This is a genomic window from Variovorax sp. P5_A3 (genome assembly GCF_056400665.1).
Window position 1 is genome coordinate 1 of sequence record NZ_JBFUKW010000001.1, and the last position, 57671, is coordinate 57671.

Genomic DNA, 57671 nt, shown 5'->3' on the forward strand with positions numbered 1-57671 from the left:
AGGTCCTCGGGTTTCACGGTGTCGAGCTGCTTCTTCTTGGCCTTCATGATGTTGGGCAAGGTCACGTAGCGCGGCTCGTTCAGGCGCAGGTCGGTGGTGATGACTGCGGGGAGCGACAGAGAGATGGTTTCCAGGCCGCCGTCGACTTCACGGGTCACGTTGACCTTCTCACCCGAGACTTCGACCTTGCTGGCAAACGTCGCTTGCGGCAGGTCGGCCAGCGCAGCCAGCATCTGGCCGGTCTGGTTGGCGTCGTCATCGATGGCCTGCTTGCCGAGGATGATCAACTGGGGCTGTTCCTTGTCGACCAGCGCTTTCAGCAGCTTGGCAACGGCCAGCGGTTGCAGTTCTTCGGTCGTCTCGACCAGGATGCCGCGATCGGCACCGATGGCCATGGCCGTGCGCAGGGTCTCCTGGCACTTCGCATCGCCGCAGGACACGGCGATGATTTCCGTGGCAACGCCCTTCTCCTTCAAGCGAACAGCCTCTTCGACGGCGATCTCGTCGAAGGGGTTCATGCTCATCTTGACGTTGGCGATGTCCACACCGGTGCCGTCGCTCTTGACGCGCACCTTCACGTTGTAGTCGACGACCCGCTTGACGGGGACCAGGATCTTCATTGGTTTGACTCCATTGAATTACGAAACCAGGGGTGCAGGGCAGCCGGAGATTCTAGGCGCCGGCCTCTGCGCGAACTGTCCATTTCGATCAAGGCACGCTGCGGATCGCAAGAAAACGAACGACCGTGCTTTTTTGCAATTATAGGCGAGCCTGATCGGCAGGAACCACAATAGGAGGTAACGAATCGATGCGCACCACCCTCTGCGGGTGGGCAACGGCAATCCCCGCCTCACGCAGGCCCTGCAGAATCGCGATGTTGATGGCCGAGCGGAGGTTGTCCCTGCCCTTATCAGGATCGGACACCCAGAAGTTGAGGCTGAACTCCAATCCGTCCGGCACGAAGTTGAGCAGGAAGGCGATCGGCGCCGGATCGCTCATCACACGCGGCTGCGCCGCTGCGGCCCCGCAGAGAATCGACTGAACCTTCTCGACATCGCTGTCATAGTCGACCACGATATTGGTCGTGATGTTGAACTTGCGATCGGCGAGCGACAGGTTCTCCACACGGCTCGTGATGAGCGATTCATTGGGCACGATCGACTCCCGTCCATTGCCCGCCCGCACGAGCGTATAGCGCGTCTTGATGTCGGTGATACGGCCTTCGAAACCATCGACCCGCACGTTGTCGCCGATACGGATCGACCGTTCGAGCAGGATCACGAACCCGCTGACATAGTTGGCCGCGAGTTTCTGCAGGCCGAAGCCCAGGCCGACGCCCAATGCACCGCCCAGGACCGAGAAAGCCGTCAGGTCGACCCCCACGGCCGACAGGGCGAACAGCAGGCCGATCAACAGCAGGAAGGCGCGGACCGCATTCGACGCCACCTTGCGCATCGAGAGGTCGTGCACCGCCTCGCTCAGGATGCGTTTCTCGACGGTCGACGAAATCCACAGCGTGATCACGAGCACCAGCCCCGCCGACACGATGCCATCGAGAATGGTGCGAAGGCTCACGCGCGTCTTGCCAAAGGCCAGCGTGATCCGGTCGAGTTCTGCCAGCACCGGCGGCAGCAGGCCGACGATCCACAGCACGGCGCCCACCCACACGAACCACCAGATCGTCCGCTCCACCAGCCTGGCGAGCGCGGATGCCGGCAGCACCGCACGCAGCACGCGCGCGAAGAAGCGGATCACTGCGAGCGCAACGAACACCGGCACCGCGATGCGCAACACCAGGACCGGCTGGAAGCTCAGCACCCCGCGTCGCGCAAGGTCCGTCAACAGAAGCGCCAGCAGCGGGAACAGCACGCCGTCATAGGCCCGCTCGCCAAACCAGATCGAGTCCTTCGGCTGATCACGCCCGAACCACCGGCACACCCCCCACGCGACAACGATGCAAGCGAGCAATACGGCAGCTTCGATCCACACGTCACGCGCATTGATCTCGCTGAACCGTTGGGTGAATACGCTGAAATCCATCGAACCTTCCATCAAGTGCCCGCCCACAGGCGCAGCCTAAAACCAGGAACACCGCAGATCCGGCTCCGCCGGTCTGCCGGTGTTGCCCCCCGCAAGGGGGTAGGCGTAGCGACACGAAGTGCGCGAAGCCTGGGGGTGAGTCACAGATCCGCCAGGACTCGCAAATGCTCTTCCACGCTGCGGGCCAATGCGTCGAGGTTGTATCCCCCCTCCAGCATCGACACGATGCGCCCATTGGCATGCCGCCGCGCGACGTCGACGATGCGGCTGGTGATCCAGCCGAAGTCGTGCTCGTTGAGCCTGAGCTGGCCCAGGTCGTCGTCCCGATGCGCATCGAAGCCCGCGCTCACGAAAATCATCTGCGGCTTGAACTCCTCGAGCCGCGGCATCCAGCAGGCCTCGATCAGCTCGCGCACGTCCATGCCGCGGGTATAGGCCGGCACCGGCAGGTTGAGCATGTTCGGCGCCGGATGCTCGGTGCCGCTGTACGGATAGAACGGGTGCTGGAAGATTCCGACCATCAGCACGCGCGGGTCGTTGCTGAGGATGTCCTCGGTGCCGTTGCCGTGGTGCACGTCGAAATCGACGATGGCGACACGTTCCAGCCCGTGCTCCTCGATCGCATGGCGCGCCGCGATCGCGACGTTGTTGTAGAAGCAGAAGCCCATCGCCTTGTCGCGGCAGGCATGGTGCCCGGGCGGCCGCACGGCGCAGAAGGCGTTTTCGACCTCGCCGGCCATCACCGCGTCCGTCGCCGCGATGGCGGCACCGGCGGCGCGGCGAGCAGCCAGCACGGTGAATCGGGTCAGGGTGGTGTCGGGGTCGATCTGCGCATGGTCCGGGCCGCCGGCCGGCGCGTCCTCGATCAGTCGCTGGCTCAGGGCTTCGAGGTGCTCCATGTGCGCCACGCTGTGGGCCCGGGTGATCTGCGGAAGCGTGGCAAGCGGCACCTCGCCGCGTTGCAAAGCGTCGCCGACGCCGGTGACGAGCAATCGGTCCTCGATGGCATCGAGCCTCGCGGGACACTCCGGATGGCCCGGCCCCATCTCGTGCTTCCAGCAATCGCGGTGTGTGTAATAGCCGGTTTTACCCATGGATCGAATCGCGTCGTAGCCTCACGCGGCATGGGGCCGCTGGGCTTTACGGTATTGTTTGCATATGGATACAAAAATGGACGTCGCCGCGAAGCTCGCCAGTTTGCTCGGTCAGCTTAACACGGTGATCGTGGGCAAAGAGGCTCAGGTGCGCGACTGCGTGGCCTGTCTGCTGGCGGGCGGGCACCTGCTGATCGAGGACGTTCCGGGGGTCGGCAAGACCACCCTGGCGCACGCGCTCTCGCACACCTTCGGGCTGCAGTTTTCGCGGGTGCAGTTCACGGCCGACCTGATGCCGGGCGACCTGTCGGGCGTCGCCATCTACGACCGCAGCCAGCAGGCTTTCGTATTCCACCCCGGCCCCATCTTCGCCCAGGTGCTGCTGGCGGACGAAATCAACCGCGCCAGCCCAAAGACCCAGAGCGCACTGCTGGAGGCCATGGAAGAAAAGCAGGTAACCGTCGAAGGCGAGACGCGCCCCCTTCCCACACCCTTCTTCGTCATCGCGACCCAGAACCCGCACGACCAGTTGGGCACCTTCGCGCTGCCGGAATCGCAGCTCGACCGCTTCCTGATGCGCATCTCCCTCGGTTATCCGGACCGCGCCGCCGAACGCGAGCTGCTCGCCGGCGCCGACCGGCGCGAGCTGCTCGCCTCCCTGCCCGCCCTGCTGACGGCAGGCGAGCTGACCGCGCTCCAGCAACGCGTATTGCAGGTGCACGCGGCCGACCCCTTGTTGAACTACGTGCAGGACCTGATCGCCGCGACCCGCTCCGGCCGCTGGTTCCTGCAAGGCCTCTCGCCCCGCGCCGGCATCGCCGTGCTGCGCGCCGCGAAGGCGCAGGCGCTGCTCGCCAACCGCGACTACGTGGCACCCGACGACGTGCAGGCGGTGCTGCCCCAGACCATCGCGCACCGGCTCACCCCCGTCGGCGACGCCGGCCGGGGCGCGGTCGAGCAGGTGCGCGCCATGACTGCGGCGGTGCCGTTGCCGTGAGCACCTCGGCGCCGGCCCGTCCGCGGATCGCGCGCCCCCTCGCGCCGCTGCGTTCGCGCATCGACCGCTGGTTCCTCTCGCGCCGACCGCCGTCGGACACCCTCGAGCTCACCCAGCGCAATGTCTACATCCTGCCGACCAAGGCCGGCTGGCTGCTCGCTGCCACCCTGCTCGTGCTGCTGGTCGCGTCCATCAACTACCAGCTCAACCTCGGCTATCTGCTGACCTTCCTGCTGGCGGGCAGCGTCGCGGTCGGCATGCACGTCTGCCACGGCACGCTGCGTGGCCTCGCCCTGCGCCTGATGCCGCCCGACGCCCAATACGCAGGCGCCGCCGCCGTGTTTCGCGTGGTACTGGGCAACACACGGCGAACGACGCGCTACGGCATCGGGTTGGCAGTCCACCGCAGCGGCCAATGGTCTTGGAGCGACGTTCCAGCCCAGGGCAGCGCAACGGTCGAGGTCGCATTCAGGCCCGAACGGCGCGGTCTCCATCCCGTGCCGACCCTCACCGCGGAAACCCGCTTTCCCCTGGGCACCTTTCGCGTCTGGACGGTCTGGCGGCCGGCATCGCAGATGCTGGTGTACCCGACGCCGGAGACAAATCCGCCGCCGTTGCCGCCCGGCGAGCCGCTGGCCGGCCAGGCCGCCTCGGCGCCGACGCGCTCGCACTTGGCGGGCGAGTACGACGGCGTACGTGCCTACCGGCGAGGCGATCCGTTGAAACTGGTCGTCTGGAAACGCGCCGCCCAGGCCCAGGCCGCCGGCTCCGACGACCTGGTCAGCCGCGACACCCAGCAGGCCCAGCGCCAGGAACTCTGGCTCGACGCGCAAGGCACTGGGCTGCCCGTCATCGAAGCGCGTTTGTCCCGCCTATGCGCCTGGGTGCTGATGGCCGATCGCCTGGGCATCGACTACGGATTGCGTGTCGCCGGCCGGGTCGTCGCGCCCTCGCAGGGCGAGGCGCACAAGAGGCGGTGCCTGGAGGTGCTGGCGGTATGTTGACGCCACGCCTCCAGAACCTGCCCAGGGACGCCAGGGACACCCTCTTCCTCCTGGCCGTCATCGGCCTGATCCTGCTTCCCCAGTTGCCCAACCTGCCGTGGTGGTGCAGCACGCTCGCGGCCATCGTCCTGCTCTGGCGCGGCAGCCTGGCCTTGCAGGCCAAGCCCCTGCCCGGCAAGTGGTGGCGCGTCGCCCTCCTCGCGATCACGCTGGTCGCCACCTTCTCGACCCACCGCACGCTGCTCGGCCGCGAGGCCGGCGTCACGCTGATCGTGATCCTGCTCGCGCTCAAGACGCTGGAGTTGCGCGCGCGCCGCGATGCCTTCGTCGTGTTCTTCCTGGGCTTCTTCACGATGCTCACGAACTTCTTCTATTCGCAATCGCTGCTGACCGCGCTCGCGATGCTGCTGGCCCTGCTCGGCCTGCTGACCGCGCTGGTCAATGCGCACATGCCGGTCGGCAGGCCGCCGCTGATGCAGGCCGCGCGCACCGCGGGATTCATGGCGCTGCTCGGGGCGCCGATCATGCTGGTGCTCTTCGTGCTGTTCCCCCGCATGGCTCCGCTGTGGGGCACGCCGACCGACGCCATGACGGGACGCACCGGCCTGTCGAACTCAATGCGCGTGGGCAACATCGCCGAACTCGCGCTCGACGACGGCATCGCCGCGCGGATCCGCTTCGACGGGGACCGCATCCCGCCGCGCAACACCCTGTACTTTCGCGGCCCGGTGATGTCCCAGTTCGACGGTCGCGAGTGGACCGCTTCGTCCCGGTTCTCGCGCAGCAACGTGCCGCAGAATCTTCGCGTGCAGGGCCCGGCCACCACCTACGAGGTCACCCTTGAACCCGCGAACCGGCCATGGCTGCTGACGCTCGACGCCACCCCGACCAAGCCTGAACTCCCCGGCTACGAGGTCTTCGGCACGCCCGAACTGCAGTGGGTCACGAACCGCTCCATCAACGACCTCGTCCGCTACCGCGTCGAGAGCTTCACGCAGTTCCAGAGCGGCCCTGTGCGCCGCACCGCGGTATTGCAACCCTACGTCGCGCTGCCGGCGGGCTCGAACCCGCGCACGGTCGCGCTCGCAGCCGAGATGCGCGGCGATCCGGCCCTGGCAGGCGCGCCCACGCAAGCCTTCGTGCGGGCCGCACTGCAACGGCTCCGCACTGGCGGCTATTCGTACACGCTCGAACCCGGCCTCTACGGCGACGAGACCGCCGACCAGTTCTGGTTCGACATCAAGGCAGGCTTCTGCGAGCACATCGCCTCGGCCTTCGTGGTGCTGATGCGCGCGCTCGACATTCCGGCACGCATCGTCACCGGCTACCAGGGCGGCGAACTGAACGGTGTCGACAACTACTGGGTGCTGCGCAACAGCGACGCACATGCCTGGGCCGAGGTCTGGCAGGACGGCGTCGGCTGGGTGCGCGTCGACCCGACCGGGGCGATCTCGCCGGATCGCGTCGGGCAGTTCCGCCGCCTTGCGCCGCAGCCGGGCCTGATCGCGGGTGCGATCGAGGCGATGAACCCCACGCTGTCGCAGACCGTGCGCGCGACCTGGGAAGCCATCAACAACGGTTGGAACCAGTGGGTGCTCAGCTATACGCAGAGCCGTCAGCTCGACCTGCTCAAGAACATCGGCTTCGAGGCACCCAGCCTGCAGGACCTCGTGCTCGTGCTGCTCGCGCTGATGGTCGCCGCCAGCCTCGTCGGCGCCGCCTGGACGCTGTGGGAACGCAGCCAGCACGACCCCTGGCTGCGCCTCCTGGGCCAGGCACGTGCGCGGCTGAAGCAGGCCGGCATCGACGTGCCCGAGGCGACGCCACCACGGCAGATGGCCGCGCGCCTGGACGAGCGCTTCGGCGCCCGCGCGCAGGCCGCGCACGACTGGCTGCTCAGGCTCGAAGCGCAGCGTTACGCGAAGTCGCCGGCCGATGCCCTGTCGGCGCTGCGCAGCGAATTCCGTCGCGTTGCGTGGCCCCGCTGAAACCACATGTGATTGTTTGAGGGAGCCGTCCGTACGGGCGGCACAATCGGCACGATGCGACGTCTTCTCCCTCACGTTTTCGCGACAGCCTTCGTCGCAGTCACAACACTCCTGCTCCTGTCCCCGGCTTCCGCCCAAAGTCATCCCGAAAAACGCAACGGCCCGGCACGCGGCGGCATCCCCTATTCCACGCGCGAAGACGCGATGCAATTCGCGGACGAGGTCGCCGCACGCCGCGATCTCGACCGCGCATGGGTACGGGCGACCATCGGCAACGCGCGACAGTTGCCCAACGTGCCCCGCCTGATGCTCCCCGCGCCGACCGGCACGCCGAAGAACTGGTACGTCTACCGCAGCCGCTTCATCGACCCGGTGCGCGTCCAGGCCGGCGTGCGCTTCTGGCGCAACAACGCCGAGACGCTCGCACGCGCCGAAGCGAAGACCGGCGTGCCCGCCGAAATCATCGTCGGCATCATCGGCGTCGAGACCATCTACGGGCGGAACATGGGCAACTTCCGCGTCATCGACGCGCTCGCCACCCTGTCATTCGACTTCCCCGACGCGCATCCACGTGCGGCCGAGCGACGGGCCTTCTTCCGTGGCGAACTCGAAAGCTTCCTCAGCACCGAAAGCCGCACCGCCGAGAACCCGATGGTCCCGCTCGGCAGCTACGCCGGCGCGATGGGCATGCCGCAGTTCATGCCGAGCAGCATCGCCAAGTACGCCGTCGACTTCGACGGCGACGGGCGCATCGACCTCGTCAACAACCCGGCAGACGTGATCGGGTCCGTGGCCAACTACTTCAAGTCCTTCGGGTGGAAGCCCGGCATGCCGGCGATCTTTCCTGTCGGCTTCGATGAGTCGCGGCTCAAGAAGTCGGTGCTGTTGGCACCGGACATCGTTCCGACTTTCAGTGCGGATGCCTTCGTTGCGGGGGGCGCGGTGTTGAAGGGCGATGCGCTCGAGCACCCCGGGCTGCTCGCGCTCATCGAGCTGCAGAACGGCGACGAGGCGCCCAGCTATGTCGCGGGGACGCAGAACTTCTACGTGATCACGCGCTACAACTGGAGCAGTTACTACGCGATGTCGGTGATCGAATTGGGGCGTGAGATACGGGCTGCGATGGATCAGTGAGGGTCAGGGGAGCCTCAGGGCTCCCACAGCTTCGCGAAGGCGAAGGACAACTGACGATGATGGCGGATCGACAAGAGGTAGACCGTCGAGCCGGCGAGCGTGTAGAGGATCAGGTAGTCGCCGTGCAGATATTCGCGCAGCGCGTCCGCCGCGCCAGGCGACAACGCCACAAGCTGAGCCAGCGCTTCGGCCGACCGCGGCGGCTTGTCGAGATACCGGCGGCCGATGCGAGGAAAGCGGCGAAGGTTCGGGATGACAGTGTCTCGCAGGCCATCGAGCAGCTTGTCGTACGCCTGGGCCGTGTCGGCTTCGGCCAGGAATGCCTCGATGGACTCGAGGCGCTCGAGGAAGCTCGCGGTGAGTTCGACGCGACTTTTCGACTCAGCCACGGCGCTTGCTGGTCTTGACCGAGGCCTTGCGTTGTTGCTGCAGGCGGGCAATCGCTGCGTCGGCGTCTTCCGTACGGCCAAGCGAAATGTCGGCCAGGCCGCGTTTGACGTCCTCGAGCACCAGCAGGTGAATGCGCTCGTGCTCCAGGCGGTGGTAGTAGTCCAGCCTCTCGGCGTCGATCAGCGCGACGTAGCTCTCGCCGTTCTTGGTGATGATCTTCTCGCTTCCTTCTTTGACTTCGTCGGCCAGCTCGGACAGCTTGGCGCGGGCCTGGGTAAAGGGGATCACGTCCTTGGCGGCGATCGGCATGTGCACTCCAGTTGGCAGAATTCTGTGCAGTTTAATGCAACCGATAACTTGGGGCACAGTCATCCGGCGAAGGCAGGCCCTTCTGCGATCATCAGCGCCTCGCCCGCCGATCACCGGAGCCCAGCTTGCCCCAAGACCTCCACCTGGACGCCTACGTCAGCTTCACCCTCGCCGTCCTGTTGCTCTTCGTCGGCAAGGCTTGCACGAGACGCTTCGAACTGCTGCGCCGCTACAGCATTCCAGAGCCAGTGCTCGGCGGGTTGGTCTGCATCTTCATCGTCAGCGCCCTGTACCTGACCATCGGCCTGAAGGTCGACTTCCAACTCGGCGTGCGCGACGTCCTGCTGCTCTACTTCTTCGCAGCCATCGGCCTCGGCTCGGACGTGCGGACCCTCGCCCACGGCGGCAAGCCGCTCGCCGTGCTGCTGGCGCTCGCCGCTTTCTACATCGTGCTGCAGAACCTGCTCGGCATGGCCGTGGCGAGCGGTTTCGGACTGGACCGCCGCGCGGGGCTGCTGACGGGCTCGATCTCTCTCACGGGCGGCGTGGGCACGACCTTGGCGTGGGTTCCGCATTTCGTCAACGATCTCGGCATCCTCAACGCCGAGGTCATCGGCTTGTCCGCCAACATGGCGGGCCTGATCGCGGCCTGCGCGATCGGCGGCCCCGTCGCCGCCTACCTGATGCGCCGCAACCAGCTCGTCTCTTCCGCCGAGGCCTCGTTGCCGCCGGGTGCCCACTACGAGGACGAGAATCGCACCCGCCTCGACTACAACAGCGTGCTGCTCGCGCTGCTGTGGCTCAACGTCGCGCTGATCCTGGGGCGAGGCATCAGCGACCTCATCGCGCTGACGGGACTGAGGCTGCCTGCGTTCGTCGGCACCCTCATTGCCGGCATCCTGGTGCGCAACGTGACGGCGCTGTTCACCCGCCAGAAGGGCCAGCTGTGGCACTGGGACCGCATGCGGGCCGGCGTCGCGCTGATCTCGGACATCTGTCTCGGCGTCTTCCTGACCATGGCGCTCATGGGCCTGCAGCTCTGGCAGATGCAAGGTGTCGCGATCTTCGTGCTGACGGCGCTGGTGCTGCAGGTGACGATGGCGGTCGCCTTCATCGTCTTCGTGGTCTACCGGTTCATGGGACGCGACTACGAGTCGGCGGTGATCTGCGCTGGCTTTGGCGGCATCACGCTGGGCTCGACCGCGACGGCCATCGCCAACATGAGCGCGGTGACGCGCGACCACGGCGCCGCGCCCCGCGCCTTCATCGTGGTGCCGCTGGTCGCCGGCTTCTTCATCGACCTGGTGAACGCCTTCATCATCGGGTTCATGGCCCGGTGACGAGGGCTGTCACGCCCGCACCGCCTCCGCCCCGTGCTCCGCCCGCTTGTCGTGCCCCACGAGCAGTACCAGCGCGAACGCCAGCACCGACAACAGCGCCAGGAAGAGCACCGCATAGAAGTCGTTGCCCATCCTGTCCCTCAGCACGCCGAAGATCGTCGGACCGATGTAGCCGCCGAGGTTGCCGATCGAGTTGATCCATGCGATGCCGGCCGCCGCGGCAACGCCGCTCAGCAGTGCCGTGGGCACGGTCCAGAACACAGGCAACGCGGTGAAGATGCCGAAGGCGGCGAGCGTGACGGCCGCCATCTTCGGTATCGGCGCGCTCAATTCGGCCGCAGCCACCAGCCCCAAGAAAATGCAGGCGAGCGGGATCAGGAGGAACAGCTTGCGCTCGCGCCGCGCGTCGGACCAGCGCGTCCAATACACCATCGCGATCGCGCCGACGAGATACGGGAAGGCATTGATGAAGCCGATCTCGACATTGCTCAGGCCACCGAAGCCCTTGATGATCTGTGGCAGGAAAAATCCCAGGCCGTACAGGGGCACGGTGATGCCCATGTAGACGATACCCAGCGAGATGACTTTCCAGTTGAGCAGTGCCTGCTTCCACGAGATCTTGTGGATCGATTCGCGGTGGCGCTGTTCGGCATCAAGCGTCTTCTGCAACCAGTTGGCTTCGTCGGGCGTGAGCCACTTGGCGTTCTTCGGCCTGTCGGGCAGGTAGATCAGCACGACGAATGTCAGCACCAGCGCCGGCAGCGCTTCGAGGATGAAGAGCCACTGCCATCCGTGCATGCCCCAGACGCCCTCCATGTTGAGGATGAAGCCAGAAATGGGCGAGCCGATCACTGTGGAGATCGGGATGGCGAACATGAACCAGCCCACGATGCGGGCCCGGTACGCAGCCGGAAACCACAGCGTGAGATAGAAAATGACGCCCGGAAAGAACCCCGCCTCGGCGATGCCGAGCAGGAAGCGCACGACGTTGAAGCTCGTTGCCCCGCCGACCCAGGCCTGCGCCATCGACAGCACGCCCCAACTGAACATGATGCGGGCGATCCAGCGGCGGGCGCCGAAGCGTTCGAGCGCCAGATTGCTCGGCACCTCGAACAGAAAATAGGCAATGAAGAAGATACCGGCCGCGTTCCCGAAGACGGTGCTCGTGAAGCCCAGGTCCTTGGACATCGAGGCACCGGCAAAGCCGAGGTTGACGCGGTCGAGGTAGGCAACGAAGTAGCTGACCATCAGCAGCGGCAGCAGCCGCCAGCTGACCTTCGAGATGGTTCTCTGCTCGATGGATTCCACTCAGGCCCCCTGTTCGACGTGGCGGGCGAAGTTCTCGAGAATCGCCTTCCACCCATCGCGTTGCTGCTCGACCGAATGGGTGGACTCACCGTCGAAGGTCACGCGCACCGTGACGCCTTTCGGGCCATCGGCGAATTCGACCTGCGCGCTACGGTCGCCGAAGGAATATTCGATCAGCGCGTTGGGCACGACCTTGGTGTAGGTGCCCGCGAAATCGAAGCCCATGCTGCCGTCCTTCGCTTCCATGCGTGACGTGAAAGCGCCGCCGACACGCAAATCCACAGCAGCCGCGGTAGTGTGCCAATCGGCGGATGCAGCGTTCCATTGCTTGATGTCCTCGGGCGTCGTGTAGGCGCGCCAGACTTCGTCGATGGGCGCCGAAACAGTGGTTTCAACGGTGATTTTCATGGTCTCTTGTTCTGCGGAAGTTTGTCTTGATGAGGTCCGACCAGAATACTGGCATATCGTCCTCGCGCGGACAACGCCAGTCGCGCCATTGGATGGCCCCCTCACTCGGCGCTAAGATGTGCGCCGCCATGCGCAACCCTCGACACCGCAACCGTGCGCCACGCCACTGGGCCTGGATGCTGTGGTTCGCATTGCTCCTGCCCATGGCGCAGGTCGCGTCGGCCGCGCATGCCCTGTCGCACCCGGTCGAACCGGCCAGCGCGCATGCGGGGGACAAAGGGCTTCCTCATTCCTTCGCATGTGACCTGTGCCTGACGGCGGCTGCACTGCATGGCGGAGCCATCCGCTCCGAGCCGTCGCCCTTGCCTCTTTCCGCCGCCCGGAACGAGGCACCGCAGCATGCCCCCGCAGGAATCTGGCAGGAACTGCTTGCCCCTGCCTATCGGAGTCGAGCCCCGCCGCACGCCCCGGTTTGATCGTTGACCGACCCGCCCGATAGCCGGGCGGAGCATTGCAACGCCCTTTCCGCGAGCGTCCTTTCATGAATCAGCTTTATCGGGTGAGCCTCGCGCTCGCCCTGGCCGTGCCCATTGCGGCAACGGCCGAAACCTCTTCCTCCGACGTCGACGCGCTTCGACGGGAGATCAACGCGATGCGCGCCGACTACGAGTCGCGCCTCCAGGCTCTCGAGCAAAGGGTGAAGGCGGCAGAAGCCGCCGCTTCGCCCGGCGCGTCCGCTGCGGCGGGCGTGGCTCCACCGACTGCGGCAGCAGCCACGGAGACCGCCGCTGCGCCGCCGCCGACCACAGCGCCCGTGGCCTCCTCCCGCCAACATCGATCCCTGGCTGCGAGGCGTGGCCAACATCGCGCTGGAAGCCGACAACTCCGTGTCGATCGAAGAGGCCTACGTCCAGACCACATCGCTCGGCAACGGGCTGTCGGTGAAGGGCGGACGCTTCTTCTCGAACATCGGCTACCTCAATCCGCAGCACTCGCACACGTGGGACTTCGTGGACGCCCCACTCGCCTACCAGGCCATGCTCGGCACCCAGTACATCAACGACGGCCTGCAGATGAGCTGGGTCGCGCCGATCGACCAGTACGTCGAGTTCAACGCCGAGGTCGGTGGTGGCAACAGCTACCCTGGCACCAAGCCGACCAGCAACGGCGCCGGGATGACTGCACTGGCCTTGCACACCGGCGGCGACATCGGCGAAAGCAACAACTGGCGTGCCGGCGTTTCGCTGCTCAACGCGAAGGCCTCCGATCAGCAACTCGTCTCGATGAACGGCACCGGTTTCCCGGTCAACGACATCTTCAACGGCGACACGCGCGTCTGGATCGTCGACGGCGTCTGGAAATGGGCGCCCAACGGCAACGCCACGCGCACCAACTTCAAGCTCCAGGGCGAATACCTGCGCAGCAATCGCAACGGCAACCTGCTCTACGACGTCGGCTTTGCCAATGCCTTTGGCAACTACCGCGTCGCTCAATCGGGCTGGTACCTGCAAGGGGTCTACCAGTTCATGCCGAACTGGCGCGTCGGCGTGCGCACCGAACGGCTCGACCCCGGCACGCCGACTTTCGGGCCTTTCTCGATCGCCTTCCTCGGCGACTACCGTCCGAGCAAGAACTCGGTGATGGTCGATTTCAACCCCAGCGAGTTCTCCCGCATCCGACTGCAGTTCGCGCAGGACAAGGCGCAGATCGGCCGCACCGACAACCAGATTTCCCTGCAATACCAGATGAGCCTGGGCGCGCACGGCGCGCACAGCTACTGACACCCCAAAGGCCCCCACCATGAAACTCCTCCACCGCCTCTCCCTGATTCCGCTGATTGCCGCGCCGCTGCTGATGGCCGCGCCTGCCCAAGCGGCGCTTCGCGTCTTCGCCTGCGAGCCCGAATGGGGCGCGCTCGCACAGCAGCTCGGCGGCGACCTCGTCGACGTGTCGGTCGCAACCAATGCGCTGCAGGACCCGCACCAGATCCAGGCCAAGCCGAGCCTGATCTCGCGCGCCCGCAGCGCGGATCTCGTCGTCTGCACCGGCGCCGAGCTCGAGATCGGCTGGCTACCGGTGCTCCTGCAGCAATCCGGCAACGCCAAGGTGCAGCCCGGCCAGCCGGGCAATTTCGCGGCGGCCGACTTCGTGCGCAAGCTCGAAGTGCCGACGCAAGTCGACCGCTCGCAAGGCGACGTGCACGCCGCCGGCAATCCGCACATCCAGACCGACCCGCGCAACATCGCGCTGGTGGCGACCGCCCTCGGCGCGCGCCTGCAGCAGATCGACCCTGCGCACGCAGCGGACTACGCGAAGAACCAGGCCGATTTCACCGCCCGCTGGCAGCAGGCCATCACGCGCTGGACGTCGCAGGCCGCCCCACTCAAGGGCGCGTCCGTCGTCTCGCAGCACAACGCCTTCGTCTACCTGTACGACTGGCTCGGCCTGAAGGAAGTGGCCGTGCTCGAACCCAAGCCCGGCGTCGAACCCACTGCGTCGCACCTGCAGGAAGTGCTCGCCAAACTGAAGGACACGCCGCCGAAGATGGTGATCTATGCCGCCTACCAGGACTCGCGTCCATCCGACTGGCTCAGCAAGAACGCCGGCATTCCCGCGGTGAAACTGCCCTTCACCGTGGGCGGCACCGAAGGCGCAAAGGACCTGTTCGGGCTCTTCGACGACACCGTTGCCCGATTGCTCGCCGCCGGGACCAAGTCATGAACTGGAGTGCGCTCGACTGGAGCATCCTCGGCCCGGCCTTGATCGCCGGCGTGCTGGTGCTGGCCACCCATGTGCCGCTCGGCATGCAGGTGCTGGACCGCGGCATCGTCTTCATCGACCTCGCGATCGCGCAGATCGCCGGGCTGGGCGTGATCGCCGCCGACGCGCTGGGCATGCCCGAGGGCGGCGTCGCGGTGCAGTTCGCGGCGGTGACCGCCGCCCTGCTCGGCGCTTGGCTGCTCACCTGGACCGAGCGGCGCGCGCCACAGCAACAGGAGGCGCTGATCGGCGTGATGTTCGTGCTCGCCGCCTGCGCCGGCATCCTGCTGCTGGCCGGCAATCCGCATGGCGGGGAGCATCTCAAAGACCTGCTCGTCGGCCAGATCCTGTGGGTCGACAAGACCCAACTGCTATGGCTGGGCGGCATCTCCGCCGTGTTGCTGCTCGCCCTGGCGATGGGCTGGGTACAACGCCTCGGCCGCTTCGGCTTCTATGCGGCGTTTGCGCTGGCCGTCACCGCTTCGGTGCAGCTCGTCGGCGTCTACCTCGTGTTTTCCAGCCTCATCATTCCGGCACTCGGAACGCGCGGGCATCGCGGGGCGAGGCGCCTCTGGTTCGCCTACGGATTCGGCGTGATCGGCTACGCGCTGGGCCTCGCACTATCGGCGCTGTTCGACCTGCCATCAGGCGCGGTCATCGTGTGGGCCTTGGGCGTTTGTGCGCTCACGGGCGCATTGGCCTTTCGCGGCGAACCGGACGCCACCCCCGCGCTGGCCGAAGGGGAAGGCCAAGCCCACTGACATGAGACCTCTACCTCTCCTCTACGCGACCCTTCCGAACCACCACAACGAAAGCCCTGCCGAAACAAGCATCAGCAAACCCGCCAGATAGGCAAACACCGCAGTAATCTCGGTTTCCTTTCTTTCGAACACCAGCCGGCTCTGGAGGGCTTCGTAGACCTTCTTCAGGTCCGTGCCGCTGCCGGCGTGGAAATACTCACCTTGGGTCAGATTGGAGACGTTCTTCAGGGTGTCCTCGTCCAGGCGAACGCGCATGCTCCACCCTTCGACGGAAACCACATCGCCCTCGGCCGAACCGAAGCCGACGGTGAATATCTTGACGCCACGGCTCGCGGCCACCTGTGCGGCTTCCATGGGTTCGGGGCCGACCGAGTTCTGGCCGTCGGTGAGCAGCACGATCACTGCGGCCCCGTAGGAGCCGGGCGCCACCGGCCTGAAATCCGGTGCATCGGCGGCGCGACCGAGGTCCCCATGCTTCCACTTCGGGTTGCGCTGATTGCCGAACTCCGCCGGATCGATTCCGGCTTCCGGAAAAATCGTGGCCAACGCAACCATGATGCCGCTGCCGATGGCCGTCCCAGGCTGCAGCTGCACCCGGTCGATGGCGGCCAGCACGTCGTCGCGGCTCAGCGTAGGCCCCTGCACCACGTTCGCAGAGCCGCCATAGGCCACCACGCCGATGCGGACGCCGCGCGGCAACTGTTGCGCGAAGGTTTTCGCGGCCGCCTGGGACGCCGTGATGCGATCGGGCGCCACGTCCGTCGCACTCATGCTGCCCGAGACATCCAGCGCGAGGATGACAGTCTGTTGCCGTGTCAGCAACGTGACATTCGCCATGGGGCGCGCCCCCGCGACGATCACGGCGCCCATGGCGACCAGGAGAAGCGCCGGCGGTAGATGGCGCCGCCAGCCCATCCACTTGCCGACGGCCTGCCGCACCACGGCCAGGCCGGGGTAACGCAGCGTCTGCGGCCTGCGTCGGCGCAGCATCCAGACGTAAAGCAGGGCCAAGACCGGCAGCATCAAGGCCGACCACAGCATCTCGGGCCACAGGAACGTCACGGCGATCCTCCAGTGAAGCGAAGCATGACATGCACGAGGCATGCCCGCATTCATCGTTTGGCATATCAATTATCGTCAGGCCCAGGGAGCCAGGAACTGACTCGAATAGTCAGCCGCGGCGCAACCGATGCAAGGTGATCTCGGGCGGGCAATTGAACCGGACATCGACCAGCGACGACCCGCAGCCCACTGAGGTGTAGCCTGACATTCCACGGTGCTCCCAAGGTCCCCGCGCCGTGGCGCGCGGCGCATTGGAGTCCGTGAGGATCGGAATGCCGCCGGGCAGGCAGATCTGCCCGCCATGGGTGTGCCCGCTCAGCATCAGGCTGAAGTCGGCGTGCGCTGCAAGCCGATAGGGCTCCGGCGTATGCGAAAGCAGGATCGCGCAATCCTCAGGCGCGATGTCGGCTGCAGCCTTGTGAAAATTGTGTGTTCGAAAGTAATGCGCGTCGTCGATGCCGACCAGCATGAGCACCTCGCCCTGGCGTTCGATCCGCACCGATTCATTCATCAGCACGGCAATGTCGAGCGCCTCCATGCCCGGCACCATGCGGATGGTGTCGTGGTTGCCCAGCACGGCATAGACCGCATCGCCCAGATGAGGCCTCAAGCGTGCCAGCGCGGCGAGCGTCGGCGCGTACGGCCCGAAGGTGCGGAACCGGAAGTCCCCGGTCAGCACACAGACGTCATGGGCCACGCAGCGCACGCTGTCGATCAGGCGCTCCAGATGGGCCTCGCTCATGTCGATGTGCAGGTCGCTCAGGTGCAGCAGCCTGAAGCCCTCGAAAGCCGCAGGCAGACGCGCGAGCCGGACCTCGTTGTCCCGCAGCCGGATGTCCAGCACGTTGCGCCGCCCGCGCGCGTGCATTCCGGTCAGCGTGAGCGTGACACGAATGACGCTTTGGAGGGAGTACCAGTGGTCGAGATGGAAAAAGCGCGTTCCGGGGCGGACGACGCGCGCCTCGTGCTCGCCTTCGAGGCTCAGGCGTTGCCGCAGATGCGCGCGGCCGATCCTCGCTTCGAGGACAGCGAGATCCCTGCGCTCTTCTTCGCTGCAGTCGGACAGTTTCATGGCATGTCCGACTCTACATGTCCGGGCACGGAGCGGCTGCGAGCCGCCCCTGATCAGCCCGGCGGAGGAACCAGGATGTCCGTGCAGTTCGTGGTGAAAATGTCGAGCATCATCGCCAGTCGCCCGATCAGTCGATCACTGTAGTCTCTGTTCGGGTGCACGAAGTCGACCAGATCCCAAGCACCATAGAACGGCACCGAACCCCAGTCGGCAAAGGGAACGCCCGTATTCATGGCGATCGCTTGAATGACCGAGTCGTAGAAATCCCGGAGCTGAAGTGACACGTTGCTGAGTGGCCCGCCCCTGGCCTGGTGGGAAAAGCCGGTCAGCACCGGCACGCGGCCCTCATTCCGTACCCTCTGGATCATGTCGTAGTAGTCGACGATCACGGAGTTGATGTTCCTCCCCTGCCACGCATCGATGACACCGTTCTCGATGATCACGTAGTGCGCGCTGCGGGTCTGGTAGGGAAAGACAGGCGCCAAGTCGCCAAGACGCATGCCCCCGACCGAATGATCGGCGACGATCAACAGGTTCGGCCTGACCTGCTGCAACCTCATGGCGGGAGTCACGGCGGTGCTGTTGGAGGCCATGATCGAGTCGCCATAGATCTCGACTGTGCACAACGAAGGGTCCTCGGCAGGCTTTCTCAGGGTCGCGGGATCTTTTCCCATCGATGAATCAGCCACAGGCGTTGCGACCGACTGACCCGCAGTAGCGAGCGCCGCATTGCCTACGCCCCCATCTCCACCTCCTCCACAACCGGCAAGCAATCCTGCCAGCAACACGGCGACAAGAACTTGAATCATGGATTCACCTCCTCGGCTCGCTGCAACCGCTCCCTGCGTGTGCGGCCGGGACATTGACACTGTTTGATCGGAATGGCGAGCGTTATCAAGTCAACGCCACCGTTAAAAAGGTCAAGCTCGCAGCTTCAGAGGTTCAGCTGATGAGCCGGTCGGCCCGCACCAGCAGCGACTGCGGCAGTTTCAGCCCGATCGCGTTGGCGGTCTTCAGGTTCAGCACCAACTCGAAGGTCGTGGGCCGCTCGATCGGCAGGTCCGCAGGCTTGGCGCCCTTGGCAATGCGATCAACGTACGACGCGAGCCGCGCATAGGAATCCACGAGGCGTGGCCCGTAGGTACAGAGGGCGCCACTGTCCGCGAAGACCGGCCAGCCCGACATGACAGGCATCTTGCGCGCAATGGCGAAATCAAGGATCTGCCGCCGGTTGGCCACCGCGAAACTGTCGCTGAAGATCGACACCGCACGTGCCGGCGAAGCGGCCATGGCCTCCAGCGAGGAAGTCAGTTCGTCGCGCGTTCGCGCAGGAAAGTATTCCGTGCGCAGGCCGAGTTGCCTTGCCGCGCCATCGGTGTAGTCGCGCTCGATGTGCGAGCCGGGGTGCTCGGGGTTGGCCACGATCGCGACGTCGCGCACTGACGGAACCATCTCGCGCAGGATCTCCAGCAGCTTGGCGTTCATCTCGGCGGCGAGCAGCGTCAGGCCGGTCATGTTCGAGTCGGGGTGCGCGAGGCTCTTGGCGAAGCCGGCCGAGACGGGATCGCCGCTGAAGACGTAGGCCACCGGCACGGCCACCGGGAGCGTGCTCACGACGTTGACCGCCGGCCCGCCCTGCACGAGCAGGATGTCGATCGGAATTCGCTGGAGTTCCGCGACTTGTTCGGGGACGCGTTGCACCGAACCGTCGCCGTACCTGAACTCGATGGAGACGTTGCTGCCCTCGACATAACCCAGCTTGGCCAGCGAGGCGCGCAACCCGGCGACCATCGGCGTCAGGGTGGCAGGCTCCTGCGCGGTGACCCACCCGAGGCGCAGCACCTTGTTGTCGGCCGCGCGTATCCGCGAACTGTTCTGCATCAAGGCAAGGGCGAACGCGGTGCCCAGGACTGTGCGTCGTTGCATGGGGGGAGCGTGCATCTTTGGACGGGACTGCGCAAGATAACTTCAGGCTAGGCTGGATGGCCGAGAGCGTGTGCTCTATATTGATTGCCGGCCGCAAGAATCCAATCGAGCATCAGCAGAGACGGAGGGCCCCATGGTCGGCAGCGCGGCGGTGCGCTGCACTCGGCGTTTTCTTCGCTCGGCCAGTAACCCGAAAACCCCGGAGCCCGAAATAACACCCGGGGACCGACGCAGGTAGCCGCCTCGACAAAACCCCGCATGCAGCACAACGTCATCAAAGGAGCGAACCATGCAAATCGACGACGACAAGCTCAACGCCCTGCTCGCCAGGATGGTCACCGAGTTCGGCGCGCTGGCCAGTGCGCCACTGGTGATCCTCGGCGACCGGCTCGGGTTGTACAAGGCCATGGCGGGCGCCGGGCCGTTGACGGTGGACGACTTCAGCGAACGCACGCGCCTGCGCGTGCGCTACGCGCAGGAGTGGCTCAATGCGCAGGCCGCGAGCGGCTTCGTCGACTACGACCCGAAAGCGCAGACCTACACGCTCTCGCCCGAGGCCGCACTGGTGCTGGCGGACGACAGCAGCCCCGCCTTCATGGGCGGTGGATTCGAATGCCTGATGTCGATGATCTATGACATCGACAAAGTGCAGAGGGCCTTTCGCGACGGCACCGGCCTCGGCTGGCACGAACATCACCCGAGCCTGTTCACCGGCACCGAACGCTTCTTCAGGGCCGGCTACAACGCGAACCTGGAGCCGAGCTGGATTCCGGCGCTGGACGGCATGAGCGACCGGCTGCAGGCAGGCGCTCGCGTGGCCGATGTCGGCTGCGGCTTCGGCGCATCGACCATCGTGCTGGCCCAGGCCTACCCCGCTTCGACATTCGTCGGCTACGACTATCACGAGCCTTCGATCAACGCTGCGCGCGAGCGCGCAACCGCAGCGGGCGTCGCCGATCGCGTGAGCTTCGAGGTGGCTGGCGCGAAGACCTATCCGGGGCGCGACTTCGATCTGGTCGCGTTCTTCGATTGCCTGCATGACATGGGCGACCCGGTCGGCGCGGCGAAGCACGTGCGCGAGACGCTGTCTCCGGACGGCATGTGGATGATCGTCGAGCCGTTTGCCAATGATCGGCTGGAGGACAACATCAATCCGGTTGGGCGGATCTTCTACTCGGCGTCGACGATGGTGTGTACGCCATGCTCGCTGTCGCAGGAAGTGGGGCTGGGGCTTGGGGCGCAGGCTGGGGAGAAGCGGTTGAGTGGGGTTGCGCGGGAAGGCGGGTTCAGTCGGTTTCGGCGGGCTGCGGAGACGCCGTTCAATCTTGTGTTTGAGGCCCGGCCTTAAATTCCCGTCATCGGGATCGCACTTGCTCCACGTACGTAGTGCTGTTTGGGAAGGCAGCGCTGCGTAGATCCTTGCCAAGCCGACGCAACCACTGGGTTGCACGAAACGCAATGTACTCAGGCTATTTTTGCGTTGGACACACTCCCCCCTCGTCTTCAAACTCCCGCCCAAGCGTTCGCCACTCGGCGTCTCGCCTTTCAAGAAAACGGAGACAAGTGAATGACGACGAATTGGGGCATCCCCTCGCACGGGGGTTTCGCAAAATGAGCGGTCCATTGCAAGGCATCAGAGTGATCGAGATGGCAGGCCTCGGCCCCGGTCCTTTTTGCGCCATGATGCTGGCCGACATGGGCGCTGACGTCGTGCGCATCGAGCGTGAGAACGACGTGGCACCGCTGCAAGGCAAGAACGACATCAACAGCCGCGGCAAACACAGCGTCAAAGTCGACTTGAAGTCGCCCGAGGGGGCCGAACAGGTGCTGTCGCTGATCGAGCATGCCGACGTGTTGATCGAAGGCTTTCGCCCGGGCGTGATGGAGCGTCTGGGGCTGGGCCCCGATCTCAGCCTGCAGCGCAATCCGCGCCTGGTGTTCGGCCGGATGACAGGCTGGGGCCAGTTCGGCCCGTTGGCCCATGCGGCCGGACATGACATCAACTACATCGCGCTGAGCGGCATGCTCGGCGCCATGGGCCGCCACGGTGAGCCACCTGCGCCGCCGCTCAACCTCGTCGGCGACTACGGGGGTGGCGCGATGATGCTGGCCTTCGGTATCGCCTGCGCCCTGGTCGAGACACGCGCCAGCGGCAAGGGCCAGGTGATCGACGCAGCCATGACCGACGGCACAGCGCTGCTCGGCTCGTTGTTCTACGGACTGAAGGCCCAGGGCTTCTGGAGCGCGCGGCGCGGCAGCAATCTCCTCGACGGCGCCGCTCCCTTCTACGACACCTATGAGTGCGCCGATGGGAAGTACGTGGCAATCGGGTCCATCGAGCCGCAGTTCTATGCGCAGTTGCTCGAGACGCTGGGTCTCGCCGCCGACCCGGCCTTCGCGCGACAGACGGACAAGCGCCAGTGGCCCGAACTCAAGCGCCGCGTGGCGGCAGTGATCGGCACACGCACGCGCGTCGAATGGACCCAGCGCATGCAAGGCACCGACATCTGCTTCGCGCCCGTGCTTGACATGGAGGAGGCGCCACTGCATCCGCACAACCTCGCTCGCGGCACTTTCATCGACATCGATGGCGTGACACAGCCGGCTCCCGCGCCGCGTTTCAGCCGCACGGTGCCTGAAGTGCGTCATGGAGCCGGTCAACCATCGCTTCCCATCGAGTCGGTGCTCTCTCAATGGAAACAAGAGGCGCCCTGACGCCCATCACCGCCGTTCATTCATCCATCCAACACCATCCAGACAGGAGATAGAAATATGACCCAACCAGTGATCGTCGCCGGGGTCGGCATGATTCCGTTCAAGAAGCCGGGCGCCAGCGCCAGCTATGTCGAGATGGGCGCCGGGGCTGCGCGCCAGGCACTCGCGGACGCCGGTATCGGCTACGAGCTGATCCAGCAGGCCTACGTGGGCTATGTCTATGGCGATTCGACCTCAGGCCAATCGGCGCTGTACGAAGTCGGCCTCTCGGGCATTCCGATCGTCAACGTCAACAACAACTGCTCCACGGGCTCGTCGGCGCTGTTCATGGCGCGCCAGGCCGTCGAGAGCGGCATGGTCGACTGCGCACTGGCGCTCGGTTTCGAGCAGATGCAGCCGGGTGCGCTGGGCAACGTGTTCAACGACCGGCCGGCGCCGATGGGCAAGAGCATGGCCGTGTCCGAAGCGCTGACGGCCGACGTCGACCAGATGCCGATGGCCCTGCGCATGTTCGGCGGCGCGGGCCGCGAGCACATGCAGAAGTACGGCACGAAGCTGGAGACCTTTGCTGCCATCCGCGCCAAGGCCAGTCGCCATGCAGTCAACAACCCGTTGGCCATCTTTCGCAAGGAAGTCACCGTGGACGAGGTGATGAATGACGTCCAGGTCTGGCCCGAAGTCATGACTCGCCTGATGGCCTGCCCACCCACCTGCGGCGGCGCCGCGGCAGTGATCGTGTCGGAGCGTTTTGCGAAGAAGCACGGCCTGCGCACCGATGTACGCATCCTCGCACAAGCGATGACCACCGACTACCCAAGTTCCTTCGAGCCACCTTCGATGATCAAGATGGTGGGCTTCGATATGGCTCGCTCGGCCGCGCAGCAGGTTTACGAAAAGGCCGGCGTCGCACCCAAGGACATTCGGGTCGCCGAACTGCACGACTGCTTCGCCCACAACGAACTGCTCACCTATGAGGCGCTGGGCTTCTGCCCCGAAGGCGGCGCGGAGAAGTTCGTGAACGATGGCGACAACACCTACGGCGGCCAGGTCGTGACCAACCCATCGGGTGGCCTCTTGTCCAAGGGGCATCCGCTGGGCGCCACCGGCCTGGCGCAGTGCTACGAGCTGACGCATCAGTTGCGCGGCACGGCCGAAGCACGTCAGGTGCAAGGCGCCGAACTTGCGCTGCAGCACAACCTTGGCCTCGGCGGCGCCTGCGTCGTCACGCTGTACGGCCGCGGCTGACCTACCCGTCCCAAGGAGACCCGACGATGACAGACAAGAGCCTTATCGGCCGCTCGCTCGGCGGCGGAAACGTGGAGGTCGAGAAGGGCCGCCTGCGCTTCTTCGCCAAGGCCACCGGCCAGAACGACCCTGTCTACAGCGACGAGGCGGCAGCGCGCGACGCGGGCCACCCGACCCTGCCGGTGCCGCCCACCTTCCTGATGTGCCTGAACAGCGAGGTGTCGGACCTGGTCGAGACGCTCGCCACACTCAAGATGGACCTCCGACGCATCCTGCATGCGGAGCAAGCCTTCGACTACCACCGCATGGCCTATGCCGGCGACACCCTGAAGTTCGAGACCCGGGTCGCCGACGTCTACGAGAAGAAAGGCGGTGCGCTGCAGTTCGTCGTCAATGAGACCCGCGTCACCAACCAGAAGGGCGAGCACGTCGCCGACCTGCGCGGGACGATCGTCCAGCGCAATGCCTGAGGAGTACGGCACCATGCAAACCATCCGCCATGCCGACGTGAAAGTCGGCGACGCGCTGCCGGCACTCAAGCTGCCCGCGATCAACCGCACCGCGCTGGCCTTGTACGCCGGCGCATCGGGCGACCACAACCCGATCCACATCGACGTCGACTTCGCGCGGAAGGCGCGCATGCCGGACGTGTTCGCCCACGGGATGCTGTCGGCCGCCTACATCGCGCGACTGTTGACTGATTGGGTGCCGCAGCGGCAGGTGCGCTCGCTCGCGCTGCGTTTCTCGGGCATTACGCACCTCGGCAACGAACCCACGCTGACCGGCCGCGTGGCCGAGAGGTTCGAAGTAGACGGCGAGCCACGCGCGCGCATCGAGATGCAATGCGCCAACCAATACGGCGATCTCAAGATCGTCGCCGAGGCCGTGGTCGCACTGCGCTGACCCGCCACCTTCCCTTTCGCTTTACTCCCGAACAACCGAGACACACATGACCAAACTTACTGGCAAGACCGCCCTCATCACCGGCTCCGGCCGTGGCATCGGCCGCGCCCTGGCGCTCAAGCTCGCTTCCGAAGGCGCCCGCGTGGTCGTCAACGACCTGGATGCCGAACCGGCAAACGAAGTGGTCGAGATCATCCGCGGCATGGGCGGCGAAGCCGTCGCCTGCGCCGGCAGCGTCACGGCATCCGACTTCGCGGAGCGTTTCATCAAGACGGCGGTCGACAACTTCAAGGGGATCGACATCATCGTCAACAACGCCGGCTACACCTGGGACAACGTGATCCAGAAGATGACTGACGAGCAGTGGTACGCGATCATGGATTGCCACCTCACTGCGCCTTTCCGCATCCTGCGCGCCGCCTACCCGGTCATCAGCGCCGCAGCCAAGTCTGAAGCGGCTGACGGCCAGGAAGTGTTCCGCAAGGTGGTCAACATCTCGTCAATCGCTGCCGGAGGCAATGCGGGCCAAGCCAACTATTCGTCGGCCAAGGCCGGCCTGCTGGGCATGACCAAGACGCTGGCGCGCGAATGGGGCCGCCTGAAGGTCAACGTGAACGCGGTCGCGTTTGGCCACATCGAGACGCGCCTGACGCAAGCGCTGGCCGGCGATGCCAGCAAGACCGTGACGATCGAAGGCCGCGAGATCAAGGTGGGCATCCAGCAATCCATGATCGATGCAAGCAAGCACATGATTCCGCTCGGCCGCCCCGGCACGGCGGAAGAAGCCGCAGGCTCCGTCTACCTGTTCTGCACGCCCGAGTCCAACTACGTGTCGGGCCAGGTCCTGGTCTGCGGCGGCGGCTTCGGCAACATCTGAGCACGAAAGGCGCATGCACATGCTCGACAACATCCGCTCGTCCTGGATGGACGAAGACCTGGAGGCGTTCGCCGACACGGTTCGCCGTTTCTGCCGCGAATACGTAGAACCCAACGACCTGAAATGGCGCGATCAGCACCAGACCGGTCGTGAAGTCTGGCGCAAGGCCGGACAGCTCGGGCTGATCCTGCCCGACGTGCCTGAGGAATACGGCGGCTCAGGTGGCACGCCCGCCCACGCAGCAGTCGTGATGCGCGAACTGGGCTATGCCGGCAACTCCGCCTTCGGCTCGGGCATCAACCACATCGTGGGCCACTACATCCTGGCCTTCGGCACCGAAGAACAGAAGATGCGCTGGCTGCCCGGTATTGCCTCAGGGGAGATCATCACCTCGGTCGCCATGACGGAGCCGGGCACAGGCTCCGACCTGCAGGGGGTCCGCACCAGGGCCGAGAAAACGGGCGATGGCTATGTCATCAACGGCGCCAAGACTTTCATTACCAACGGGCAGTTGTGCGACATGGTGGTGGTGGTCGCCAAGACCGACCCCGGCCAGGGCGCCAAGGGAATCTCGCTGTTGATCGTCGATGCCAACGCGAAAGGTTTCCGCCGCGGCAAGGTGCTGGACAAGGTCGGCCAGGAAGGCGGCGACACCTCGGAGATGTTCTTCGACGACTGCTTGGTGCCAGCCGACTGCCTGCTCGGCGGCAAGGAAGGCCAGGGCTTTTTCCAGCTCATGGGCCAACTGCCGTACGAGCGGGCGCAGATCGCGATCGGCGCCGCCGCCCAGATGGAGCGGGCGCTGGCTCTGACAGTGGAATACGCCAAGGATCGGCGAGCCTTCGGCAAGCCGATCATCGAGTTTCAGAACACCCGCTTCGTGTTGGCGGATGTCAAGGCGACGACGCTCGCCGCGCGCACCTTCGCCGACCACATCACGCAACAGTGGATCGACGGCCGACTCGATGCGAGCCTGGCCTCCATGGGCAAGTTCTGGATCACCGAACGCCAAGGCGAGGTGATCGACAAGTGTGTGCAGCTCTTCGGCGGCTACGGCTACATGATGGAGTACCCCATCGCGCGCATGTACGCCGACGCGCGCGTGCTGCGAATCTACGGTGGCAGCAACGAGATCCAGCGCGAGTTGGTCGGCCGCTCGCTGTAGCCGATAGCCAGGAGCGCGCGCTGAGCTCGATGCCCGCGCGCGCCCGGTTCCGCTTTTCAATCTAGAAATGGGGCACGCGGGCACGGTGTTGCACGCGCGTGGCCCTGCAGGAGACAAGACAATGTATTTGACCCAGGGCCTGCACAAGGCATTGCAACTGCGTCCGGACGCACCAGCCGTGCGCTTCATGGGCAAGAGCCTTACCTACGCGCAACTCGGCGATCGTGTCGCGCGCCTGGCCGGTGCGCTGCAGAAGCTCGGCGTGAAGAGCGGCGATCGTGTGGCGATGTATTCACTCAATTCAGCGCGATACATCGAGTACGACCTTGCAGTGGCATGGGCCGGTGGTGTGCTCAATCCAGTGAACATCCGCTGGAGCCCCGCCGAAATCCTCTATTCGCTGAACGACTCCGGCACCACCGTATTGATCGTGGACGACACCTTCAAGAAGGCGGTCGCGGGCATTGCCAGCCAGGCCACGACGTTGCGGCACCTGATCTACGCGGGCGACGGCGAAACGCCCGAAGGAATGCTCTGCTACGAGACCCTGATCGCGCAAAGCGAACCCGTGTCCGACACGTGGCGCCATGGCGATGACCTGGCCGGCATCTTCTACACGGGTGGCACGACCGGCTTCCCCAAGGGAGTCATGCTCAGTCACAACAACCTCGGCATCTCGGCCACCAGCAGCGTGCTGAACGGCAGCTGCGGACCGAGGTCGCGCTACTTGCACTGCATGCCGATGTTCCACCTTGCGGACTTTGCGGCAACCGTCGCGCTGTTCATCACGGGCGGCACCCACATCATCATCCCGATGTTCGAACCCGGGCTGACCCTCCAGAGCATCTCGCGTGAACGTGTGACCGAGGTGCTGATGGCGCCGACCCTGATCCAGATGACTCTAGACTGGCTGGAGTCGCACCCGGCTGAAGCGGCCGAGCTCGATCTCTCATCGATAGAGAGGCTGACCTACGGCGCCTCGCCAGTCTCGCCTACTCTGCTCGTTCGGGCGAAGTCCGTATTCCCGAATGTGGATTTCTATCAAAGCTATGGGATGACCGAGCTGTCGCCGGTGGCTACGACGCTCTTCCCGGAGCATCACAAGGGTGAGACTCTTCGATCGGCTGGACGCGCTGTCACCAATGTCGAACTCAAGATCGTCGACACCGAGGGCAAAGAGGTGCCGCACGGCACCCAAGGCGAGATCGTGGTGCGCGGCGGCAACGTGATGCTCGGCTATTGGAACAAGCCCGCCGAGACGGCGGCGGCGTTGAAGAACGGGTGGATGCACACGGGCGACGGCGGTCACATGGACGACGAGGGCTTTGTCTATGTGGGCGACCGCATCAAGGACATGATCATCACGGGCGGCGAGAACGTCTATTCGACCGAAGTGGAGAACGCCGCCACCAGCCACTCAACTGTCGCCCAGTGCGCCGTGATCGGCATTCCCAGCGAGAAGTGGGGCGAATCCGTTCATGCAGTGCTTGTGCTGCGACCGGGCGCCTCGCTCTCGCTGGAGGAACTGCGTGCGCACTGCCGCGAACGCATTGCCGGCTACAAGCTGCCGCGCAGCATGGAGATTCGCACCAGCCTGCCGATATCCAGTGTTGGCAAGGTGCTCAAGACCGACTTGCGCAAGACTTTCCAAGTCGCCGAGTTTGTTGCCTGACATTCGGGCGGGGAGTTGCCGAACCTGTTGCAATCCTGCTCAGCGTGTGCCGGGCGATTCGTGCTGCAATTGCGACGTGTGTCGCTTCGTACAAGACGCGTCGCCAATTCGATTGCAGATCGCGACGACGGCCGCGGCGGATTCTCGATCCGCGGGATTGAGCTTCAGTGCGTTCTCCAGCGTAGCGATCGCCAGTCGGTCCTGCCCGCCACGCTCGAGGGCGAGCGCGTAGACATAGGTGAAACGCGGGTTGTCCGGCGCAAGCTCTGCGGCGCGACGCAATGGCACGAGCGCTTGGTCGAGATGGCGTTGACGCAGCAGGGACAAGCCCAGGGCGTGCTGGGCGGTGGCATCGCCGGGAAATCTCGCGGCGACATCGCGCAGGAGCGATTGCGCATCTTCTTCCCGGCCTTGGGCGCGATAGACATCGGCGAGGTTCAGCAAGGACACGGCGAGATCCGGGGCCAGGTCGATCGCCTTCTTCAGCGCTGCCTCGGCCTCGGTCCACCTGCCCAGGTCGGCATAGAGGGTGCCGAGGTTGTCATAGGACTCCGGCCGATCGGCGTTGAACAACTGCACCCTGACGTATTCATCGATGATCGCGGAGAGCCGCGCCTGGTCCTTCGCGTCCCAGGCCGCGACCGGCACCCCAGCCAGCCAGCGCGCGACGGACATGCGAACCCCCTTGACCGGATCGGAAAGCAAGGGGCGCAGCCATTCGAAACGGATCTCGGGTGACGAAGTAGCCAGCGCCTCCACCGCGGTTCGCCGCACCAACGGGTCACGGTCCTGCAGCAGCTTGCGGATCTGGTTCAGCCCTTCCGGCCCCATCGCGGGAACGGCTCGCGACATGGCACTGGCGCGCGCGATCGACGACTGGTTGGTGTCCTCGAAGACCTTGGACAGCAGTGACAGTGCTTTCTCGTCGCCCTTGTCGAAGGCGGCGAACGCTGTCTGCAATGGGGGATGCCGCGCGTTGATGCCCGGATACCAGCGCTGTACCCACTGCGACGCCCACTCGGGCGACTTGTCGACGTGGCACTTGTTGCAGGCATTCGGAACGCCCGTGCCCACCGAAAGATCGGGCCGCGGCACCCGGATGCCGTGATCGTGCCGTGGGTCGATCGACATGTAGGTGGTCGTCGGCATGTGACAGGCGATGCAACTGCTGCCGGTTGAACCCAGTTCGTGGAAGGTGTGAGTCGGTGCCTGGTACTTGGCCGGTGCATGGCATTGAAAGCACACCGGGTTGCCCGGTGCGCGCAGCTTGAGCGAATGCGGGTTGTGGCAGTCGCTGCAGGTCACGCCCTTCTGGTACATCAGGCTCTGCTGGAACGAAGCGTAGTTGTAGACCTCGGCCTTCATTTGGCCATCGGGCCAGAACAGGGCCTTGTCGAGCAGCGAAGGCACATGCGTGTCGAGCAGCGGCTTGCCATGCACATAGTCGTCGGAGATCTGGCTGCGATGCGAGTGGCAGCGCGCGCACAACTCGACTTCGGCGCGGTCGGGCGCCGCAGGCGGGCTGCGCACCGCGTTGCCGCTTTCCGCGCTGATGGTCCAGTGCGCGTCCTTGCGATCCCGCAGCAACTGTTCCAGGCCCATCGTTGCATCCGACAGCCGGGCTGCCCCGGACAAGGCCGCCCAGGCCATATGGCGGGAGCCCGGGCCATGGCAGCTTTCGCAGCCGACGTTGCCTTCGGACCAGGTGCTGCCGTAGGTGCGCGTGACGACATCGAACTTCTTCTTGAAGTTGGTCGTATGGCATTCGGCGCACATGAAGTTCCAGTTGTTCTGGCGGCCGGTCCAGTGCAGCGGGTCACCGGGCTTGACGTTCTGCCCGGCGTGCAGGTCGAACCAGCGCTGGCCGCCCTTGTCGAGCGGGCGCGCGTCCCAGGCCATGGTCAGTGCCTGCATGCCTTTGTCGGGCATCGGGACCAGGAACTGTTGCAGCGGATAGACGCCCAGGGTGTGAGTCACCTCGAACTCCTGTTCACGTCCGTCGCGGTCCTGAGTCTGGACGTAGAACTTGCCGTCGCGCTGCCGGAACCGCGAAGTGATGCCAGCCTCCGTGAATGTTTCTCCATGGAAGGGTGCAAGCACGCTTGAAGGCGTGGCGTGCTGCATCGCCAGATCATGGTGTGAACCCTGCCAGGCCTGAAAATCAGTCTGGTGGCAAGCGGCACATGCCTGGGACCCGACAAACTTCGCGACCGACGACGGCGCGTCAGTGCCCGAGGCGATTGGGTGAGGCGCAGTTGCAGGTCGAAGGAGCAGCCACGCGAACAAGAGCGAGAAGACACTGACGGCCAGCGCGATCGCAACAAGCTTCCGCTGTTGGATGCGCATGGCGGCCTCTAGATCGAAGCATGACGGCGAAGGCCCGCCGTCCGCTCGCCAACCGAACGGCGTCGGCGCCACCTGCGCACGCCGAAGACGGCGGCTGCGATCAAGACGACCAGCAGCAGCAATGCGGCCGTAAGAATGCCTGCCATCTGCCGAACCAATACCAGCCAGTTGTTCTTCAGCAGCTGTGCGAGCGGGTTGTAGTCGGGCGGCGGCTTGATCACTCCGTTGTGCCGCTCGTAGTCGTCGTATTTGGCCAGCATCGTGTTCAGCAGTTCAGGCTTCTCGGCGCTGAGATCCCGCGCTTCGGTCGGATCCGACTTGACGTTGTAGAGGCGCCATTTGTGATCCGAGAACGGGGCAATGTTGCGGCTGATCTTGTAGTCGCCGAAAAACAGTGCGCTGGCCCCCGTGGCTTCGAAGCCGAGCGTGAAATCGGCGGGATGAATCGAAGGCGCCTGTCCCTCGAGGTAGGGCAGCATGCTCGTGCCGGTGGGGCGGATCAACTTCTTGCCCTTGTACTCGTCACCAGGCATCGGAATGCCGGCGATGTCCAGCACGGTCGGCAGGAAGTCGGTCACGTAGGCGAACTGATCGGTCATGCCGCCCGGCTTGACGCGTTGCGGATAGCTGATGATGAAGGGCACTCGCATGCCCCCTTCCGAGGAAGTGCCCTTGAAACTCGCGAAAGGCGTGTTGGACACTTCCGCCCAATCCTGGCCGTAATGGACATAGCTGCCTTTCTGCCCCAGCGTCTCGATGCCGAGCGCGTAGTTGACCCGATACCAGAGCCTGAAAGGCAAGTTGAGCGAGTTGAGCTCGACCGGGTCCGCGCCGTTGTCGGACATCACGATAAACACCGTGTTGTCCAACTGACCCGTCTGCTTCAGGTAGTCACGGAACCGGCCAATGTGCTGGTCTGCGTTGTCCAGCATTGCGGCGAAGACGGACATCTTCTTGGCATAGAGCTTCTGGTCCTTCGAGTCCAGACTGTCCCAACTCTTTCGCAGCACCGCCTCGGGCAGTTTGAGCCCGGCCGGAACCAGGCCCATGTCGACCTCGCGCTGGTAGCGCTCGGAGCGCAGCTTGTCCCAGCCTTGCGTGTAGCGATCCTTGTACTTGTCGATGTCCACCTCGGGTGCCTGCAGCGGCGAATGCACGGCCTGGAAGGCGAGCAAGGCGAAAAAGGGCTTGTGGGCATCCTTGCCGTCCTCGATGTAGCTGATCATCCGATCCACGTAGCGCCGCGTCGAGTAGAAGTCTGCGGGCAATACCGCACGCTTGCCGTCCTCCCACCAGACGGCCTCCATGTTCAGCGGCGCATAGACCTTGGCCTCGAAGTTGTCGGCGCCGGTCTGCTCGAGCGAGATGTACCGGTCCCAGCCCTTCGCACCCGGCGCATGCGCGAGTCCGTCGCCCATGTTCCATTTGCCGGCGAAGTAGGTGACGTAGCCGCCGTCCCGCATGAGCTGCCCGAGGCTGTGCGCGTTGGGACTCAGGAAGCCCTCGTAGCCAGGTTGACCTTTCTGGTTGTCGGCCATGATCGGCCTCAGGGAGCCCGCGCCCGCCCGATGATGGTCGATGCCGCTGTGCATCATGGCGCGCGACGATTCGCAAGTCGAGGCAGTGTGGAAGTTGGTGAATCGAACGCCGGATTTCGCGATGTCATCGATGTTGGGCGTTTGGATCTCGCTGCCGTAGGCGCCAAGGTCGCTGAAGCCGGCATCGTCGATCACCACGAAGACGATGTTCGGACGCCGCTGCCCTGCCTTTTCAGGGCCGCCCGGCGTCGCTGCCTGGACGCTCGACACCAAGAGCGCCGCCATTGCGAGCGAACACAGAAAACGCCGGGCCTTGTCCCTTCTATTCGTCATTCATTTGTCTCCTGTCTGCAAACGGCGAAACGCCGACAGGCGAACGCATGGACGGGGAGTTTGAACACGAGGAAGAAAAGTGTCCAACGCAAATGTAGTCCGAGTACATTGCGTTTCATGCAACCTGACCACAAGCTCGCAACCGACCTGCGACGCTTGACCCATCTGATCGCGCTGGCTGAAGAGGGACGCTTCGCGCGCGCCGCAGTGCGGGTCCACCTGAGCGAAGCGGCCTTCGGCCGCAGCATCAAAAGCCTCGAGGACCAGATAGGAATGCGTTTGTTCGACCGTGATGCCCAGCGGGTCTCGCTGACCCGGGCCGGTCAGATGGTGCTCGAGCGTGCGCGTGCCCTGGTCTTCGACAGTAGTTGCCTGCAGCGCGACATCGAGTTGATGAGGCAAGGGGAGGCCGGCGAACTCGCGATCGGCGCCGCGCCCGTTCCGGCAGCGACCATCATGCCGAGCCTGATGTCAGAGCTGAGTCGCAACAGTCCCCAGCTGGTTATGCGAGTGCGTCTCGGCAATCTGTTGGGGCTGGTCGAAAAACTCGAAGCGCAAGAACTCGACTTCTGCCTGGGCGAGCCGAAGCTGCTGGCCCGAAGCGATCGATATGCCAGCACGCTGATAGGCGTGCAAGGCGGCGCCCTGTTCTGCCGGCCCGGACATCCGATCGAGGGCAGCAACAAGATCGACCTCGATGCACTGCGTCGCTACGGCGTGGCCGCCATATCTGCGACGCATTCGGTCCTGGATCAGATCGCCGTCAGCTACGGCTTCGACTCGGCGCACGACTTTCCGTTGACCGTCGAATGCGATGACCTGAATTTGCTCGGCCGCCTGGTTGCCGACACCGACGTACTGGGCTTCTTGCCCGATGGAATGGCCGAGGCGAACAAGCTGGACTTGCGCCGCCTCGAAATCAAGGTCAAGACGCCCGTGGTCGCCAACATCCACGCCATCTGGCTCAAGGGTCGAACGATGTCGCCTGCTGCACTTCGCGCCGTCAGCCTGGCGCAGCAGATCGCCACTCGGCGGCGGGGTTGAACTGAATCGTCAGCTGCCAGGGTGCACGCGGGCATGGCCGCAGCGGGCGTCGCCGATCGCGTGAGCTTCGAGGTGGCTCGACCACCGCCGCACCAAACGGGTGCCGCATCCATCCCGGGTGGCCTCCCTCGCGGTACATCGCCCGCCGCCGGTGCAGATTGCCCCGATGTTGAGCAGTAAACATCAGAATTAATGATCTAAATATTCGCACATTCGTATCTAAATATTGATGTGCGGATAACCATTTCGATCGCTAACCTTCGTCGAGTGTTCTCCCTTCAAAGACGCCCGATGAAGCCCATATTTCTCTCCAAACTCAAGCGCACGGCTGCGCTCGCAACCGGCGCCGCGCTCAGCCTGCTGGCCCTGGGTGCTCAAGCTCAGGGGCCGGCCAACAAGACTCTCAAGCCCGTCACCATCGCCCTGGGTACACAGGTGGTCAACGTGACCTATCCATGGCTCACGCTTCCGATCGCCCTGGGCTATTGGAAGGAAGAAGGCTACGACGTCAAGATCGTCACCACGGGCGGCTCGCTGCAGGGCATCCAGCAGATGGTGGCCGGCGGCGTGGACTTCGCGCAGGTGAATTCCACCGGCCTGATACAGGCCAATACCGAAAACAACGTCGCAGTGCGTGGCCTCATGGGCACGGGCGTCATCGACTGGGGCATCGGCGTTCCGGAGGGCAGCGCGATCAAGACCGTGGCCGACCTCAAGGGCAAGAAGATCGGCATCTTCAGCCTGGGCACCGGCGGTATGCCGCTGCTCAAGGGCTACCTGCGCGCCAACGGCATCAACCCGGATTCGGACGTGCAGATCATCGCCACCGGTGCCGGGGCGCCCGCGCTCGAGGCCCTCAAATCCGACCGCGTGCAAGCCCTCATGTTCTGGGGCTCGGCGTTGACTGGGTTCCAGAACACCGGAACGAAGATGCGCGTGATCTTCGACCCCAGCTGGCGCGCGCTCCCGGACTTCACCTTCGCCACGATGCAGAAGACCATCGATTCGGACCCAGCGATGGTGGAGGCCATCTCGCGCGGCGCGGCCAAGGCGACGCTCTTCGCGCAAACCAACCCCGAATGCACTCGCAAGATCCACTGGAAGAACTTCCCGAGCAGCAAACCTACCGGTGCCGATGAAGCCCTGCTGGCCAAGTGGGACCTCGCGCTGCTCGAAACGCAGCTCGAATCCATGGCCGCCGCCTACACCATGAACGGCGGCAAGCTGATCGGCGCAATGAATCCCGCGGCCTACGGCCGCATGCAGGACCTGATGCTCAAGGACGGCCTCATCAAGCGGACTCTGCCGGCCGAAGCGATGCTCTACCTAAAGCCCGGCTTCGTAGAGACGATCAACCGCTTCGATCACAACGCGGTGATCGAGGCCGCGAAGTCCTGCAATGGCGCGTGAATTGCCGCCCGAGATGATCCCTGGGCAGTTCATAGCCGGCCTGCCCAAGGCCGAATTGCACATGCACATCGAAGGCTCGATCGAGCCCGACCTGTTCCTGCGCCTGGCGCGCCGAAACGGCGTCGCCATGCGCTGGCAGACCGAAGAAGAATTGCGCGCCGCCTACCGCTTCACCGACCTGCAGGACTTTCTGGACCTGTACTACGACGGCTGCCGCGTTCTGCTTGCAGCGCAGGACTATCACGACGTGACGCGTGACTACCTGCGGCGCGCCCATGCGGACGGCGTGCTGCACGCGGAGATGTTCCTCGGCCCCCAAGGCCATACCGCGCGCGGCGTGCCGCTGGCTACTGTGATGGAAGGAGTCCTCACGGCGATGGACACGGCGCAGGCCGAGGACGACATCACCAGCGGCCTCATCGCGGTGGCGCAGCGTCACCGCAGCGAGGCCGAAGCCCTCGCCATGCTGGACGAACTGGAGCCCTGGTTCGACCGCCTGCTGGGCTTCGGGCTTGGTGGTGTCGAAGTGGGCAACCCCCCGGGCAAGTTCGCCGAATTCTTTCGCCGCTGCCGCGCCCTGGGTTTCAAGGTGGTCGCCCATGCTGGCGAGGAAGGACCCGCGGCCTATGTGCGTGAGTCGCTCGACCTGCTTCAGGTAGACCGGATCGACCATGGCAACGCCTGTATCGACGACGCCACGCTGGTCGAGTTGCTCGCGCAGCGACGCACGCCGCTCACGATGTGCCCGCTGTCCAACCTCAAGCTGCAGGTGATCGACTCGGTGGCTATGCATCCACTCAAACGCCTGCTGGATGCGGGTGTGTGCGTCACGATCAATTCCGATGATCCCTCGTACTTCGGCGGCTATATCAACGACAACTTCCGGTCCTGCGAGCAGGCACTCGGCCTGAACCGCGACGACTTGGTGCAACTGGCGCGCAACAGCTTCGAGGCCGCCTTCATTTCGGACGCGCAGCGCAAGGATGCCCTCGCGCGCATCGACGACTGGGTGGCGCGGTCCGCGCTACCTTCCTTTCCTTAGGACCCATGGCCAGAACCGAATACCCAGGACCTGCGATGAGTCACCCCGTGGCGCCTGAAACGACGACACCCGCATTCCGCTTCGACCGCCTGCACAAAACCTTCCGCTCCAAGGACGGCGGCAATGTCATCGCGCTGCAAGACGTCGACTTTCGCGTCCGGCACGGCGAGTTCGTCACCGTCGTCGGCCCGAGCGGCTGCGGCAAAAGCACGCTGCTTCGCATCCTCGCGGGCCTGGAGCGCGCCAGCAGCGGCAACGTCGAGCTCGGCGGGCGCGAGCATACCGGCCCGAGCAGGGATGTGGGCGTCGTGTTCCAGGCACCAGTGCTGCTGCCCTGGCGCAACATCCTTCAGAACGTGCTGGTGCCCGCGCAAATCCAGGGCCGCGATCCCAAGGCCGCGCGTGAGCGCGCCATGCACTACCTGAACCTCGTGGGCCTGTCGGGGTTCGAGACCAAGTACCCGAACGAGTTGTCCGGCGGCATGCAGCAACGCGTTGGCATCGCCCGCGCGCTGGTCAACGACCCGATGCTTCTGCTCATGGACGAGCCCTTCGGGGCCCTGGATGCCATGACGCGCGAGACCATGAACGTGGAGCTGCTCAAGCTGCGCGAGCGTACTGGCGCGACCATCATGCTGGTGACTCACAGCATCCCTGAGGCAGTGTTCCTCGGCGATCGGGTGATCGTCATGTCGCCGAGGCCAGGCCGCGTCACCCAGGTGATCGAGGTCGAGCTGCCGTCGCCGCGGACCCTGGACCTGATCAACACCGAGCGCTTCGGTGCCTACGTATCCTCCATCCGCGCCAACCTGAACGCCAGCGGAGGCCTGGACTGATGAGCACGCCCCCCCTCAAGCCGGAAGCACCTGCCAACAAGCTCACGCCCGGCCGGCGGCGCGCACTCATCGCGATGTTCTTCGTCGCCGTGATCGGATGCTGGCATGTCGCGGTGACCGCGCTCGACGTCTCGCACCTGATCTTCCCCGGCCCCGCAGGCGTTGCCCGTGCCGTCTACGATGCGCTCGCATCCGGCGAGATCTGGCCACACCTGGGAGTGACGCTCTACGAGATCCTTGCCGGCTTCGCGGTCGGGGCGCTTTCCGGCTTCGTGCTGGGCGCGCTGATCGGACAGAGCGCCGTGCTGGAAGCGGTGCTCTACCCCTACGTGGTCGCCTTCCAGACCGTGCCCAAGGTGGCGGTCGCGCCGCTCTTCGTACTGTGGTTCGGCTTCGGGACCACCTCCAAGGTCGTCATCACGGCCACCATCGTGTTCTTTCCTGTGCTGGCCAACACCATCGTCGGCCTGCGCTCGGCGCCGCGCGACCAGATCGACCTCATGCGCGCCTTCACCGCCTCCGGTTGGCATGTGTTCCGCATGGTCCGCCTGCCGCATGCCCTGCCTTACGTGTTCGCGGGGCTGGACATCGGGATCGTGCTGGCCGTCATCGGCGCGATCGTCGGGGAATTCGTCGGCGCCCAGGCAGGGCTGGGCTACCTGATCCTGCAGCGCAACTTCTCGATGGATGCCGCCGGCATGTTCGCCATCCTCATCGTCCTGTCCCTCATCGGCATCGTGCTGCATGCGATCGTGAAGGCGGTCGCACGGCGCGTCATCTTCTGGGCCGACGCGTTCACCGATCTGTCGCACGGCAGCTGAATTCGCCTTCTCATATCCAACCAAGGAGCTAATCCAATGAACCCGTTCTCCGAACACGCGGTGGACGCACCGCGCCGTGCGTCCGCAGAAGAAATGCCGGTCCTCGACCTGGGAGCCTGGCTCGCCGGCGGCCCAATCGAGCCGCTCGTCGAGCAGTTCAAGGCCGCGTGCACCAATACCGGCTTCTTCTACGTGAAGAATCACGGCGTACCGCAGGAAGCCATCGACAAGGTATTCGAGGCCACCAGACGCTACATGTCGCTGCCGATGGAGGAACGCCTGCGCGACAAGATCGACGAGCGCTTCCGCCGCGGCTTCATGCCCATGGGCGTGACGCAGCATCCGGGCCACAAGCCCGACCTCAAGGAAAGCTACGAACTGGGCATGGACCTGCCGCTGACCGACTCCGACGTGGCATCGGGACGGCCGCTGCACGGCCCCAATCGCTGGCCGGCCGACAAGCCTTGGCTCGAGGAGGCGGCCATGAGGTACTTCAACGCCACCATCGAGCTGGGCCGCAATCTGCTGAAGGTTTTCGCCACGGCCGTGGGCAAGGAGGAAGGCTTCTTCCTGCAGTATGCAAAGAAGCCCATGGTGCAGGCGCGCCTGTTCCACTACCCGCCGCAGCAGTCGTTTACCAACCTCGAGCTGGGTGCGGCGGCGCACACCGACTACGGCATGCTGACGCTGCTGGCGCAAGACCCGATCGGCGGGCTGGAACTGTGCACCCGAAGCGGTGAATGGGTGGCGGCCCCCTATATCGAGGGCACGCTGGTCATCAACCTCGGCGACCTCGTGAAGGTGTGGACCAACGACGTATACGTGTCCAACCCGCACCGGGTGGCCAACCGCACCGGCAAGGAGCGCTATTCGATCCCCACCTTCTTCAACCTGGACTTCGACACACCGGTGGCATGCCTGCCCGAGTTTGCGTCAGCCTCCGGTGCGCCCCGGCATGCACCGATCAAGTCGGGCGAGTATCTGGTGAGCCGCTTCGCGGCCGTGCAGAAGTACAAGACGCCGGCGGAACTGGCCGCCGCGTAGCGTCTCAGCCGGCGGCGCGCCCGGCCTTGGCGCGCCGCTCTATGTCCTCCAGCGCCGCCGTCAGGTCGCCGAGAAAGGTATCGACGGCCAGCGGCAGGTTCCGTCCCTTGTGCACGCTCAAGGCCAGGCGCTGCGGCCTGGCCCGCGGGTCCTTGAGAGATATGTACGAGCCCGCGCGCGGGTTGCCGAAGGGGTCGTCCAGCGGCCGGGTGGTGAAGGTCAGGCACATGCCTTCGGCCGCGACGTTGCGCATGAGCTCGTAGGAGTTCGTCTCGAGCGCCACCCGAGGCCGAACCTTGGCCTTGGCAAGCATCTCGTCATACTGCTGCTTGGCCCACAGCGAGGCATCCAGGGTGGACATGCTGTATTCCGCGCAGTCGCTCAAACGCAGCGTCTCGCGATGCTCTAGCGGATGACCCTTGGGCACGAGCACGAACAGCGGCAGCAGCCGCGAGTACAGCACCGAAAGGTCCTGCAGCGCGACATCGCCGAAAGTGAAGCAGGCGTCCAACTCGTCTTCGAGCACCATCTGCGCCAGTCGCGGGCTGCCGGCCACATGCACGTTGAAGGACAGGCCCGGATAGCGATTGGAAAAGCGAGACAGAAACTTGGGCATGAGATCGCGCACCAGCGACTCTGGCATGCCGAAGTTGATGGCGCCCCGCTTCAGGCCCTGGAGAGACTCGATCTCGGAGTGGAGACGGCGCGTCTCGTTTCCCACGTTCTTGCAGTAGCGCATGAGGGCCTCGCCCGCTGCGGTGAGCTTTACCTTTCCTCTCCCCTGGCGTCGCTCCAGCACCGGAGCGCCCAGCGTGTCCTCAAGCAGCGCAAGCTGCCTGCTGATTGCTGACGCGGCGACGAACAGCGTCTCCGACGCCGCTCTGATCGACCCGGCGCGGACGACTTCCGCGAAGTAGCGAAGCGAAGTGGTCGAGACGGGATTCAAAAGGCGGCTCCGCGGCGCAAGTACGCAAGAAGATCAGGGAAGCAGAGATGATGCCTGATGCATGCAAACTCAAGTCGCCAGCGCAAGCTTCCCCCCGCCCGCTGGCGTGCCTAGCTTGTGTTCTAGGGCCGAGCCCCCGCGGCGCGGAGCAGAATCGGGAGGTCTCGTCGAAACCAAGGGGGACCACCATGCATGACAGCGACCCTGAGGGCAAGCGCCTTCCCATCAAGCTCGACAGCACCTCGAATGGCGAGTTCGCACCGGTGTCGCTGTGGCCGGCGAACATCGAAGCTAACCGACTCGCGCACGAGGCCGCGGCAACCAACGCGAAGCGGCTGGGATGCTCGAAGCGAGCGTTCCTGACCTCGTCCTGTGGCGCAGCCAGCACGCTGCTGGCCTTCAACGCGGCCAACGCCGCGGCCGGAAGGACCGGCGGCTTCTTCGAGCTTCCCCGCGACGCCGTGCTGGATATGCAGCTCGCGCGCGCGCAGGTCGGCCCCGTCAGGCAGGAGTTCATCCTCGACGTCCAGGGCCACTTCATCGACACGCCGAAAGGCAATTCGAAGAGCGCGGAGGTATTCCTCAAGGACGTGTTCATGGACAGCGACACCGACGTGATGGTGCTGTCCTTCGTGCCCTCCGCTCGGGACGCCGAACCGGTCACGATCCAGGTCGCCGACGAGGTCCGCAGGCTGGTCGACAAGCTCGAGGGAACGCACCGGCTGCTGCTGCATGGACGCGTCAACCCGAACCAGCCCGGAGACCTCGAGGGCATGGACGAGTTGCACGAGAAGTGGGGCATCAGCGCCTGGAAGACCTACACGCAGTATGGACCGAACGGCAAGGGCTACTTCCTGCACGACGACGTCGGCATCCGTTTCATCGAGAAGGCTCGCGCACTGGGCGTCAAGAACATCTGCATCCACAAGGGGCTGCCGTTCGGACCACGCTCCTACGAGCACAGCCAGTGCAGCGACATCGGCGTCGTCGCCAGGCGTTACCCGGACGTGAACTTCCTGATCTATCACTCGGGCTTCGTCAGCACGGTGACCGAAAAGGCCTACGACGCGAGCGGCAAGAGCGACGGCATCGACACGCTGATTACGTCCTTGCGCAAACACCAGGTCAAGCCGAACAGCAACGTCTATGCGGAGCTGGGCAGCACGTGGCGCTTCCTGATGCGTGACCCCGAACAGGCGGCTCACGCCCTGGGGAAACTGATCGTCGCGTGCGGCGAGAACAATGTGCTGTGGGGCACGGATTCGATCTGGTACGGCTCACCGCAGGACCAGATCCAAGCCTTCCGGACGTTCCAGATCTCGGCGGAGCTGCGCGAACGGCATGGCTATCCCGAGATGACGCCTGCGCTGCGGGCCAAGATATTCGGTCTCAACGCCGCGAACGTGTACGGCTTGACGCCGACGGAAGTGAAGCGATACACCGCCCGCGACTCGGTCGCCCGAAAGCGCATGGCCTACCTGGAGAAACCCGATCCTCACTTCAGGACCTACGGGCCAAAGACGCGACGCGAGTTCCTCAGGGTGTTCGATCCCGCTGGCTGAGCAGCGCAAGCAGTTGTCGAGCATCGCAGATGCGACAGCACCCCTCAGGATTTAAACAGTCGCTTCAGCCAACCTCCGCGTTGCTTCGCAGGCTCCTCCTCCTGAAAGGCATGATGAGCCCGCAACTCGAGACCATGGGCCAACTGGCCCAGGGTTTCGAAGATCATCCGCCGGGCTTCCAGCCGTACGCCGCCGGCGCGATGGAAGGCGATGACGACGCGGCTGACCTGTAGCGAGTCGCCGCCCAGGTCGAAGAAGTTGTCACGGCGCGCGATGGCAGCGCTGTCCACGCCGAGGACCTCGCTCCAGATCCCGGCCAGAGCTGCCTCCGCGGGCGTGGACGGCGCATCGCCGGCGCTCAGGATCGTGCGCGGTTCGACGCGCGGCACTGGCAAAGCGTGCCGGTTGATCTTCCCGTTGGGCAGGAGCGGCAGGGCTTCCAGAACGACGTAGTGCTGGGGCAGCATGTACTCGGGCAGGCTGACGCGCAGGTGATCTTTGAATTCGGATTCACCGGCGATCCCATCGCGCAGGACCACATAGGCCACCAGCCGGGATTCCCCGGGGCGGTCTTCGCGCGCCATCAGGAGGCACTGGGAAACGGCCGGGTGCCTGAGCAGGCACGCCTCTATTTCACCGAGTTCGATCCGGTGGCCGCGGACTTTCACCTGGAAATCCAGCCTCCCCTGATGTTCCAGAAGGCCATCGTGGCGCCAGCGTCCCCGGTCGCCCGTCCGGTACAGCCGCGCGCCCGGATCGTCGTTGAACGGATCCGGAATGAAGCGCTCGGTGGTCAAATCCGGACGGTGCAGGTAGCCGGAAGTGACGCCGTCACCACCGATGAAGATTTCCCCCGACACACCAGCCGGGCAAAGGCTTCCCTGCGCGTCGAGCACGTGGATGCGGGTGTTCGCGATGGGACGGCCGATGGAAATGGTCGCTGGCTCCGGCGGGACTTTCCAGCAGGTCGACCAGACGGTGGTTTCGGTGGGGCCGTAGAGGTTCCAGAGTTCAGCGGCCCGCGCCAGCATCTGTTGGGCCATGTGCGGGCTGAGGCTCTCGCCCCCGACCAGGGCCTTGAAGCCCGGCGATCCCTTCCAGCCGGAGTCGATCAGCATGCGCCAGGTCGAAGGCGTGGCCTGCATCACCGTCGCGCCGGACTGGTCGATCAATGTCCGCAATGCCTCGCCGTCGACGGTTTGCTCCCGGCTCGCGAGAACGACGGTGGCGCCGGCCAGCAGTGGCAACAGCAGTTCCAGCACTGCAATGTCGAAGCTCAGCGTCGTGACGGCCACCAGCACGTCTTCCCGCCCGAGGCCGGGTTCGCGCTGCATGGACAGCAGGAAGTTCACGACGGCCCGGTGCGGGACCACGACGCCCTTGGGCTTGCCGGTCGAACCCGACGTGTAGATCACGTAGGCCGGGTCCGTGGGCTGTGCATCGCGTTCCTCGTCGGGCGCCAACGCGGTCCCGGGTTGCGCCGTCAACTCCGCCTGCGCCCGGTCCAGCAGCAGGGTCGGTATGGCCAGTTCCTGCCACAGGCCTGCGAGAGCCTGCTCGGTCAATAGCAAGGTCAGCGCCGCATCCTCGGCCATGTCGTGCAGCCGCTGCAGCGGGTACGCAGGGTCCAGTGGCACGTAGGCCCCGCCCGCACTCAGGATGGCCAGTTGGGCGACCACCATCGATGGCGTCCGCTGCACGCAGAGCCCCACGAGGCATCCTCGCCGCACACCGCGGGCGCGCAACAAATGCGTCAGCCGATCCACCCGCGACCACAGTTCGGGATAGACCAGCGACTCCCCCGGGAGTTGCTCGACGGCCGTGCCGGACGCCTGCCGCTGCGCACCCAGAAGACGATGGACGGTGAGGTCACGTGGGTACGGACTGTCGGACTGGTTCCATGCGGCGAGCCGTGCCAAGTCTTCGGGGCTGGCTGCCGCATGATCTTGCAAGGGCCGGTCCGGCTGCTGGATGAAGAGCTCCAGCAGATGCATGTAGTTGTCCAGTATCGCCTGCGCGGTCGCGGGTGCGAAGAGCTCGGTCGAATAACCGAGCGCCAACGCGTGCTCGACTTCGGTATCGATCGTCAATGAAAGATCGAACTGCGTGGCGTGCAGATTCAAGGGCACGAAGTCCACGTCGAGGCCTTCGAGCTGCGGAATCTTGCGCGGGGTGTTTACCACGTTGAACATCACGCGCACTTCCGGCGCCTTGGCTCCGGACTCCGGATGGCGCAAGCGGTCCATCAGGTAGTCGAAGGGGATGTCCTGATGGGTAAAGGCCGACAGGCAGGTTTCGCGCACCTGCTGCGTCAATTCCGCGAAGCTTTGCGTCGGCCGGATCTGGCTGCGCAAGGCCAGCGTGTTGACCAGCGAACCCACGACGTCTTCGGACTCGATGCGCATGCGCCCTGCGATGGGCGTGCCGACCACGATGTCTTCCTGGCCGCAATAGCGCGCCAGCAAGGCCTGGAACGCGGCCAGGAGCGTCATGAACGGGGTCAGCCCGAGAGTGCCGCTGAAGCGCTGGATGCCCGCAAGCCAGCCCTCGGGGAACTGCCGTCGAATGCGATCACCGCGGCTGCTGAGGCGCTGCGCCAAGGCGGTGTCGGAGCTGAGGTTCAAGGGGCTCATGCCTGCGAGCTTTCCCAGCCAATAGTCGGTCTGGCGCGCGAGCAGTTCGTCGTCGATGTGCTTTCTCTGCCAGCTCGCGTAATCGGCGAAATCCAGCGTGCGAGCCGGCAACGGCGCTGCGTGCCCTCTCAGTTCGGCGCCGTACAGATCCTGGAGCTCTCGCAGGAGGATGCCCCACGACCAGTCGTCGCCGATGATGTGATGCATCACAAGCGCGAGGACATGATCCTCCGCATCGAGCTGCAGCAGGATGAACCGATGAAGCGGTCCGGAAGCCAGGTCGAAGGGCTCCGAAGCAACGCGCGCAGCCTGCTTGTGGAATTCGCTCTCCCGCTCGGCCTCGGACGTTCCCGAGAGGTCGAGCAAGATCAGGTGGGACGGCTGCACTTCGCCGATGACGACCCTGGGTTCGGTGTCACCGAACTCGAAGGTCGAGCGAAATGCCTCGTGCCTCGCGACCAGCTGGTCCAGCGCCCCACGCAAGGCCGTCTTGTTCAAAGGGCCGCGCAAACGCATCGTGTCGCGCATGTTGTAGGCGGCCCCCTGGGGGTCCATCTGATTCAGGACCCACATGCGCCGCTGCGAGAAAGACACGGGCAATGCCCCCGAGCGCGGCACCGGCTCGATGGGCGCCAGTTCGGCGGCCTCGCCGGCACCCGGCTCCGACGTGAGCGTACCGACCTCGTGCGCCAGCGCCTCGATCGTCGGGTGCTCGAAGATCTGGCGCAAGGGCAGTTCCACCCGCACGGTGGACCGGATGCGTGACACGACCTGCGTCGCCAGCAGCGAATGCCCACCCAGGTCGAAGAAATTCGCACGCACGCCGAAGCCCGACTTCCCCAGCACGGCGCTCCATATGTCCAGCAATGTCGATTCGATCGGGGATCGCGGCGCCACTTGATCGAGCGCCGCCCCGTCGCTGTCAGGACTGGGAAGCCGGCGACGATCGAGCTTCCCGTTCGCCAGTCGCGGCAGTTCCGTCAGGAAAACGAAGGCGCCCGGAATCATGTAGTCGGGCAATTTCGTCTTCAAGGCGGTGCGAAGGGAGCTTGCATCGCCATCCCCCTTCAGCACGACGTACGCGACCAATTCCTTTCGGTGCGGGCCAAGGTCGCGCAAGAGAACGGCACCCATCCGCACCTGGTCGCAGGCAGCCAGCGCGGACTCGATCTCGCCGAGTTCGATGCGAAAGCCGCGTAGCTTGACCTGGTCGTCATTGCGTCCGATGAACTCCACCAGGCCGTCGTGCAGCCAGCGGGCCGCGTCGCCCGTGCGATACATCGTCTCGCCCGGGCGGAACGGATTCGGCACGAAGCGCTCGGCGCTGAGCTCAGGGCGATTCTGGTAGCCACGACCCACGCCGAATCCCCCGACATACAGCTCACCGGCAACGTTCACCGGTTGCGGCTGCAATCCAGCATCGAGGACGTAGAGCTGCACGTTGGAGATGGGACGGCCGATTGGGACGACCGGGCGGTCCGGCAGTTGTGCGCCGGTCTCGTACCAGGCGCTGTCCACGCTCGCCTCGGTGGGGCCGTAGAAATTGCCGAGACGGACGCCCGGCAACCTTTGCCGGAATGACATCGCCAGTGCGCGGTCCAGTGCCTCGCCGCCGCTCAGTACATAGCGAAGGCTCCGGCAGTCCGCCTCGATCAACTCGTCGAGCATCACGCGCAACTCGGATGGGACGAACTGAACCACGCTGATGTCGTGCTCTCGAATGGCGCCGGCGAGCAGGCGCATGTCTTCATGAACGGCAGGCCGCGCGATCACGAGCGTTGCGCCGCAGCACAGCGGCGAGAGAAATTCCCAGAGTGACGCATCGAAGCTGAGCGACGTCTTCTGCAGCACGCGGTCGCTGGGGGTCAGGCCGAGCGCATCGTTCATCCACATCACATGGTTGCTCAAGCCGCGGTGCATCAGCTGTGCGGCCTTGGGCGTGCCGGTCGAGCCCGAGGTGTAGATCAGGTAGGCCAACTGATCCTGGCGCGTGAAGTCGGGCAGATCGACCTTGGGCCCGACAGGGAGTGGCCCGCCGTCATCCGGAATCGCGATGTACTTCGTCGCCGCCGACGACCCGATGGCTCGCAGGCGATCCAGAAGTGTCGATTGGGCCAGCACGACGGCCGGCTTCGAATCCTCCAGCATCGCGTGGAGGCGCTCGCTCGGATGGGCGGGGTCCAACGGGAGCAGGACGCCCCCCGACTTGAAAATGCCGAGCAGGGCGACCGCCATGCCGGTGCAGCGCTCCATGCAAAGCCCGACAGTCCATTCAGGTCGGACACCCGCCTCGCGAAGCTCATGCGCGACGCGATCCGACAGCAGGTCGAGTTCGCGGTAGCTCGTACAGTGCGACCCGAAGCGCAGTGCGACTGCATCAGGCGTCTCGCGGGCCTGGGCGCGAAAGAGCGCGTGCACCGGCGCGTCTCGCGAAACGGCGGGAAGCCGTTCATTCCACTCGAACAGCAGCCGCTGGCGTTCGACCGCATCCATCAGCGGCAGTCGATCCAGCGCGCAATCGGGATGGTCGACGATGCCCCGAAGCAGCGTGACGAAATGCGCCGCCATCTGCGCGATGCTTCGCGCCTCGAACAAATCGGTGCGGTATTCGAACAAGGCGTCAAATCCGCCACCGGACTCGACGATCACCAGGGAGAGGTCGAACTTGGAAGTCTCGGTACGAATGGCGAGGTCCTGGCTCGCCAGGCCTCCCAGCTCGAGGATGCGATGAGGGAAGTTCTCCAGCGCGAAGGAGACCTGATAGAGCGGATTGCGGCTAGCGTCGCGCTCGGGATTCAGCTCTGCCACCAGCTTGTCGAAGGGCAGGTCCTGATGCGCCAGCGCAGCGAGAGTGGTCTGTCGCACGGCCGCCAGCAGCGCGTTGAATCCACCCTGGCCTTCGAGGTGATTGCGCATCACCACGGTGTTGGCGAAGTAGCCCACCATGTCAAGCAACCGAGCATCATGTCGTGCCGCCAGGGGGACGCCGACAGCGACGTCGGTCTGGCCGGTGTAGCGCATCAAGAGAACGTTGAAGGCCGCGAGGAAGCCCATGAAGGGCGTGGCGTCCTGTTGCGCCACCAGCGCCCGCAACGCGGCGCCGATCGCCGGGTCGATGGGCAGGGCGAGCGTACGGCCGACGTGGGCCATTTGCGGCGGCCGGGGCCGGTCGATCGGCAGGTTGAGCGTTTGGAGATCGAGCAGGTTCTCGCGCCAATAGGCGGCGTGCGCATGCAGGCCGTCGCGCTCGAAGCGATGGCGCTGCCAGGTTGCGTAGTCGACAAAGGTCAGCGGCGGCGTGGCCAACTCGGGGTCACCGCCTCGCGCGTAGAACTGGGCAAGCTCACGCTTGATGACACTCATGGACCAGCCATCGGCCACGATGTGATGCACCACCAGCAAAAGCACATGATCATCGGGCGCGATACGGAACAACTCGGCGCGCAGCAGCGGAGCGTTCGATAGTTCGAAGGTTTGGGCGATGGCACTTCCCAGGCGCTCGCGAAGTGCTGCCTCCGATGCGTCTTCCGGGTCGAGTTGCGTGACTTGCAGATTGAAGCGTTGCGTCGCCACCGCCGCCGGGATGACCTTCTGCACAGGTGCCCGTTCTGCTGCGTGAAACTCGGCGCGCAAACTGTCATGCCGCGCAAGGAGCCATCGCAGGCCGCGCGCCAGCAGCTCGGCATTCAAGGGGCCGCGATAGCGCGTCGCGGAATGAATGTTGTAGGAGGCGCCTCCGCCCCCCAATTGATCCAGGAACCATAGTCCCTCCTGCGGAAAGGACAAGGGAGCGCCCTCGCTCGGGTCGAGACTCGGGATTGCGCCCGCTTCGGCGCGCTGCTGGAGCTTGCGAGCCAGGATTCGCCTTCGTGCTTCGGGACTGCTGGGGACCGGGTGTTCCGGAGGCGTCGCGTTCGAGTCAGCGTTCATCGACTATGAGAGTTGGTATTGACGAGGCTCTGAGTTCGAACGAGTCGATCAGCCAGTTCGAATACCAGGGGAACCGTCTCCGAGTAGCATGGCCGCCTCTTCGTCGCTCAGTGCATCCAGTTCGGACTGGAAGGCTGCGCTCAGGATATCGGCATCTTCGACAGCGGTTTGTAGGAGGGCCGCGAAAGTCGTGACCGTCGGTCGCGCCAGCAAGGCCGAAGCCGATAACTCGACGCCCCAGGCCTCGTTGACCTCAAGAACCACTCGTGCCGCCGAGAGGGAGTCCCCTCCGATGGCGAGGAAGTTGGCATCGAAGGCTATCGCGGGCTGGTCCAGGACTCGGGCAAATATTGCGGCGATTTGCGTTTGCAGGGGGGTCAACGGCTCTGCGACCGGCACGTCCGCGAGCAGCGATTTGAACTGCTGATGAAGGTTTCGGCGCCGGATCTTGCCGCCGGCGCCCTGCGGAATGCGATCGACCACATGGATGCATGCCGGTATCTTGAAGTCCGCGATGACCCCCAAAAGGGCTGTGCGAAGGACCTGCCCGTCCACCGTGCCGCCCCGCGCGGGCACGACGGCGGCATGGATGTTTTCCCCGAGCGTCGGATGCGTTGCCGGATAAGCCACGGCTTGCGCGACACCGTCCAATCGCAGGAGGGCCTGCTCGACCTCGAAGGGGGCAATCTTCTGGCCCCCGCGGTTGATCATTTCCCTGCTGCGACCCGCCAGGAACAGATAGCCCTCTTCATCAAACCACCCGAGATCCCCGGTTTCGAACCATCCGTCCCGAAAGGCGGTGGCATTCGTTTCCGGCGCATCTTCATAGCCGCCGAACACCGACGGTCCGCGCACCATCACGGATCCCGTTCGGCCCGCCGGCAAGGGATTGCCCTGGGCATCGATCACGCGCAGGTCTGCGCCGGCCGGCCGACCGACCGAACCCGGCTTTTGAGCGTGCGGAGTCAACGGGTTGCAGGACACTTGCCCGGCCGTTTCGGTGATCCCGTAGCCTTGAATGACCGGAACGCCCCACAGCGCCTCCATTTGAGACTGCAAGGCCTCCGGCAGCGCCGACGATGCCGAGCGAATCATTCGAAAGGCATGGGGAGGCGCCCCGGTGCCCAGGTGCCCGATGAAGTCGATGGCGACCTGGTGAACCATCGGCGAAGCGGTATACCAGGTGGGACGATATTCCGCGAGCAGCCGCACGAACCCGGCAGCCTCGAAAACGGGCGCGCAAACGACTGTGGAACCGGCTGCGAGGGGCGCCAGCAGGCCAACGATCAGGCCCTGGCTATGGAAGGCGGGCATCACCAACAGGCCGCGGTCGTCCGCGCGAAGTGCGAGGTGATCGGCGGTCTGCCGCGCGGACTGCACCAGTTGCCGCTGAAGGATCGGCACGCGCTTGGACTTTCCGGTCGTCCCCGAGGTCATCAGGACAAGGGCCGTGTCGAGGGGACCGGGCCCGAGCCCGGGCGCGGCCGGATCCGCGATGCCTTCGGAGGGGTCCTCGAGCCATAGTTTCGGGTCGAAACCCAGGGAGACCAGCCCGAGCGCCTGCGCCAGCCTGGCGGGCGCGGGGTCGTCCGGCAATCCCATGACCGCATCCGCCCGGGCGTCCTCGAGTTGGACCCGCAGTTCAGGCTCGGCAAGGCTTGGGTTGAGCGGGATGCATACGGCCCCGCACGCGATCGCCAGGCAAGACAGATCCAGTTCGAAGCCTGCGGGCATGAGCACGGCGATGCGCGCCGCAGACGACAGGCCCTGCGAAGCCAGCCACGGCCCCACCCGCCGAACGAAGGCGAACAACTGCCCGTAGCTGACCGGCCGCATGCCCGGCGCAAGCAATGCGACTGCCGCGGACCTCTCTCCCGCGTGAAGTGCGAGCAATTGCTCGAGGGTCAGAGCTTCAATGTCCTGCAAGACGCTCCCTTTCTGCTCCGGCGCGAAGCTTACGCCTTCAAGGCATCGACTCCCGTGTGGCCAACGTTACCTCGGTTTCAGAGGGTCGAGGTTGGGCCGTGAGCGTTCCAGTGTAGGGACGCGACGCGGGCCAAGGCCTTAGGGATTTGCCTAGAAGCGAAGCGCGGTCGGATGAGTCCTTGCGCGGGCTTTGATGGAGGGCTGGGAGCCTTCGATCAATGCCGCGCGCGAGCGTACCGCCGCAGCGGGCGTCGCCGATCGCGTGAGCTTCGAGGTGGCAGGCGCGAAGACCTATCCGGGGCGCGACTTCGATCTGGTCGCGTTCTTCGATTGCCTGCATGACATGGGCGACCCGGTCGGCGCGGCGAAGCACGTGCGCGAGACGCTGTCGCCGGACGGGATGTGGATGATCGTCAAGCCATTTGCCAACGATCGGCTGGAGGACAACATCAATCCGGTGGGGCGGATCTTCTACTCGGCGTCGACGATGATTTGTACGCCTTGCTCGCTGTCGCAGGAAGTGGGGCTGGGGCTTGGGGCGCAGGCTGGGGAGAAGCGGCTGAGTGGGGTTGTGCGGGAAGGTGGGTTCAGTCGGTTTCGGCGGGCTGCGGAGACGCCGTTCAATCTGGTGTTTGAGGCTCGGCCATAAAAGGTCTGAAGCGCTGGGCGAGGGTCACTCGAGATAGACCGATTGCTGTCATTCGTGCGCAAAGTGCGAATGCCAAGGACGGGCTCTACCCTGCCCTCCAACAGCGGCCGTCGTGCGGCTGCTGTGCAGCGAAAGCCGCCCTTCGACTGGCCAAGTGCGCATGACTGCAACCTGGCGCTCTGCGGGCGCTCATCGTTGCCGACGCCTTTGACATCGCCCGAAGTCTAGTAGGTGCACTGAGCTGGCCTGGCGGGCCGGAGAAGGCGGACCTTCCGCTCGCATGCCCCATCACCGTCCCGCAGAAGTCGACGGTTCAGCTACACCAGGCAAGGAATCACTACCGCTCTGACGTAAGCGAACGAAACCAAACATCCAACACCCCCGTCCGCACAACGACTCGGGTCGGCGGCGCTTCTCGACGTCACAGTCGCCAGGACTCGGAACACGCAGGTGTGTGGGCTGGTTAGACAAAGAAGACGCCGCCTTTTAGGGTCTCGTCAAATGCGTCGTGAGTGTTGCCCCGGTGAAGGAGGCGTACTTGCCAAAGGTAGAACGAACGAATCACCGATCCTTCGGCGGCTTGGAACTTGCGGTAGATGGTTCCGCGAGAGACCAAGGCCGAACCGCAGGCCCCACTCAGTGGCACCGGACGCACCGGACCCCACCCCGAATTCCAGTGGGCGTAGTTCGCCACCACTTGTTCATTATTGAGGATCTCAAGCGTGGTGCCCACTTGGCGCACCTCGGCCTGAGCAGTTCCCGACAGCGTCGGCACCAACAACCGAGATGGATAGAGGTCTAGTTGCAGGTATCCCATGCGACCGAAGTCCATCCGTCCGGCCAAAGGCAACGACGCCGACGGATCGTCCAGCAACTCATCGATTGGCAACGTGCCCAACCAAGACTTCCTGTCGAGCGGCGCCGTGGGCACGCTAGGCAATATGGGCATGTCGCGCCAGAAGGAACCGAGATAGTCAGCCAGATCTTGGTCAGGCACCTTGCTGTTGCCCACCTGCAGCCAGCGCACCACCGACACCTCCACGCAGCATCCCATCGTCATCTCGACAGGAGTGCTGAGCGCGATCAGCTCATCGCCGGGTCGTTCGGCCGCGACGCGATCGACAACACCTCGCAGCATTCCCTCGATCGCGGTCGTGTCCCCGCTGAAGTCCCCCCGTACCGGCACCCAGTCTGGACGTGACGGCCTCAGCGTGGCCAGCGTTGGATGAATGGGGAACGCCATGAGCGCCTGATGGCGCACGACACCGGACGGCAGTCCCCACAACCTCTCTGCAACAGCCAAGGTGCGCAGGTAGGCAGAGATCGCACGAAGGGCGGCGCGGGCGGAGTACGGGCCCACGAAACCTTTGCCCAGGGGCCTTGCAAAGTGCCAGATGTCGCCCTGCAGGGGGGCTTCGGGGTAGGCAGTCCCGTTTTGCGCCCACTCGAACGCCATCTGCCGGATCAGTGGGAGTTTGGTCCGGAGCTCCAGCCTGCTCAACGTGGTCCGAAAAATCCTGGCCAGATCCACCCCCTGTACCCCATCGAAATCACCAGGCGTTTCGAAGGCCTTCGGCGCCGCCTTGAGGTCGGCATCGAGCGACTGCACCACGAACCCTAACGCCTCGAGGAAAAGATTGGAAAGCAGTGACGGCTTTGGCGTGCGGGCTGGAAGTTCGGCATTCGGAGCGTAGCCATGGGCGCTCGCAGCCATCCAGAAGATGCAAAGCACCTCGACGACTTCTGCTTCGAGCTTGCGCGAGTGCAGCAGCCTCAGGAGTGAGGCTTCGGTCTCGGCGGTCGTCGCGGGATCCCCCAACTTTGTCGCAAGCTCCTGAATGGTCCACCACCGGGCAGCCGGTATCGGCCAGCCGAGACGAGCGATGAGAATTCGAAGGCCGTCCATCAAGCCCCCGGCGCGTCGGCAGCAGCCAGTTCGGTCCCCCAGCGCGGGACAGTCAACGGGAGAGTTCGGGTGTCTTCGAGCACGCAGTCGACCATGACCTGCGCGAACGCAACCGCCGCGTCGATGCGCCCCTGCTTCGCGTAGAAGTACACCATGGCCTCGCCCGGCGCCAATCGCGGCCGCTCCGGTTCACCGAACATGGCATAGGCCGTTTCGGTCACGAAGTCGTCGCATCGCGACGGGTAGTATCGAGCCACCAGGTCGAGCCGCGCTAGCGTTCTCTCCTCGCGCTCCATGTAGCCAATCCAGGCGCCACTGTTGATCTGCGCACTAACGAGGTACTTCCAGGCTGCCTTCAGGCCGCTTAGCCTGCGTCGAGTGTGGAAGGCATGGCCGGACAGGTGAAGCAGATCACGGCCTCGACCTCGATCGGACAAAAGCGGATCATCGAGCGCTTCGAGGAGTCGCTTCCCCTGGCCCTGGGCCTCCCAGTGCCGATACCAAGCCTGAAGCGCCGCGTCTTCGTCGTAGCCGCCTCCCGACAGTCGATCGACCAGGGCCTGCAGCTGCTCGGGCTCGAAGGCTGAGACATCACCATCGAATGGCTTGCGATCCGATTTGGAGCCCGCGTGTTCCTCCCGATCCAGCACGCCGATGTCCCACCCCCCGTGACCGCTGAGTATCTGCAGTCGCTCAGCGGCACCGGCAACGCCTTGCTTGGCAAGCCGCTGCAGCGCGTCGGCAACTTCCGGGTGCAAACCTGTGCGTAGCAGCGCATCGAGCGGCCAGCCGGCCTTAACGCCCTGCTCGACATACCGACTCAGGCTATTCTCTGCCTGAGACCACTGCCCGGCGTCGACGTGCTCCTCGTACTTGGCGGCCAATGAGGCGGGAGTTAGCTTGGCCAGCAGTGCGTCGGCCTTGGTCAGCACATGCCGGGTCCCGCTGCCGTCCGTGTAGTCCAGCACCGAGTGAACTTGCGCGGCCACCTGTGCCAACAGTTGGCGTGCATCCTTCGGCGAGGTTTCGACCAGGAAGCCGATCGCGTCGAGGGTATTGTTCAACGTGGGGTCCTTGCGATGCGAGAAGCCCGTTGCCAGCTCCCAGGTCTGCCGACAGAGCTCGCGCGCGTGCGTTTCCAAACGGTGAGCAACCGAGATCCCGCATAACTGCAGCGGCGTCTGCAGATGCACGCTGGTCTCTTGCCGCACTTCCGTGTCGAACTGCTCGCGCTGCGAGTGCACGAATGCCGCGGCGGCCTCATCGGACATCTGCGTCAGTAGCCCCGCGGCGTACTGCTCGCGGAACGACGTCGAGTCAAACCACGTGAACGACCCTGCGGCGACGAGCGTTTCCTCCGTAAGATCCGCCTCGCCGGCTTGGCCCAACAGGATGCTGCCGATACGGACGTCGCAAGCTACGCGATGCAGCCCGGCCCGGAAGTCGTCGGCTGCCGATTGCCAGTCGTAGCTCTGTCGAAAATGCCTGAACTCCACCGGCTCCAGCAGTTCGTAGAGTTCGTGGAAGTCGACGAACTCGCCGCGCCACCAGTGATGCGCGACCTGCGCCGCGACGCCCGCGAGCGCATCCAGGAAGTCCGTGATGTTCTCTCGATCGGCATAGATTGGTGCGCGTGCAAAGCTGAAGTTGGTCTGCCCTTCTGCGGCCATGCAAAGGCTCAAATGCACAGCGCCGAAGAACCAATGGTGCACCAACCTCGCGAGCTTTAGTTTGCGCTCGCGGTAGTCGAGCCCAAGCCAGTCGATTGGGATCGAGGCGTTCAAGGTCGTCACGGCCCGCGTATGGGCCGTCTCCACGGCTGCAACGAAGGGTGTTCCGGCGAGTGCATTGAAGTCTGGGCGCTCAACGATGCCCACTTTGACCTGAGCGGCGGCCCGGAGGCAGGCATCGCTCACCACGCACTTGCGCCGGCCGTCGGACATCGACGCCGCGAGCGACATCAGCTCGTCGAGTTGCCCGTCTTCGACCATCACCCGTACGCGCGGCAACCACCCCTCCGGGTGAGCCTGTGTCACGAGCCGCTTGAGCCCCTCCGGCGTGGTCCCCACCGCGCCCAGGCGCGCAAACGCACCCGCTAGGAATCTGAAGGCGTCCAATCCGTTGCCAGTGGAGTACTCGCTCGAGAACCGACTCGCGCCCCGGAAGCGCCGAAGCGTCTCCTCGCCGCATGCTTCGGCCACGACATGGTCGCCGCGCGCGCGCAGCGCGAGACCCAGCGCCGCCACGAGTTTGATGTCCGTCTCGTGTCTAGACGCAACGGCCTCTTGGATCACCCCATCGTCTGGCGCCAGCGTCCACGTATAAGAGACCAGCCGGGCCATGTCTTCGTCCGGCATTTGATACTGGCTGCCATCGACCATTCGAGCCTTCAGGTGCTGAAGCCGATAAGCCTGAGCAAAGTCGGCCCGGTCCAGCGCCGCGGCTACGGCGTCGGTGATCAACGTGTCGAACAGCGCCTGCGGGTAGCCTTCTTCCAGGCGCAGCAGGACCCAATCTCGGGTCAGGCCCGCTATCAAGTGACTTGGATTGCCGAGCTGTGCCTGCACTGTCCACAACCAGTTGACCCGCAATGCGTTCGGCGCCGACGTCTCCAGCCAGCGCGCGACCTCCGGCCGCAAGACCGCGATGCGATCGCTGTAGCCGTCGGTCGACCGCACGTACACGGCCAGGCTCTCGTGGAAGACCTTCAGACCGGCGGCCGATGAATGAAGCAGATGTTCCACCTTTTCGATCTCGGGCGCCGCCAGCTTTGTCGCGGAAGCAATCTCACCGAACGCAGCCCGCGGCCAGAAGAACGGGAAAGCACAAACCAGTCGCAGCGCATCCTTCAGGCTGGCTGAGAGGCGCTCCCATAGCGACCCGTAGTAGAACTTCGCGTCCTGACTCAGATCGCCGGTGAGTTGCTCGACGTCCCATCGCGTAACTCTGCCACCGGCAAGCACCAACGCAGAGGTCGCGTAGATGACATGCAGCGGGTGGCCGTTGGTCCTGGCGCGGAGCGCGGCGGCGGCACTCTGCAACTCCTGTTCAGCGACGGCCTCGCGCGCGGCGGAAGCCTCAGGCGCTTTGGCCCCTTCCTGCTCTTGATGTGCATGCGAATCGTCAGGTTCGAAGCCTGTACTCAGCCGACCAGCTTGCACAGCCTGATGCAAGTACGAAAGCACGGCGTCGCCTGACATTGCGGGAAGCGTCTTCCAGTTCGCCTTCGGCGCCGCGATCAACAGGTCAGCCGGCAGTTGGGTATCGTCCACCGGCTGCGTGCCCACAAGCAGCACCAAGTTCTCGGGACACGGCACCAACTGCGCAAACAGGTCCTCCAGCGGCTGCTTGTCCTCCGCGTTGACACGCCAGACATGATCGAGTCCGTCGAGAATCAAGACGAAGGGTTTGCCTAGTGCCTTGTAGTGCGTTGAAGCGGCTTCCAACAGCGCGCGCAGGCCACCCGCTTTTCCGGTGACGTCCGGATGAAATCGGTCAATCTGCGACCGGATCGACTCTTCGACAACATAGCTGTGCACGCGATCCCGACCGCGTTCCGTAGTGGACAGGAAGTAGTGGTGGCGGACCGTTGGGATGTTCTTTTCGGCGAGTGTGTCGCACAACGCGCTGAGATAGGTGCTCTTGCCGCGACCAGGCGGACCGGTCAGAACGACCGCCTTGCCGGCTGAACGCAGCGCCTCCTCGACGAAAGCGTCGTGGAAGTCGGCATCGGGCACCTCATAGCCCTTGGGGACCGCAAAGTCTTCCGGCAGCGGCGCTGGCGGCGTCGCCTGGAGGATCGCACGAAGATCCGGTAACGTGATCCAACCGGACGGCGGCGGAGAGTTCTTCTGTGTCGCCCAGTTCAAGGCGACGTTCTTGAGGACGGCGATGCCCTCTGGCGTCCCATGCGCGCGCAGCCGCGCGTTGACCTCGTACTCGAGGGTCTCGTAGCCCTTGTCGCTGTGCGTGATCTCCAGCCGGCCGAGAAAATCCTCACAGTCCTTCTTGCCGCCGAGTTCGGCAATGACCGCCGCGCGCCTCGGGTCAGGGACCTTTGCAAAATCAATCTTGCCGCCGGCCAGGCAGGCTTCGATCTCGGAATCCGGCCGGCGGTTGGTCAGTAGAGAGAGTTCGCCAATGCGTGCCGCGTCCAACGAAGCGTACGCGTCAAACCACTTCCTCAGCATCGACCGGGACCGCTCCGTCTTGCCGGATTTCTCAAGTAGCCAATCCCACGAAAGCGGATGAGCATCAGGGTTCGGCGTGAATTTGACCTGCTTGAGGTCTTGCAGTCCGTCCGTGCGCTCGACCACGATGTCGTCCAGACCCGTCGGTGCATCCGCCTCAACGTCACACTCGAATTTGACCTTCGCGTAGCGGCTCGGCGCATCCAGCCAGTCGCACAACACCCGCAACCCTTGCCGGTTCTGATAGATGTAGCCGGCGGCGGTGATCGCCGTGTTCTTGATGTGCTCAGTCATCGTCCGCGGCCCTGCACGTCGTCGCTTGCCGCTTTGACCTTCAGCCGATCTAGTTCAGCATAGATATGTAGCTCACAGTCGGTTGAAACGCGCCCTTTCGCATAGAGCATAGGCACCGGATTGCTAAAGACAAGATGGCTTTCGATGCTGCAGTCGCTCCCGAGCTTGAGAAACTTGGCGACCGCTACCTTGCAGGCCACAAGTAGGTCAAACCGGTTCAGATGCTTGCGCAACGAATCCGCCTTTCCGTTCGGAAGGACTTCACCGGCAAAGTCCATCAATTGCTCTGCAATCTCGCTATACGACTTCTTGAATTGAAGGTCCTTGCACTCCATGACTAACACTCTGCGACTGGGAGGGTCCCAGGCCAAGACGTCCACATCGCCGTAGTTCCGGTCAAGCTTGGCCGCGAATATCTTGGTAAGCGCAATTTCCGGTAGCACCTCCCAACCGAGCGCGGCCATCTTGGTCTTGACCTTCACATTGAAGTCGTGGCCATCGCGATGACGCGCAAACCCGGCGTACTTCTGCATGGCTGACCCGAGATGGTTGTCCGGAAAGTTCGCGTAGTAGTAATTGCCGACAATGAAGGAGAACGCATCGCGCAGCAGGCCTGGAGCAACCACCATGTGGGAGTCGACCTCATCCGAGACCTTTAGTATTGGCCGCCTCAGTAAGCTGAGTCTCCGCCGGAGGCGCCATGAGTCGATGTCTCGCTCCTGGTAACCAGGCGGAACTTGGCGCCAGGAGGGCCGCGTCTGAAGGGTGAGTGCCGAGACAATCGCCTCGCCAGCAGTCGCGTCGGTCGCTATCGTAACCAACTCGCTGCGGCGAATCCTAACAACTGGCTCTTGCCGGTCGATGCCACGGTTCTCGACCGCATCGACAAACTTCCGAAAAGCATCCAAGTCCGCGCCAAACTCGTCGCGCCAGGCGTGGAGGAATTCGGGATCCATCACATCGCCCACCTCCGCCGCGATGGCCGGAGGCTCTAGGTTCCTCGCGTAGCTGCGTGCCGAGCCCTTGTAGCGGATCTCGCTGGTTTTGCTTC

The 57671-nt window shown here is 64.7% G+C and carries 42 protein-coding genes and 1 pseudogene (1 of these 43 running past the window's edge); 24 read left to right on the top strand and 19 right to left on the bottom strand.

Annotated elements, in window-relative coordinates; all coding sequences use genetic code 11:
- The 3 genes from AC1D3B_RS00005 to AC1D3B_RS00015 form a co-directional block, all read right to left on the bottom strand.
- On the bottom strand, positions 1-620 hold a 620-nt coding region (locus AC1D3B_RS00005; RefSeq protein WP_478188615.1), incomplete at its 3' end, for an electron transfer flavoprotein subunit beta/FixA family protein.
- 139 nt (positions 621-759) lie between these two features.
- Entirely contained in the window at positions 760-2040 is a 1281-nt protein-coding gene (locus AC1D3B_RS00010; protein ID WP_478188616.1) for a mechanosensitive ion channel family protein, read from the bottom strand.
- A gap of 140 nt (positions 2041-2180) precedes the next feature.
- The gene (locus AC1D3B_RS00015) at positions 2181-3134 is read right to left on the bottom strand and encodes a histone deacetylase family protein (RefSeq protein WP_478188617.1); all 954 of its coding nucleotides are present in this window, start codon (positions 3132-3134) and stop codon (positions 2181-2183) included.
- Between the two features lie 76 nt (positions 3135-3210).
- Between AC1D3B_RS00015 and AC1D3B_RS00020 the strand changes: the two genes are divergently transcribed.
- The 4 genes from AC1D3B_RS00020 to mltB are packed head-to-tail and all read left to right on the top strand — an operon-like array spanning position 3211 to position 8257.
- Entirely contained in the window at positions 3211-4131 is a 921-nt protein-coding gene (locus tag AC1D3B_RS00020; RefSeq protein ID WP_478188618.1) for an AAA family ATPase, read from the top strand.
- Complete coding sequence (locus AC1D3B_RS00025; RefSeq protein WP_478188619.1) at positions 4128-5135, top strand: DUF58 domain-containing protein; 1008 nt, start codon at positions 4128-4130, stop codon at positions 5133-5135. Before AC1D3B_RS00020 ends, AC1D3B_RS00025 begins: the two co-directional genes overlap by 4 nt.
- A complete protein-coding gene (locus AC1D3B_RS00030; protein WP_478188620.1) occupies positions 5129-7123 on the top strand; it encodes a transglutaminase TgpA family protein in 1995 nt (664 codons plus the stop codon). The genes AC1D3B_RS00025 and AC1D3B_RS00030 overlap by 7 nt, the downstream gene beginning before the upstream one ends.
- Positions 7124-7177: 54 nt before the next feature.
- The gene (gene mltB, locus AC1D3B_RS00035) at positions 7178-8257 is read left to right on the top strand and encodes a lytic murein transglycosylase B (protein ID WP_478188621.1); all 1080 of its coding nucleotides are present in this window, start codon (positions 7178-7180) and stop codon (positions 8255-8257) included.
- Positions 8258-8271: 14 nt separating this feature from the next.
- Here mltB and AC1D3B_RS00040 read toward each other — a convergent pair whose 3' ends face one another.
- The gene (locus AC1D3B_RS00040) at positions 8272-8646 is read right to left on the bottom strand and encodes a type II toxin-antitoxin system RelE/ParE family toxin (RefSeq protein ID WP_478188622.1); all 375 of its coding nucleotides are present in this window, start codon (positions 8644-8646) and stop codon (positions 8272-8274) included.
- Complete coding sequence (locus AC1D3B_RS00045; RefSeq protein ID WP_478188623.1) at positions 8639-8956, bottom strand: type II toxin-antitoxin system Phd/YefM family antitoxin; 318 nt, start codon at positions 8954-8956, stop codon at positions 8639-8641. The genes AC1D3B_RS00040 and AC1D3B_RS00045 overlap by 8 nt, the downstream gene beginning before the upstream one ends.
- A gap of 125 nt (positions 8957-9081) precedes the next feature.
- Between AC1D3B_RS00045 and gltS the strand changes: the two genes are divergently transcribed.
- The gene (gltS, locus tag AC1D3B_RS00050) at positions 9082-10296 is read left to right on the top strand and encodes a sodium/glutamate symporter (RefSeq protein WP_478188624.1); all 1215 of its coding nucleotides are present in this window, start codon (positions 9082-9084) and stop codon (positions 10294-10296) included.
- Between the two features lie 9 nt (positions 10297-10305).
- On the opposite strand, the gene AC1D3B_RS00055 is transcribed toward gltS, so the two are convergent.
- Both AC1D3B_RS00055 and AC1D3B_RS00060 read right to left on the bottom strand, forming a co-directional pair.
- The gene (locus tag AC1D3B_RS00055) at positions 10306-11604 is read right to left on the bottom strand and encodes an MFS transporter (RefSeq protein ID WP_478188625.1); all 1299 of its coding nucleotides are present in this window, start codon (positions 11602-11604) and stop codon (positions 10306-10308) included.
- Complete coding sequence (locus AC1D3B_RS00060; protein ID WP_478188626.1) at positions 11605-12012, bottom strand: SRPBCC family protein; 408 nt, start codon at positions 12010-12012, stop codon at positions 11605-11607.
- Between the two features lie 854 nt (positions 12013-12866).
- On the opposite strand from AC1D3B_RS00060, the gene AC1D3B_RS00065 reads away from it, so the two are divergent.
- Genes AC1D3B_RS00065 through AC1D3B_RS00075 form a run of 3 tightly spaced genes read left to right on the top strand, consistent with a single transcriptional unit; the run spans position 12867 to position 15533 of the window.
- Positions 12867-13793 (top strand): hypothetical protein, encoded by a 927-nt coding sequence (locus AC1D3B_RS00065; protein ID WP_478188627.1) that lies wholly within the window; start codon positions 12867-12869, stop codon positions 13791-13793.
- A gap of 19 nt (positions 13794-13812) precedes the next feature.
- Complete coding sequence (locus tag AC1D3B_RS00070) at positions 13813-14733, top strand: metal ABC transporter substrate-binding protein (protein ID WP_478188628.1); 921 nt, start codon at positions 13813-13815, stop codon at positions 14731-14733.
- Positions 14730-15533 carry a metal ABC transporter permease gene (locus AC1D3B_RS00075; RefSeq protein ID WP_478188629.1) on the top strand — a complete coding sequence of 268 codons (804 nt, stop codon included), beginning with the start codon at positions 14730-14732 and terminating at the stop codon, positions 15531-15533. The genes AC1D3B_RS00070 and AC1D3B_RS00075 overlap by 4 nt, the downstream gene beginning before the upstream one ends.
- A 21-nt stretch (positions 15534-15554) precedes the next feature.
- On the opposite strand, the gene AC1D3B_RS00080 is transcribed toward AC1D3B_RS00075, so the two are convergent.
- The 4 genes from AC1D3B_RS00080 to AC1D3B_RS00095 all read right to left on the bottom strand — a co-directional run bounded on the left by AC1D3B_RS00080 (position 15555) and on the right by AC1D3B_RS00095 (position 19593).
- Positions 15555-16595, bottom strand: coding sequence for a VWA domain-containing protein (locus AC1D3B_RS00080; RefSeq protein ID WP_478188630.1), 1041 nt, complete (start codon positions 16593-16595; stop codon positions 15555-15557).
- A 109-nt stretch (positions 16596-16704) separates the two neighbouring features.
- Positions 16705-17667: a metallophosphoesterase gene (locus AC1D3B_RS00085; protein ID WP_478188631.1), complete on the bottom strand. Its 963-nt coding sequence runs from the start codon at positions 17665-17667 to the stop codon at positions 16705-16707.
- Between the two features lie 53 nt (positions 17668-17720).
- Positions 17721-18476, bottom strand: a complete 756-nt coding sequence (locus AC1D3B_RS00090; RefSeq protein WP_478188632.1) for a GDSL-type esterase/lipase family protein — start codon at positions 18474-18476, stop codon at positions 17721-17723.
- A 133-nt stretch (positions 18477-18609) separates the two neighbouring features.
- Entirely contained in the window at positions 18610-19593 is a 984-nt protein-coding gene (locus AC1D3B_RS00095; RefSeq protein ID WP_478188633.1) for an ABC transporter substrate-binding protein, read from the bottom strand.
- 289 nt (positions 19594-19882) lie between these two features.
- On the opposite strand from AC1D3B_RS00095, the gene AC1D3B_RS00100 reads away from it, so the two are divergent.
- The 8 genes from AC1D3B_RS00100 to AC1D3B_RS00135 all read left to right on the top strand — a co-directional run bounded on the left by AC1D3B_RS00100 (position 19883) and on the right by AC1D3B_RS00135 (position 28170).
- A complete protein-coding gene (locus AC1D3B_RS00100; RefSeq protein ID WP_478188634.1) occupies positions 19883-20941 on the top strand; it encodes a class I SAM-dependent methyltransferase in 1059 nt (352 codons plus the stop codon).
- Positions 20942-21204: 263 nt separating this feature from the next.
- Positions 21205-22308, top strand: a complete 1104-nt coding sequence (locus AC1D3B_RS00105; protein ID WP_478188635.1) for a CaiB/BaiF CoA transferase family protein — start codon at positions 21205-21207, stop codon at positions 22306-22308.
- 57 nt (positions 22309-22365) lie between these two features.
- The gene (locus tag AC1D3B_RS00110) at positions 22366-23553 is read left to right on the top strand and encodes a lipid-transfer protein (RefSeq protein ID WP_478188636.1); all 1188 of its coding nucleotides are present in this window, start codon (positions 22366-22368) and stop codon (positions 23551-23553) included.
- 26 nt (positions 23554-23579) lie between these two features.
- On the top strand, positions 23580-24023 hold the full coding sequence (locus AC1D3B_RS00115) for a MaoC family dehydratase N-terminal domain-containing protein (RefSeq protein ID WP_478188637.1): 444 nt from the start codon (positions 23580-23582) through the stop codon (positions 24021-24023).
- Between the two features lie 13 nt (positions 24024-24036).
- A complete protein-coding gene (locus tag AC1D3B_RS00120) occupies positions 24037-24456 on the top strand; it encodes a MaoC family dehydratase (RefSeq protein ID WP_478188638.1) in 420 nt (139 codons plus the stop codon).
- A gap of 46 nt (positions 24457-24502) precedes the next feature.
- On the top strand, positions 24503-25333 hold the full coding sequence (locus AC1D3B_RS00125; RefSeq protein WP_478188639.1) for an SDR family NAD(P)-dependent oxidoreductase: 831 nt from the start codon (positions 24503-24505) through the stop codon (positions 25331-25333).
- A gap of 13 nt (positions 25334-25346) precedes the next feature.
- Positions 25347-26498 (top strand): acyl-CoA dehydrogenase family protein, encoded by a 1152-nt coding sequence (locus AC1D3B_RS00130; RefSeq protein ID WP_478188640.1) that lies wholly within the window; start codon positions 25347-25349, stop codon positions 26496-26498.
- A 121-nt stretch (positions 26499-26619) separates the two neighbouring features.
- Positions 26620-28170, top strand: coding sequence for an acyl-CoA synthetase (locus AC1D3B_RS00135; RefSeq protein WP_478188641.1), 1551 nt, complete (start codon positions 26620-26622; stop codon positions 28168-28170).
- Positions 28171-28209: 39 nt separating this feature from the next.
- On the opposite strand, the gene AC1D3B_RS00140 is transcribed toward AC1D3B_RS00135, so the two are convergent.
- Together AC1D3B_RS00140 and AC1D3B_RS00145 are read right to left on the bottom strand one after the other, a co-directional pair.
- Positions 28210-30147 carry a tetratricopeptide repeat protein gene (locus AC1D3B_RS00140; protein ID WP_478188642.1) on the bottom strand — a complete coding sequence of 646 codons (1938 nt, stop codon included), beginning with the start codon at positions 30145-30147 and terminating at the stop codon, positions 28210-28212.
- 377 nt (positions 30148-30524) lie between these two features.
- Positions 30525-32387, bottom strand: coding sequence for an arylsulfatase (locus tag AC1D3B_RS00145; RefSeq protein WP_478188643.1), 1863 nt, complete (start codon positions 32385-32387; stop codon positions 30525-30527).
- 117 nt (positions 32388-32504) lie between these two features.
- On the opposite strand from AC1D3B_RS00145, the gene AC1D3B_RS00150 reads away from it, so the two are divergent.
- The 6 genes from AC1D3B_RS00150 to AC1D3B_RS00175 all read left to right on the top strand — a co-directional run bounded on the left by AC1D3B_RS00150 (position 32505) and on the right by AC1D3B_RS00175 (position 38584).
- Positions 32505-33431 carry a LysR family transcriptional regulator gene (locus AC1D3B_RS00150; protein ID WP_478188644.1) on the top strand — a complete coding sequence of 309 codons (927 nt, stop codon included), beginning with the start codon at positions 32505-32507 and terminating at the stop codon, positions 33429-33431.
- Between the two features lie 291 nt (positions 33432-33722).
- Complete coding sequence (locus AC1D3B_RS00155; RefSeq protein WP_478188645.1) at positions 33723-34841, top strand: ABC transporter substrate-binding protein; 1119 nt, start codon at positions 33723-33725, stop codon at positions 34839-34841.
- Positions 34831-35883 carry an adenosine deaminase gene (locus AC1D3B_RS00160; protein WP_478188646.1) on the top strand — a complete coding sequence of 351 codons (1053 nt, stop codon included), beginning with the start codon at positions 34831-34833 and terminating at the stop codon, positions 35881-35883. The genes AC1D3B_RS00155 and AC1D3B_RS00160 overlap by 11 nt, the downstream gene beginning before the upstream one ends.
- A 35-nt stretch (positions 35884-35918) precedes the next feature.
- Positions 35919-36719, top strand: a complete 801-nt coding sequence (locus AC1D3B_RS00165; RefSeq protein ID WP_478188647.1) for an ABC transporter ATP-binding protein — start codon at positions 35919-35921, stop codon at positions 36717-36719.
- Positions 36719-37540 (top strand): ABC transporter permease, encoded by an 822-nt coding sequence (locus tag AC1D3B_RS00170; RefSeq protein WP_478188648.1) that lies wholly within the window; start codon positions 36719-36721, stop codon positions 37538-37540. The genes AC1D3B_RS00165 and AC1D3B_RS00170 overlap by 1 nt, the downstream gene beginning before the upstream one ends.
- Positions 37541-37576: 36 nt before the next feature.
- The gene (locus AC1D3B_RS00175) at positions 37577-38584 is read left to right on the top strand and encodes an isopenicillin N synthase family dioxygenase (protein ID WP_478188649.1); all 1008 of its coding nucleotides are present in this window, start codon (positions 37577-37579) and stop codon (positions 38582-38584) included.
- 4 nt (positions 38585-38588) lie between these two features.
- On the opposite strand, the gene AC1D3B_RS00180 is transcribed toward AC1D3B_RS00175, so the two are convergent.
- Positions 38589-39530, bottom strand: a complete 942-nt coding sequence (locus AC1D3B_RS00180) for a LysR family transcriptional regulator (RefSeq protein ID WP_478188650.1) — start codon at positions 39528-39530, stop codon at positions 38589-38591.
- Between the two features lie 188 nt (positions 39531-39718).
- On the opposite strand from AC1D3B_RS00180, the gene AC1D3B_RS00185 reads away from it, so the two are divergent.
- Positions 39719-41092, top strand: coding sequence for an amidohydrolase family protein (locus AC1D3B_RS00185; protein ID WP_478188651.1), 1374 nt, complete (start codon positions 39719-39721; stop codon positions 41090-41092).
- A gap of 44 nt (positions 41093-41136) precedes the next feature.
- Here the strand turns inward: AC1D3B_RS00185 and AC1D3B_RS00190 are convergent, their stop codons facing one another.
- Positions 41137-47655 (bottom strand): amino acid adenylation domain-containing protein, encoded by a 6519-nt coding sequence (locus AC1D3B_RS00190; RefSeq protein ID WP_478188652.1) that lies wholly within the window; start codon positions 47653-47655, stop codon positions 41137-41139.
- A gap of 48 nt (positions 47656-47703) precedes the next feature.
- Positions 47704-49581: a non-ribosomal peptide synthetase gene (locus tag AC1D3B_RS00195; RefSeq protein WP_478188653.1), complete on the bottom strand. Its 1878-nt coding sequence runs from the start codon at positions 49579-49581 to the stop codon at positions 47704-47706.
- 205 nt (positions 49582-49786) lie between these two features.
- Here AC1D3B_RS00195 and AC1D3B_RS00200 point away from each other — a divergent pair.
- Positions 49787-50230: pseudogene (locus AC1D3B_RS00200) on the top strand (class I SAM-dependent methyltransferase); the annotation flags it as partial.
- Positions 50231-50693: 463 nt separating this feature from the next.
- On the opposite strand, the gene AC1D3B_RS00205 reads toward AC1D3B_RS00200, so the two are convergent.
- The 3 genes in view from AC1D3B_RS00205 to AC1D3B_RS00215 are tightly spaced (each overlapping or abutting the next) and all read right to left on the bottom strand, a layout consistent with a single transcriptional unit that may run on beyond the window.
- Entirely contained in the window at positions 50694-52136 is a 1443-nt protein-coding gene (locus tag AC1D3B_RS00205) for a multidrug DMT transporter permease (RefSeq protein ID WP_478188654.1), read from the bottom strand.
- Positions 52136-56620, bottom strand: coding sequence for an ATP-binding protein (locus AC1D3B_RS00210; RefSeq protein ID WP_478188655.1), 4485 nt, complete (start codon positions 56618-56620; stop codon positions 52136-52138). The genes AC1D3B_RS00205 and AC1D3B_RS00210 overlap by 1 nt, the downstream gene beginning before the upstream one ends.
- On the bottom strand, positions 56617-57671 hold the end of the coding sequence (locus AC1D3B_RS00215; RefSeq protein WP_478188656.1) for a hypothetical protein. Its footprint extends 1228 nt past the window's final position; the window shows 1055 of its 2283 coding nt (coding positions 1229-2283); the start codon falls outside the window, past its right edge; it ends in the stop codon at positions 56617-56619. Before AC1D3B_RS00215 ends, AC1D3B_RS00210 begins: the two co-directional genes overlap by 4 nt.

Coding starts and splice junctions, on each gene's coding strand:
- AC1D3B_RS00010 (WP_478188616.1), bottom strand. CDS start 2,040: ATGGATTTCAGCGTATTCACCCAACGGTTCAGCGAGATCAATGCGCGT.
- AC1D3B_RS00015 (WP_478188617.1), bottom strand. CDS start 3,134: ATGGGTAAAACCGGCTATTACACACACCGCGATTGCTGGAAGCACGAG.
- AC1D3B_RS00020 (WP_478188618.1), top strand. CDS start 3,211: ATGGACGTCGCCGCGAAGCTCGCCAGTTTGCTCGGTCAGCTTAACACG.
- AC1D3B_RS00030 (WP_478188620.1), top strand. CDS start 5,129: ATGTTGACGCCACGCCTCCAGAACCTGCCCAGGGACGCCAGGGACACC.
- mltB (WP_478188621.1), top strand. CDS start 7,178: ATGCGACGTCTTCTCCCTCACGTTTTCGCGACAGCCTTCGTCGCAGTC.
- AC1D3B_RS00045 (WP_478188623.1), bottom strand. CDS start 8,956: ATGCCGATCGCCGCCAAGGACGTGATCCCCTTTACCCAGGCCCGCGCC.
- AC1D3B_RS00060 (WP_478188626.1), bottom strand. CDS start 12,012: ATGAAAATCACCGTTGAAACCACTGTTTCGGCGCCCATCGACGAAGTC.
- AC1D3B_RS00070 (WP_478188628.1), top strand. CDS start 13,813: ATGAAACTCCTCCACCGCCTCTCCCTGATTCCGCTGATTGCCGCGCCG.
- AC1D3B_RS00075 (WP_478188629.1), top strand. CDS start 14,730: ATGAACTGGAGTGCGCTCGACTGGAGCATCCTCGGCCCGGCCTTGATC.
- AC1D3B_RS00085 (WP_478188631.1), bottom strand. CDS start 17,667: ATGAAACTGTCCGACTGCAGCGAAGAAGAGCGCAGGGATCTCGCTGTC.
- AC1D3B_RS00090 (WP_478188632.1), bottom strand. CDS start 18,476: ATGATTCAAGTTCTTGTCGCCGTGTTGCTGGCAGGATTGCTTGCCGGT.
- AC1D3B_RS00095 (WP_478188633.1), bottom strand. CDS start 19,593: ATGCAACGACGCACAGTCCTGGGCACCGCGTTCGCCCTTGCCTTGATG.
- AC1D3B_RS00100 (WP_478188634.1), top strand. CDS start 19,883: ATGCAAATCGACGACGACAAGCTCAACGCCCTGCTCGCCAGGATGGTC.
- AC1D3B_RS00105 (WP_478188635.1), top strand. CDS start 21,205: ATGAGCGGTCCATTGCAAGGCATCAGAGTGATCGAGATGGCAGGCCTC.
- AC1D3B_RS00110 (WP_478188636.1), top strand. CDS start 22,366: ATGACCCAACCAGTGATCGTCGCCGGGGTCGGCATGATTCCGTTCAAG.
- AC1D3B_RS00115 (WP_478188637.1), top strand. CDS start 23,580: ATGACAGACAAGAGCCTTATCGGCCGCTCGCTCGGCGGCGGAAACGTG.
- AC1D3B_RS00120 (WP_478188638.1), top strand. CDS start 24,037: ATGCAAACCATCCGCCATGCCGACGTGAAAGTCGGCGACGCGCTGCCG.
- AC1D3B_RS00125 (WP_478188639.1), top strand. CDS start 24,503: ATGACCAAACTTACTGGCAAGACCGCCCTCATCACCGGCTCCGGCCGT.
- AC1D3B_RS00130 (WP_478188640.1), top strand. CDS start 25,347: ATGCACATGCTCGACAACATCCGCTCGTCCTGGATGGACGAAGACCTG.
- AC1D3B_RS00135 (WP_478188641.1), top strand. CDS start 26,620: ATGTATTTGACCCAGGGCCTGCACAAGGCATTGCAACTGCGTCCGGAC.
- AC1D3B_RS00145 (WP_478188643.1), bottom strand. CDS start 32,387: ATGACGAATAGAAGGGACAAGGCCCGGCGTTTTCTGTGTTCGCTCGCA.
- AC1D3B_RS00150 (WP_478188644.1), top strand. CDS start 32,505: ATGCAACCTGACCACAAGCTCGCAACCGACCTGCGACGCTTGACCCAT.
- AC1D3B_RS00155 (WP_478188645.1), top strand. CDS start 33,723: ATGAAGCCCATATTTCTCTCCAAACTCAAGCGCACGGCTGCGCTCGCA.
- AC1D3B_RS00160 (WP_478188646.1), top strand. CDS start 34,831: ATGGCGCGTGAATTGCCGCCCGAGATGATCCCTGGGCAGTTCATAGCC.
- AC1D3B_RS00165 (WP_478188647.1), top strand. CDS start 35,919: ATGAGTCACCCCGTGGCGCCTGAAACGACGACACCCGCATTCCGCTTC.
- AC1D3B_RS00170 (WP_478188648.1), top strand. CDS start 36,719: ATGAGCACGCCCCCCCTCAAGCCGGAAGCACCTGCCAACAAGCTCACG.
- AC1D3B_RS00175 (WP_478188649.1), top strand. CDS start 37,577: ATGAACCCGTTCTCCGAACACGCGGTGGACGCACCGCGCCGTGCGTCC.
- AC1D3B_RS00185 (WP_478188651.1), top strand. CDS start 39,719: ATGCATGACAGCGACCCTGAGGGCAAGCGCCTTCCCATCAAGCTCGAC.
- AC1D3B_RS00190 (WP_478188652.1), bottom strand. CDS start 47,655: ATGAACGCTGACTCGAACGCGACGCCTCCGGAACACCCGGTCCCCAGC.
- AC1D3B_RS00205 (WP_478188654.1), bottom strand. CDS start 52,136: ATGGACGGCCTTCGAATTCTCATCGCTCGTCTCGGCTGGCCGATACCG.
- AC1D3B_RS00210 (WP_478188655.1), bottom strand. CDS start 56,620: ATGACTGAGCACATCAAGAACACGGCGATCACCGCCGCCGGCTACATC.